60 protein-coding genes, 3 tRNA genes and 1 riboswitch (2 of these 64 cut by a window edge) are annotated in these 55150 nt (G+C 62.9%); of the genes, 45 read left to right on the top strand and 18 right to left on the bottom strand.

All coding sequences use genetic code 11. The features are described from left to right. Both ACMC5O_RS00905 and rplQ read right to left on the bottom strand, forming a co-directional pair. A protein-coding gene (locus ACMC5O_RS00905; protein WP_426693105.1) for a prolyl oligopeptidase family serine peptidase crosses the window boundary here: on the bottom strand, positions 1 to 213 show its 5' end (the start). It extends 1968 nt beyond the left edge of the window; the window shows 213 of its 2181 coding nt (coding positions 1-213); it begins with the start codon at positions 211 to 213; its stop codon lies beyond the left edge, outside the window. An 89-nt stretch (positions 214 to 302) separates the two neighbouring features. Further along, positions 303 to 722 (bottom strand): 50S ribosomal protein L17, encoded by a 420-nt coding sequence (rplQ, locus tag ACMC5O_RS00900; RefSeq protein WP_187708086.1) that lies wholly within the window; start codon positions 720 to 722, stop codon positions 303 to 305. A 143-nt stretch (positions 723 to 865) separates the two neighbouring features. Here rplQ and ACMC5O_RS00895 point away from each other — a divergent pair, with 143 nt between their 5' ends. From ACMC5O_RS00895 to ppa, 3 genes are all read left to right on the top strand, one after another. Beyond that, positions 866 to 1312: a DMT family transporter gene (locus ACMC5O_RS00895; RefSeq protein WP_187708087.1), complete on the top strand. Its 447-nt coding sequence runs from the start codon at positions 866 to 868 to the stop codon at positions 1310 to 1312. 14 nt (positions 1313 to 1326) lie between these two features. Continuing rightward, positions 1327 to 1387: riboswitch (Fluoride riboswitch) on the top strand. Positions 1388 to 1413: 26 nt separating this feature from the next. Next, positions 1414 to 1797, top strand: a complete 384-nt coding sequence (gene crcB, locus ACMC5O_RS00890; RefSeq protein ID WP_426693104.1) for a fluoride efflux transporter CrcB — start codon at positions 1414 to 1416, stop codon at positions 1795 to 1797. Further along, positions 1794 to 2336 carry an inorganic diphosphatase gene (ppa, locus tag ACMC5O_RS00885; RefSeq protein WP_187708088.1) on the top strand — a complete coding sequence of 181 codons (543 nt, stop codon included), beginning with the start codon at positions 1794 to 1796 and terminating at the stop codon, positions 2334 to 2336. The genes crcB and ppa overlap by 4 nt, the downstream gene beginning before the upstream one ends. On the opposite strand, the gene ACMC5O_RS00880 is transcribed toward ppa, so the two are convergent. Next, entirely contained in the window at positions 2302 to 3882 is a 1581-nt protein-coding gene (locus ACMC5O_RS00880; RefSeq protein WP_426693103.1) for a PAS domain S-box protein, read from the bottom strand. The genes ppa and ACMC5O_RS00880 overlap by 35 nt on opposite strands. An 80-nt stretch (positions 3883 to 3962) precedes the next feature. Then, complete coding sequence (locus tag ACMC5O_RS00875; RefSeq protein ID WP_426693102.1) at positions 3963 to 4373, bottom strand: low affinity iron permease family protein; 411 nt, start codon at positions 4371 to 4373, stop codon at positions 3963 to 3965. Between the two features lie 96 nt (positions 4374 to 4469). Here ACMC5O_RS00875 and ACMC5O_RS00870 point away from each other — a divergent pair, with 96 nt between their 5' ends. Beyond that, on the top strand, positions 4470 to 4901 hold the full coding sequence (locus ACMC5O_RS00870; protein ID WP_187708089.1) for a hypothetical protein: 432 nt from the start codon (positions 4470 to 4472) through the stop codon (positions 4899 to 4901). Positions 4902 to 4941: 40 nt separating this feature from the next. On the opposite strand, the gene ACMC5O_RS00865 is transcribed toward ACMC5O_RS00870, so the two are convergent. Beyond that, the gene (locus ACMC5O_RS00865) at positions 4942 to 5247 is read right to left on the bottom strand and encodes a hypothetical protein (protein ID WP_187708090.1); all 306 of its coding nucleotides are present in this window, start codon (positions 5245 to 5247) and stop codon (positions 4942 to 4944) included. 160 nt (positions 5248 to 5407) lie between these two features. On the opposite strand from ACMC5O_RS00865, the gene panB reads away from it, so the two are divergent. The 11 genes from panB (at position 5408) to ACMC5O_RS00810 (ending at position 12343) form a co-directional block, all read left to right on the top strand. After that, complete coding sequence (panB, locus tag ACMC5O_RS00860) at positions 5408 to 6280, top strand: 3-methyl-2-oxobutanoate hydroxymethyltransferase (protein ID WP_187708091.1); 873 nt, start codon at positions 5408 to 5410, stop codon at positions 6278 to 6280. Between the two features lie 117 nt (positions 6281 to 6397). Next, positions 6398 to 7102 carry a tetratricopeptide repeat protein gene (locus ACMC5O_RS00855; protein WP_187708092.1) on the top strand — a complete coding sequence of 235 codons (705 nt, stop codon included), beginning with the start codon at positions 6398 to 6400 and terminating at the stop codon, positions 7100 to 7102. A 5-nt stretch (positions 7103 to 7107) separates the two neighbouring features. Then, positions 7108 to 8436: a PQQ-like beta-propeller repeat protein gene (locus ACMC5O_RS00850; RefSeq protein WP_187708093.1), complete on the top strand. Its 1329-nt coding sequence runs from the start codon at positions 7108 to 7110 to the stop codon at positions 8434 to 8436. A 52-nt stretch (positions 8437 to 8488) separates the two neighbouring features. Beyond that, positions 8489 to 8562: transfer RNA gene (locus ACMC5O_RS00845), tRNA-Gly, on the top strand. A 151-nt stretch (positions 8563 to 8713) separates the two neighbouring features. Then, a tRNA-Tyr gene (locus ACMC5O_RS00840) sits at positions 8714 to 8800 on the top strand. Between the two features lie 227 nt (positions 8801 to 9027). Continuing rightward, positions 9028 to 9600, top strand: coding sequence for a response regulator transcription factor (locus ACMC5O_RS00835; RefSeq protein WP_426693101.1), 573 nt, complete (start codon positions 9028 to 9030; stop codon positions 9598 to 9600). Positions 9601 to 9671: 71 nt separating this feature from the next. Continuing rightward, on the top strand, positions 9672 to 10019 hold the full coding sequence (locus ACMC5O_RS00830) for a hypothetical protein (RefSeq protein WP_187708095.1): 348 nt from the start codon (positions 9672 to 9674) through the stop codon (positions 10017 to 10019). A 40-nt stretch (positions 10020 to 10059) separates the two neighbouring features. After that, positions 10060 to 10497 (top strand): hypothetical protein, encoded by a 438-nt coding sequence (locus ACMC5O_RS00825; RefSeq protein ID WP_222949808.1) that lies wholly within the window; start codon positions 10060 to 10062, stop codon positions 10495 to 10497. Positions 10498 to 10538: 41 nt separating this feature from the next. Continuing rightward, positions 10539 to 11282, top strand: a complete 744-nt coding sequence (gene rlmB / locus ACMC5O_RS00820; protein WP_187708097.1) for a 23S rRNA (guanosine(2251)-2'-O)-methyltransferase RlmB — start codon at positions 10539 to 10541, stop codon at positions 11280 to 11282. After that, positions 11282 to 11899 carry a DNA-3-methyladenine glycosylase family protein gene (locus ACMC5O_RS00815; protein WP_187708098.1) on the top strand — a complete coding sequence of 206 codons (618 nt, stop codon included), beginning with the start codon at positions 11282 to 11284 and terminating at the stop codon, positions 11897 to 11899. Before rlmB ends, ACMC5O_RS00815 begins: the two co-directional genes overlap by 1 nt. Positions 11900 to 11944: 45 nt before the next feature. Beyond that, positions 11945 to 12343 (top strand): DoxX family protein, encoded by a 399-nt coding sequence (locus ACMC5O_RS00810; RefSeq protein ID WP_426693100.1) that lies wholly within the window; start codon positions 11945 to 11947, stop codon positions 12341 to 12343. On the opposite strand, the gene ACMC5O_RS00805 is transcribed toward ACMC5O_RS00810, so the two are convergent. The 5 genes from ACMC5O_RS00805 to ACMC5O_RS00785 all read right to left on the bottom strand — a co-directional run bounded on the left by ACMC5O_RS00805 (position 12340) and on the right by ACMC5O_RS00785 (position 16218). After that, positions 12340 to 13590 carry a hypothetical protein gene (locus ACMC5O_RS00805; protein WP_222949809.1) on the bottom strand — a complete coding sequence of 417 codons (1251 nt, stop codon included), beginning with the start codon at positions 13588 to 13590 and terminating at the stop codon, positions 12340 to 12342. The two genes, ACMC5O_RS00810 and ACMC5O_RS00805, sit on opposite strands and share 4 nt — an antisense overlap. A gap of 138 nt (positions 13591 to 13728) precedes the next feature. Continuing rightward, a complete protein-coding gene (locus ACMC5O_RS00800; RefSeq protein WP_187708100.1) occupies positions 13729 to 14421 on the bottom strand; it encodes a pirin family protein in 693 nt (230 codons plus the stop codon). 37 nt (positions 14422 to 14458) lie between these two features. Further along, positions 14459 to 14983 carry a gamma carbonic anhydrase family protein gene (locus tag ACMC5O_RS00795; protein WP_187708101.1) on the bottom strand — a complete coding sequence of 175 codons (525 nt, stop codon included), beginning with the start codon at positions 14981 to 14983 and terminating at the stop codon, positions 14459 to 14461. Next, positions 14980 to 15279, bottom strand: a complete 300-nt coding sequence (locus ACMC5O_RS00790; RefSeq protein WP_187708102.1) for an antibiotic biosynthesis monooxygenase family protein — start codon at positions 15277 to 15279, stop codon at positions 14980 to 14982. The genes ACMC5O_RS00795 and ACMC5O_RS00790 overlap by 4 nt, the downstream gene beginning before the upstream one ends. Positions 15280 to 15288: 9 nt before the next feature. After that, positions 15289 to 16218, bottom strand: a complete 930-nt coding sequence (locus ACMC5O_RS00785; RefSeq protein ID WP_187708103.1) for a cation diffusion facilitator family transporter — start codon at positions 16216 to 16218, stop codon at positions 15289 to 15291. 86 nt (positions 16219 to 16304) lie between these two features. Between ACMC5O_RS00785 and ACMC5O_RS00780 the strand changes: the two genes are divergently transcribed. Beyond that, the gene (locus tag ACMC5O_RS00780; RefSeq protein ID WP_187708104.1) at positions 16305 to 16841 is read left to right on the top strand and encodes a CAP domain-containing protein; all 537 of its coding nucleotides are present in this window, start codon (positions 16305 to 16307) and stop codon (positions 16839 to 16841) included. On the opposite strand, the gene ACMC5O_RS00775 is transcribed toward ACMC5O_RS00780, so the two are convergent. The 5 genes from ACMC5O_RS00775 to ACMC5O_RS00755 form a co-directional block, all read right to left on the bottom strand. After that, a complete protein-coding gene (locus ACMC5O_RS00775; protein ID WP_187708105.1) occupies positions 16838 to 17941 on the bottom strand; it encodes a 6-phosphofructokinase in 1104 nt (367 codons plus the stop codon). The two genes, ACMC5O_RS00780 and ACMC5O_RS00775, sit on opposite strands and share 4 nt — an antisense overlap. Before the next feature lie 180 nt (positions 17942 to 18121). After that, the gene (locus ACMC5O_RS00770; protein WP_222949810.1) at positions 18122 to 21928 is read right to left on the bottom strand and encodes a beta strand repeat-containing protein; all 3807 of its coding nucleotides are present in this window, start codon (positions 21926 to 21928) and stop codon (positions 18122 to 18124) included. 513 nt (positions 21929 to 22441) lie between these two features. Next, positions 22442 to 22528 (bottom strand) — tRNA-Leu (locus ACMC5O_RS00765). Positions 22529 to 22586: 58 nt separating this feature from the next. Continuing rightward, positions 22587 to 22811, bottom strand: a complete 225-nt coding sequence (locus ACMC5O_RS00760) for a helix-turn-helix domain-containing protein (protein WP_187708107.1) — start codon at positions 22809 to 22811, stop codon at positions 22587 to 22589. Continuing rightward, positions 22811 to 23311 (bottom strand): DUF2975 domain-containing protein, encoded by a 501-nt coding sequence (locus ACMC5O_RS00755; protein ID WP_187708108.1) that lies wholly within the window; start codon positions 23309 to 23311, stop codon positions 22811 to 22813. Before ACMC5O_RS00755 ends, ACMC5O_RS00760 begins: the two co-directional genes overlap by 1 nt. A 71-nt stretch (positions 23312 to 23382) precedes the next feature. Here ACMC5O_RS00755 and ACMC5O_RS00750 point away from each other — a divergent pair, with 71 nt between their 5' ends. From ACMC5O_RS00750 to ACMC5O_RS00720, 7 genes are all read left to right on the top strand, one after another. Further along, entirely contained in the window at positions 23383 to 24576 is a 1194-nt protein-coding gene (locus tag ACMC5O_RS00750; protein ID WP_187708109.1) for an aspartyl protease family protein, read from the top strand. Positions 24577 to 24647: 71 nt separating this feature from the next. Beyond that, positions 24648 to 25586 carry a complex I NDUFA9 subunit family protein gene (locus tag ACMC5O_RS00745; RefSeq protein ID WP_187708110.1) on the top strand — a complete coding sequence of 313 codons (939 nt, stop codon included), beginning with the start codon at positions 24648 to 24650 and terminating at the stop codon, positions 25584 to 25586. Continuing rightward, positions 25587 to 26399 (top strand): undecaprenyl-diphosphate phosphatase, encoded by an 813-nt coding sequence (locus tag ACMC5O_RS00740; protein WP_187708111.1) that lies wholly within the window; start codon positions 25587 to 25589, stop codon positions 26397 to 26399. A gap of 78 nt (positions 26400 to 26477) precedes the next feature. Then, entirely contained in the window at positions 26478 to 26909 is a 432-nt protein-coding gene (locus ACMC5O_RS00735) for a hypothetical protein (RefSeq protein ID WP_187708112.1), read from the top strand. Positions 26910 to 26956: 47 nt separating this feature from the next. Beyond that, complete coding sequence (locus tag ACMC5O_RS00730; protein ID WP_187708113.1) at positions 26957 to 27628, top strand: glutathione S-transferase family protein; 672 nt, start codon at positions 26957 to 26959, stop codon at positions 27626 to 27628. Then, entirely contained in the window at positions 27526 to 29085 is a 1560-nt protein-coding gene (locus ACMC5O_RS00725) for a M20 family peptidase (RefSeq protein ID WP_426693099.1), read from the top strand. The genes ACMC5O_RS00730 and ACMC5O_RS00725 overlap by 103 nt, the downstream gene beginning before the upstream one ends. A 107-nt stretch (positions 29086 to 29192) precedes the next feature. Continuing rightward, positions 29193 to 29756, top strand: coding sequence for a YybH family protein (locus tag ACMC5O_RS00720; RefSeq protein ID WP_426693098.1), 564 nt, complete (start codon positions 29193 to 29195; stop codon positions 29754 to 29756). A 64-nt stretch (positions 29757 to 29820) separates the two neighbouring features. Here the strand turns inward: ACMC5O_RS00720 and ubiG are convergent, their stop codons facing one another. Next, positions 29821 to 30537 (bottom strand): bifunctional 2-polyprenyl-6-hydroxyphenol methylase/3-demethylubiquinol 3-O-methyltransferase UbiG, encoded by a 717-nt coding sequence (ubiG, locus tag ACMC5O_RS00715; RefSeq protein ID WP_187708117.1) that lies wholly within the window; start codon positions 30535 to 30537, stop codon positions 29821 to 29823. A 43-nt stretch (positions 30538 to 30580) separates the two neighbouring features. Between ubiG and ACMC5O_RS00710 the strand changes: the two genes are divergently transcribed. The 9 genes from ACMC5O_RS00710 (at position 30581) to tilS (ending at position 40328) form a co-directional block, all read left to right on the top strand. After that, entirely contained in the window at positions 30581 to 31822 is a 1242-nt protein-coding gene (locus tag ACMC5O_RS00710) for an aspartate kinase (RefSeq protein ID WP_187708118.1), read from the top strand. Next, entirely contained in the window at positions 31819 to 32877 is a 1059-nt protein-coding gene (locus ACMC5O_RS00705; protein WP_426693097.1) for an NAD(P)H-dependent flavin oxidoreductase, read from the top strand. Before ACMC5O_RS00710 ends, ACMC5O_RS00705 begins: the two co-directional genes overlap by 4 nt. Before the next feature lie 19 nt (positions 32878 to 32896). Further along, complete coding sequence (locus ACMC5O_RS00700; RefSeq protein WP_187708119.1) at positions 32897 to 34342, top strand: NAD-dependent succinate-semialdehyde dehydrogenase; 1446 nt, start codon at positions 32897 to 32899, stop codon at positions 34340 to 34342. Between the two features lie 119 nt (positions 34343 to 34461). Continuing rightward, positions 34462 to 34977, top strand: coding sequence for a hypothetical protein (locus ACMC5O_RS00695; protein ID WP_187708120.1), 516 nt, complete (start codon positions 34462 to 34464; stop codon positions 34975 to 34977). Next, the gene (locus ACMC5O_RS00690) at positions 34974 to 35237 is read left to right on the top strand and encodes a hypothetical protein (RefSeq protein ID WP_187708121.1); all 264 of its coding nucleotides are present in this window, start codon (positions 34974 to 34976) and stop codon (positions 35235 to 35237) included. The genes ACMC5O_RS00695 and ACMC5O_RS00690 overlap by 4 nt, the downstream gene beginning before the upstream one ends. Positions 35238 to 35291: 54 nt before the next feature. Further along, positions 35292 to 37559: a phosphoenolpyruvate--protein phosphotransferase gene (gene ptsP, locus ACMC5O_RS00685; protein WP_426693096.1), complete on the top strand. Its 2268-nt coding sequence runs from the start codon at positions 35292 to 35294 to the stop codon at positions 37557 to 37559. A 72-nt stretch (positions 37560 to 37631) separates the two neighbouring features. Further along, positions 37632 to 38465 (top strand): helix-turn-helix domain-containing protein, encoded by an 834-nt coding sequence (locus tag ACMC5O_RS00680; RefSeq protein ID WP_187708122.1) that lies wholly within the window; start codon positions 37632 to 37634, stop codon positions 38463 to 38465. Positions 38466 to 38543: 78 nt separating this feature from the next. Next, complete coding sequence (locus ACMC5O_RS00675; protein ID WP_187708123.1) at positions 38544 to 39341, top strand: tetratricopeptide repeat protein; 798 nt, start codon at positions 38544 to 38546, stop codon at positions 39339 to 39341. 15 nt (positions 39342 to 39356) lie between these two features. Further along, positions 39357 to 40328, top strand: coding sequence for a tRNA lysidine(34) synthetase TilS (tilS, locus tag ACMC5O_RS00670; RefSeq protein ID WP_187708124.1), 972 nt, complete (start codon positions 39357 to 39359; stop codon positions 40326 to 40328). Positions 40329 to 40336: 8 nt separating this feature from the next. Here tilS and ACMC5O_RS00665 read toward each other — a convergent pair whose 3' ends face one another. Further along, positions 40337 to 42355: a PAS domain-containing protein gene (locus ACMC5O_RS00665; RefSeq protein ID WP_187708125.1), complete on the bottom strand. Its 2019-nt coding sequence runs from the start codon at positions 42353 to 42355 to the stop codon at positions 40337 to 40339. A 634-nt stretch (positions 42356 to 42989) separates the two neighbouring features. On the opposite strand from ACMC5O_RS00665, the gene ACMC5O_RS00660 reads away from it, so the two are divergent. The 4 genes from ACMC5O_RS00660 (at position 42990) to ACMC5O_RS00645 (ending at position 47666) form a co-directional block, all read left to right on the top strand. Continuing rightward, positions 42990 to 44585, top strand: a complete 1596-nt coding sequence (locus ACMC5O_RS00660; RefSeq protein ID WP_426693095.1) for a sensor histidine kinase — start codon at positions 42990 to 42992, stop codon at positions 44583 to 44585. Beyond that, positions 44585 to 45220, top strand: coding sequence for a response regulator (locus ACMC5O_RS00655; RefSeq protein WP_426693094.1), 636 nt, complete (start codon positions 44585 to 44587; stop codon positions 45218 to 45220). The genes ACMC5O_RS00660 and ACMC5O_RS00655 overlap by 1 nt, the downstream gene beginning before the upstream one ends. 122 nt (positions 45221 to 45342) lie before the next feature. Then, positions 45343 to 47289 carry an ATP-dependent zinc metalloprotease FtsH gene (gene ftsH / locus ACMC5O_RS00650; RefSeq protein WP_187708129.1) on the top strand — a complete coding sequence of 649 codons (1947 nt, stop codon included), beginning with the start codon at positions 45343 to 45345 and terminating at the stop codon, positions 47287 to 47289. Next, the gene (locus tag ACMC5O_RS00645; RefSeq protein WP_426693093.1) at positions 47286 to 47666 is read left to right on the top strand and encodes a hypothetical protein; all 381 of its coding nucleotides are present in this window, start codon (positions 47286 to 47288) and stop codon (positions 47664 to 47666) included. The genes ftsH and ACMC5O_RS00645 overlap by 4 nt, the downstream gene beginning before the upstream one ends. On the opposite strand, the gene ACMC5O_RS00640 is transcribed toward ACMC5O_RS00645, so the two are convergent. Then, positions 47663 to 48703 carry a DUF3667 domain-containing protein gene (locus ACMC5O_RS00640; RefSeq protein WP_187708131.1) on the bottom strand — a complete coding sequence of 347 codons (1041 nt, stop codon included), beginning with the start codon at positions 48701 to 48703 and terminating at the stop codon, positions 47663 to 47665. The two genes, ACMC5O_RS00645 and ACMC5O_RS00640, sit on opposite strands and share 4 nt — an antisense overlap. Positions 48704 to 48762: 59 nt before the next feature. On the opposite strand from ACMC5O_RS00640, the gene ACMC5O_RS00635 reads away from it, so the two are divergent. The 9 genes in view from ACMC5O_RS00635 to ACMC5O_RS00595 are tightly spaced (at most 48 nt apart) and all read left to right on the top strand, a layout consistent with a single transcriptional unit that may run on beyond the window. Continuing rightward, on the top strand, positions 48763 to 49425 hold the full coding sequence (locus ACMC5O_RS00635) for a nicotinate-nucleotide adenylyltransferase (RefSeq protein ID WP_426693092.1): 663 nt from the start codon (positions 48763 to 48765) through the stop codon (positions 49423 to 49425). Beyond that, a complete protein-coding gene (rsfS, locus tag ACMC5O_RS00630) occupies positions 49406 to 49804 on the top strand; it encodes a ribosome silencing factor (protein WP_187709954.1) in 399 nt (132 codons plus the stop codon). The genes ACMC5O_RS00635 and rsfS overlap by 20 nt, the downstream gene beginning before the upstream one ends. Before the next feature lie 9 nt (positions 49805 to 49813). Then, positions 49814 to 50668, top strand: a complete 855-nt coding sequence (locus ACMC5O_RS00625; protein ID WP_187708132.1) for a serine hydrolase — start codon at positions 49814 to 49816, stop codon at positions 50666 to 50668. A 7-nt stretch (positions 50669 to 50675) separates the two neighbouring features. Beyond that, positions 50676 to 51095, top strand: a complete 420-nt coding sequence (locus ACMC5O_RS00620; RefSeq protein ID WP_187708133.1) for a 23S rRNA (pseudouridine(1915)-N(3))-methyltransferase RlmH — start codon at positions 50676 to 50678, stop codon at positions 51093 to 51095. Positions 51096 to 51098: 3 nt separating this feature from the next. Then, positions 51099 to 52283: a murein hydrolase activator EnvC family protein gene (locus ACMC5O_RS00615; protein WP_426693091.1), complete on the top strand. Its 1185-nt coding sequence runs from the start codon at positions 51099 to 51101 to the stop codon at positions 52281 to 52283. 30 nt (positions 52284 to 52313) lie between these two features. Then, positions 52314 to 53657: a S41 family peptidase gene (locus ACMC5O_RS00610; protein WP_187709955.1), complete on the top strand. Its 1344-nt coding sequence runs from the start codon at positions 52314 to 52316 to the stop codon at positions 53655 to 53657. Then, positions 53658 to 54167 carry a disulfide bond formation protein B gene (locus ACMC5O_RS00605; protein ID WP_426693090.1) on the top strand — a complete coding sequence of 170 codons (510 nt, stop codon included), beginning with the start codon at positions 53658 to 53660 and terminating at the stop codon, positions 54165 to 54167. Continuing rightward, positions 54164 to 54700: a demethoxyubiquinone hydroxylase family protein gene (locus ACMC5O_RS00600; protein ID WP_187708135.1), complete on the top strand. Its 537-nt coding sequence runs from the start codon at positions 54164 to 54166 to the stop codon at positions 54698 to 54700. Before ACMC5O_RS00605 ends, ACMC5O_RS00600 begins: the two co-directional genes overlap by 4 nt. A gap of 48 nt (positions 54701 to 54748) precedes the next feature. Beyond that, positions 54749 to 55150 carry the 5' portion of a hypothetical protein gene (locus ACMC5O_RS00595; RefSeq protein WP_187708136.1) on the top strand. The gene runs 9 nt beyond the window's last position, so 402 of the gene's 411 nt are visible here — the first part of the coding sequence; the start codon lies at positions 54749 to 54751; its stop codon lies off the right edge, out of view.

Genomic DNA, 55150 nt, shown 5'->3' with positions numbered 1-55150 from the left:
CCAGCGGTACGGATCGGCGACCTGCACGCCAAACTGAGGATCGACCTGATCGGTCCGCCGGGTTTGCGGGTAAGCAAGCGCCGGCCTTGCAGCGTTTGCCGCCTGCGTCGCCATGCTCGCCGCGTCCGCTGCTGCCGCAGCCTCGACTGCAGGGTTGGGGGTCATTGCACAGGCACCAGTGAGCAAGGCGACAACGAAAGCACTCCGACGCATGGAAAATCCCTCCCCGGCGCAAAGAAAAAGGCGCGGCCGCCTTGGGTAGCAGCCGCGCCTAGTGTTTCAAGCGGACGTTCGACGAACCGTCAGGCGGCTTCGAACTCTTCCTCGGTGACCACCGGGCCGCTGTCCTGGCCCTTGGCCGAAACGTCGCGATCGACGAACTCGATGATCGAGATCGGCGCTGCGTCGCTGGCGCGAATGCCGGCCTTGATGATGCGCGTGTAGCCGCCGTTACGGTCGGCATAGCGCTTCGCAAGGACGTCGAAGAGCTTCACAAGCTGGGCGTCGTCCATCAGGCGCGACTGGGCGAGACGGCGATTGCTGAGGCCGCCGTGCTTGGCGAGCGTGATCAGCTTCTCGACGTAGGGCCGGAGTTCCTTCGCCTTCGCGGTGGTGGTGGTGATCTGTTCGTGCTTGATCAGCGCTGCCGCCATGTTGCGGAACAATGCCGCACGGTGGCTCGAGGTACGCTGCAGCTTACGGCCGCCTACGCGGTGACGCATGGTTCTTCTCCGTTCGTTCGAAGCCCGTTCAAGGTAGCTTCGGCCAGGCGGACTTGTTTGCGGGAGCCGCCCCTTTTCCCGTTGCTTTCGCTGAGCGCCGCCCTCAAGCGGAATGCCTCGCGGAAGTCAAGAGGAGCCGCCAGATGAATGCAGCCGCCTTGCCACTGGCGCTTGCCGTAATTGCCGGGATTTTCATAGCCATACAGGCGCCGACCAACGCGATCCTCGGCAAGGCGTCCGGCTCGCCGGTCGTCGCCGCGTTCATCTCCTTCGTTGTCGGCACGCTTGCTCTCGGAACGATGGTCGCCGCGAGCTCGGGCCGGCTCTTCGCGCCTGAGTTGAAAGGCGTGCCATGGTACGCGTGGGTCGGCGGGCTTTATGGCGCCTTCTTCGTCGCCATGGCTGCCTTTGCGGCGCCGCGAATTGGCGTTGCCACCATGCTGACTGCGGCAATCGGCGGACAGATCCTTGCGGCGCTCATGCTGGACCATTTCGGGCTGCTCGGGCTGGCCCGTCAGCCGGTCAGCGTGGAGCGTATCGCAGGTGCCGTTCTGGTCCTGATCGGCGCAGTGCTTGTCCGAAGGGGCTGACCGCTGCTAGTGCCTGGACCAGAGGGAATGGGGTCTCCCTGAAAACCGCCTGTCGCTGATGACTCCTGCTTGAAGCGCATGCGTGCAGCAGGAGGAAACACATGGGGTTTGCGATCGTCTTTCTTGGTGCCGGGATCGGCGGGGCGTTGCGCCACGGCGTCAACTTGGCCGCAGTGCGTTATCTGGGCTTCGGATTCCCCTTCGGCACCTTGATCGTAAACATCCTCGGCTCGTTCCTGATGGGACTTCTTGCCGGATATTTCGCCTACCGGACCGGAATCCCGCAGCACATGCGTTTATTCCTGACGACCGGAATCCTTGGGGGCTTTACAACTTTTTCTGCGTTTAGCCTCGATGCCGCTTTGCTTATCGAGCGACATGCTTATGGGCATGCGGCAGCCTATGTCGCGGCCTCCGTCTTTTTCGGCCTGGCCGCCCTGTTCGCAGGCATCCTAGTATTTCAGCTTGAAAGTTTCGTTCCGTGAATATCGATTTGATTCCCGTCGGCGACAATCCGCCCGAAAGCCTCAACGTCATCATCGAGGTGCCGGTCGGTGGCGAGCCGGTGAAATATGAGTTCGACAAGAAGTCGGGCGCTTTGTTCGTCGACCGAATCCTGCATACGCCGATGCGCTATCCGGCGAACTACGGCTTCGTCCCGCACACCTTGTCGCCCGACGGCGACCCGCTCGACGCGCTGGTGATAGCGCGCTCGCCTTTCGTCCCCGGATGCGTCGTGCGCACCCGTCCGATCGGCGTCCTCAACCTCGAGGATGAGCATGGCGGCGACGAAAAGCTCATTTGCGTCCCCGTCGACACGACCTTCCCCTATTACTCAGACATCGGCGAGCGGCAGGACCTGCCCTCGATCGTGCTCCAGCAGATCGAGCACTTCTTCACCCACTATAAGGATCTGGAATCCGAGAAGTGGGTGCGTATCGGAAATTGGGGAAACGCCGATGACGCGCGTCGGATCGTGACCGAAGCGATCACACGCGCCCAGCAGCAGAAGGCCGCCGTCTGAATTCCCTTGCATGCTCGTCGAGCACCGCGGCCATCGCCTTGCTGAGGTCGGCCGCCCCGAATGGCTTTGACAGCACTGCGAACTCAGATCCGTTCTTCAGGACCTCGTCGCTGTAGCCGGTCGCAAGCAGGACCGGCACCTGCGGATGTTCTTCGCGGACATGTCGCGCAAACTCGACGCCACTCATTCCCGGCATTACGACGTCCGAGAGCACGAGATCGATGCCGTTGGACCCGATCCGCTCCAGGGCGTCCTCGGCGCTTTCGGAAGGAATCACCTTGCAGCCAAGGTCGATAAGCAGACCCTCCGCGAAGTCGCGCACCTGAGGATTGTCCTCGACCAGCAGGACGCACAGTCCTTTCGGCAACTCCGACATGGCCGGACCTTCCGTAAGGGCTGCCTGTTCTTTTTCGGTGCGGGGGAGGATCATCGTGATGGTCGTGCCCCGGCCCTCGTCCGACTGGATTTCGGCTCGTCCGCCAGCCTGGGCCGCGAAACCATGGATTTGCGAAAGACCGAGACCGGTCCCCTTGCCGACCGCCTTGGTCGTGAAGAAAGGCTCGAATGCGCGCGCGGCGACGTCCCTCGGCATCCCGACGCCCGTATCGCTGATTCCAAGGGCAACGAAGTCGGATCCGTTCTCGTGCAAGCTGCGCGTGGAAAGGGTCAACTTCCCGCCTTCCGGCATGGCATCGCGAGCGTTGACCGCAGCGTTTAAAATGGCGGTTTCCAGCTGGGCGGCGTCGACCTCGACGCGGCTTGCCCCGGGATCCAATTCGAGCTCGATCGCGATGCTGTCGCCCAGAGTGCGCGAAAGAACGTCTGCCACTGCATCGAGCCGGACGTTGAGGTCGAGCACTTCCGGCCTGATCGCCTGCCGGCGGCCAAATGCCAGTAGATGATTGGTCAGGGTCGTCGCGCGGTCGGCAGTTTCGGTTATGGCCTCGAGATATTGCTTTCGTTTCGCAGCGGGCAGATCCGGCTTCCTGAGCAGGAAGTCGGCGGATCCGGCAATAACGGTCATCAGATTGTTGAAATCATGGGCGATGCCGCCAGTAAGTTCACCGAGTGCCTGCAGCTTTTGCGACTGGATGAGGGCCGCCCGCGTGTTCTCAAGCTCGTCCTGGACCTTTTTCCGCTCGGTAATGTCGCGAGTGATCTTCGCATATCCTACAAGCTCGCCCTCTGTATTGACGATGGGATCCAGGACTGCATTGACCCAAAACCGCGTGCCGTCCTTCCGAACGCGCCAGCCTTCCGCTTCGAAACGACCCTCCGCCGCAGCGATCCGCAAGGCCCTTCCAGGAAGCTCCGCAGCACGATCCTCAGGGGTGAAAAAGATCGAATAATTCTGCCCGATGATCTCGTCGGCCGTGTAACCCTTGAATCGTTCCGCGCCCGGGTTCCACGTGGTGACGTGGCCGTTCGGATCCAGCATGTAGATCGCGTAATCGGTGATGGAGTTGACGAGCAGCTGAAAACGCTGCTGCTCGGAGATACTGTCGAGGCTGGACAAGACGGTGCTGTTCCTAACGCGTTGGCGCAATGCGCCCGTACTCTTCCACCCCGCGGAAGAGCAATATTGCGAATGGCTTAGCGTTCAAGCGGTTTTTGTCCCTCCCAGTGTCAGAACCGGTCAAGCAGCCGGTCGACGGTCCCTTTCGTAGTGCTGCCCTTTTTGGTGGGATCTTTCACCTCACGCTCGAGAGCGCGGCGGATCATCTCAATCTCGCGTTCGGTGAGGTGCTCCACGCCGATGAATTGGTCGCGGGCCTTGGTTACCGCGCGAAGCAACTCATCCAGCTTTGCCTGCATCGCCGCGGCATCGCGATTCTGGGCATTCTGGATAAGGAACACCATCAGGAATGTGATGATGGTCGTGCCGGTGTTCACCACCAGCTGCCACGTATCGGAGAAATGAAATACCGGCCCGGTCACCCCCCAGACGACGATAATCAAGACCGCCAGTACGAACGCCAGGGGCTGGCCTGCCGCGCTCGAGATTGACGTGGCTACACGGGTGAAGAAACGCTCCATAACGCCCGAAACGCTTACGAAACGAGATGGTGCCAGCCCGCTTGCCTAACTTCGACGGTCAGCGCAGTCTCGCGTCGCGCTTGTGGGGAGGGAAAGATGGACGATCACTATTCGCCGCGGCCGGTGGCCGGCTGGTTCAAGTTTGCAGCGATCGCGTCAGTGCTGTTCATGGCGATCGGATGCGCTGGCTATCTCGCCAGCGTCCTGACCGATCCGAGCAGCCTCCCCGCGGACCAACGTAATCTGATGGCCGCGCGGCCGATATGGATGATTGCCGCTTATGCGATCGCGGTCTGGATCGGATTGCTGGGGTCAGTTCTGCTTTTGATGCGCAGGAAAGCGGCGGAGCCCCTGCTGCTCGTCTCGCTGATCGCAGCCATCTTCACTTTCATCCCCTATGCAGTTGTTCCGGCGGTCAGCGATCTCGTCACCACGAACGATATTGCCGTGGCAGTGGTCGTATTGGCGATTACATGGACGATCTTCTGGTTCGCGCGCCATTCACGCCAAAGGGGTTGGCTGCGCTAGCGAATATGGGCGCGCCCGAAGGCGCGCCCGCTCTTGAAGCCTACTGAGGCTTCGATTTCTTCTTCGACTTCTTCGTGGTCGTGTCGGTTGTCGTGGTCGGCGCCAGCGGATCGTCGGTTGTCGCCTGGGCGGCCGGCTCCGCCGGAGTTGCCGGGGTTGCAGCCGTTGCCGGAGTGGCCGGCGTGGCGGGGATCGCCGCCGTGCCCGTTGACGGATCGGCCGGCGTCGCGGGAGTAGCGGGCGTTGCGCCGGACGATGGCGTCGCTGGCGTTGCTGGAGTGGCCTGGGCCGTCGCGACGCTCGCACCGAAAGCCAGCGGCAAAGCGCCGACAATAAGCCTGGTCATCTTCATCGGAATTCCTTTCGTTGTGGATGACTGGGAATGCGCATCGAGGTGCGCGAGGCGGCCGACTAGTGGGACGCGCGGTTGGTTTCGCCCCATTGTCGGTGAGCTGTGGTTGAGCCGGGATGGCTGACAGCCGTGCGAGCGGCTAAAAGCCCTGCCCATGTCCACCTTCACCATTGATACGGCGACCAGCCGAGCGACCCCCACTCCGGTGCCCGGCAAGAGGATGACTGCCCCTGCGCTGCGCGCGCGCAAGGTCGACGGGACGACTGAGCAGCCGATCGTAGCGCTAACCGCTTACACGATGCGCATGGCGCAATTGCTGGACGAGCAATGCGATCTGCTGCTGGTCGGCGACAGTCTTGGACAGGTGATCTACGGGCTTCCATCGACGATCCCCGTCACGCTCGACATGATGATCGCGCACGGCGCGGCGGTCGTCCGTGGAAGCTGGCATGCGCTAGTCGCGGTCGACATGCCTTTCGGTTCCTACGAGGGCTCTCCCGAAGAGGCCTTCGCGAACTGCTCGCGGGTGATGAAAGAGACGGGCTGCGCGGCGATCAAGCTGGAGGGCGGCGATGCCATGGCGCCGACCGTCCGCTTCCTCAGCGAGCGCGGAATCCCAGTCATCGGCCATGTCGGCCTGACCCCGCAGGCGGTGAATTCGCTCGGAGGCTATGGAGCGCGTGGACGCGGCGATGCGGAAGCCAAGAAGATCCTGTCCGACGCGCGGGCGATAGCGGACGCAGGCTCCTTCGCCATTGTCGTCGAAGGCGTGATGGAAGAGCTGGCGACGCGGATTGCCCGTGAAATCCCGGTGCCGATCATCGGGATCGGAGCCTCCGCGGACTGCGACGGCCAGATCCTCGTAACCGACGACATGCTCGGGCTGTTCGAACGGACGCCGCGCTTCGTAAAGCGCTACGACAATCTCGCCGAGCAGATCGGCAAGGCCGCGGAAACCTACGCTTCGGAGGTCCGCTCGCGTACCTTCCCGTCGGCGAACCAGACCTATCGACCGAAGGGATCGTAGGACCCTTTGCCTTTGCCGACTTAGCCGCTAGACGGTTCGCCGCCAGCTTCCATTCATCCGGGGTGAGGAAGGAAGCGCCGGCATTTCAATTTCCGGTCACTTCGTTTTGAGGCAGTCTTGGCGATCCCAACGGACAGCAACGACACATTCCTGAGAGAAGTCGACGAGAACCTTCGTCGCGACCAGCTTCAGGACTTCTTCAAGAAGAATGGCACGTGGATCGCCGTCGCGGTCGTGGTCTTCCTGGGCGCAGTGGGCGGCTGGATCTACTGGCAGGAGTACCAGAAGAAGCAGTCGGCCGAGCAGTCCGAGAAGCTTCACGCCATCTTGACCGACATTTCCTCCAACCGTCGGCAGACCGTGCCGCAGCGCCTTGCGGATCTCGAAAAATCCCACAGCGACGTGGTCCGGGCTTCGGCCGCGCTGACCGATGCAGCGCTCGCGCTCGAGCAGAACAACCGCTCGGCAGCGATCGCAAAGTATCGGGAGCTGGCGAACGACAGGGGACTGGCGCAGGTCTATCGCGACGTCGCCACCATTCGCGGCACAACGCTGGAATTCGACACGCTCAAGGCGGAAGAGGTCGTCTCGCGCCTCGAGCCACTCGCGAAAGCCGGAAATCCCTGGTTCGGAAGCGCCGGCGAACTGACCGCGCTCGCTTATCTCAAGCAGGGCAAGAAGGCCGAAGCCGGCAAGCTCTTTGCCGCGATCGCCGCCGATCAACAGGTACCAAACTCCATTCGGGCCCGCGCCGTCCAGATCGCGGGCACGCTCGGCGTTGACGCAAGCGCATCGATGCCCGGGCTCCCACAACAGGATTGAAATCGATGAAGGCAGTTCGAACGAGGTTCCTGGTCCTGACGCTCGCCGCGCTCGCTGCGAGCGGATGCGGAATCTTCAAAAAGGGATCGCCCAAAACTCCCGTTCTTGGCGAACGCGTCGCCGTTCTCGCCACGGAGCAGGATGTCGCCGTCGATCCGGCTACGGCCGCACTGCCCTTCTCGTTGCCGGAAGCGACCGCGAACTCGGAATGGGCGCAGTCGGGCGGAAACGCATCAAAGTCGATGGGTCATCTCGCTCTCGGTCAGTCGCTTGGACAGGCCTGGGCGGTTTCGATCGGCGAAGGTGGAAGCCTCCGCGCGCGGCTCGCCGCGGCACCGGTCGTCGGGGATGGCAAGGTCTACACCATCGACACGCAAGCGACGGTGCGCGCGTTCGATGCCCAGTCCGGCGCCACGGTCTGGTCGACGCAGTTCGGGACGGAAAAAAGCAATAAGTCATCGCTGTTCGGCGGAGGCGTCGCGTTCGACAACGGCCGAATCTATGCGACGAACGGTCTCGGCTATGTCGCCGCGCTCGACGCCCGTAACGGCGGGATCATCTGGCAGGTCCATCCGGCCGGACCGCTCCGTGGCTCGCCGACGGTCGTCGGTGACACGGTCTACGCGATCACCCAGGACAACCAGATTTATTCCCTCAAGACCTCCGACGGCTCGACCAACTGGTCGCAGGCCGCAGCGCTCGAGATCGCCGGCTTTTTCGGAACCGCCTCGCCCGCGGTCGGGCAGGGAACGGTCGTCGCTGGCTTCTCGTCCGGCGAGCTCAACGCCTATCGCTACGAGAACGGACGTTTGGTCTGGCAGGACCAGCTCGCTCGCACCAGCATTCGCACCAGCGTCGCGTCGATCTCGGACGTCGATGCCGATCCGGTTATCGATAACGGCCAGGTTCTCGCCGTCGGCCAAGGCGGACGCATGGTCTCAATCGAGCTTCTTTCCGGCCAGCGCCAGTGGGAGCTGAACATCGCGGGCATCTCGACCCCGTGGGTCATCGGCGACTGGGCTTATGTCGTCACCGACGATGGCAAGCTGCTCTGCGTCGCCAGGGCGAACGGAAAGATTCGCTGGATCGCTCAGCTTCCCGCCTTCCGCCACGAGAAGAAGAAGGCTGGACCGATCAGCTATTCGGGGCCGGTGCTCGCAGGGAATCGCCTGATCGTCGTCAACTCGGAGGGCGCATTGATCAACGTCGATCCGGCGACTGGGGCGGTACAGAGCCAGACGAGCATAAAAGCGCCGATCAGCCTGTCGCCGGTCGTCGCAAACCAGACCCTGTACATTCTCGACGACGACGGGCGCCTTCACGCCTTTCGGTAGTAGCGGTTGACGCAAGTCCTGCGGGGGTGGCATTGGGCGCCTCCGCTCGGGCGCGGGTGTAGCTCAATGGTAGAGCAGAAGCCTTCCAAGCTTACGACGAGGGTTCGATTCCCTTCACCCGCTCCAACCGATTAGCAACATGCCGGAGGCGTGTTGAGGCCGGAGCGCCTGAAACGAAGCGAAGGGGCGACAAAACCCCAAATCTTCCGCGAATCCGCTCGCCGACGGCGTTGACACATCCCGTGTCCACCGCCACATGGCGCGCCTGCCTGCACCTGGAGAGGTGGCCGAGTGGTTAAAGGCAGCAGACTGTAAATCTGCCCGGGTTTCCCGTACGCTGGTTCGAATCCAGCCCTCTCCACCAGCGCTGCGCACGGCCGGTCCCCAAGGACCGGCGAACAGGACAAGTCAGCTCTCTGCAGCTCGAACGTGGCCTAAATGCCCACGTTCGCTTGGAAAAGTTCGAAGGAAACGTAAGTTAGCGACAAACTTACGCTACGGAATTGTCCAAATTGGCCAAATCGACATAAGTTGGAGCAGACTCGGATGTTCCCTGGGCGTATGGGGGCAGTCAGCTCGGAAGGAATGCCATTGAAAGCGGCGGCGGCGGGGTCGCAGGATCCCGACGACAGGACGGGGGCAGTGACGGCTCGGGTAGCAAAGCTCACCCGCGGTCAGCTGGATTGTCTCTTGCTCGTCGACCAGCACCTCTCATCGAAAGAAATCGCGGCTGAGCTCAACATCTCGCCGCACACGGTCGACCAACGCATTCGCATAGCGCTTCAAACGCTGGGCGTGGAGCGGCGTGCTCAGGCCGCCCGCATCGTGGCCCGGCATCATGAGCCATATCAGCGATTGATACATCAATCGCCGTACATTGAGGGTCCCCTCCCCGCCGAGCATTCAGACGGGGCGGTCAGTCATCAGATTCGGCACGCTGATCGCGCAGGGGAGGCCGGGGGACCGGACCTCAATACCGAGCAGAGATCCGAGCCATTCCGGTCTCCCTTGCCTTTGCCGTTCGCAACGAGGAGCCACCCCCGGAATGAGATGAGCGTCGGCCTCCGGCTGCTCTGGATCTTCCTGATCGCGACTGGCGCAGCGTTTTCGGCGGGCATGTATCTCGCCGGTCTCGAAAGTCTCGCCAGGCTGCTCAAGAGCTAGCGGAAACCACTTCTCTTCTTCTTTCGGCAACTATCCCCGCGCGATTCTCCTTCGCGCGGAAAGGAGCAGTCATGCGTAAGCATCAGATTGAAAACGCCGCCTATGAAGTCGCAACCCAGGTACGTGCCGTCGAGGACAGCATCGATGCCGCGCTCGCCGAGATCGCCGAGCTGCACGCAAGGATCATGCGCGTAAACTCCGTCGCACGCGCCGGCTTCGGAACCGTTCACCCGGTGCTTGAAGAGCTGGCAGCAGCCGTGACCGGCCTGGTCGGGGCCCGCGGCTCCGTCGTCGGCTGCCATACGGCACTGGCCGAGGCGAAGGGCAAGGTCCCTGGCCTTCGCACCGTTTCCTTCGGCGAGGGCAATGACTGCCCGGACCAGAAGACCGGTTTCACCGATCTGCGTATCGTCGCTTGACAGTGTTGGGTGGTGTCGCTGCAGCGGGCCGAGGTGAATCATGCTTAGTCCGCAAGCGTATTTCGTAGTTCTGTTCGTGGTGTGCGCCTACGCATTCGTGCGTGGGCGCACCGACGAGCGCGCCGTGGCGTCAACATGCGTCGCCGCTTCGATAGCGTCCGTGCTGGTCGCCACTCAGAAGGCGAGCGCCTATTCCCACCTCGAGGCTGGCATCTTGCTGGTCGATATCGGCGCCTTCGTGGCCTTCACCCTTGTCGCACTGAAGTCGGAGCGGTTCTGGCCGCTGTGGGTCGCCGGACTGCAGCTGACGACCCTGATGTCGCACGCGTTCAAGGTCGGCCGCCTCGACCTCATGCCGCAGGCCTATGCCGCGGCAGCCCGTTTCTGGGTCTATCCAATCTTCCTGATCATCGTGATCGGAACCTGGCGGAGCCACCGCCGCCGCATGGAAGAACGTCGCCAGCCGGCCTCAGCCTAGAAGGCTTGCGCGCGAGGCCCCTCTCCCGCATTGCCGCCGAAATGTCCCGGCGGAAGAAATCTCACCAAAGCCACGGCACAGCGAACCGGCCGCGATTCTGGGGCAAGCATGCAGTCGCGGCAGCGCTCGATAATCCGGACCGCAAGGTCCTGCGCGCCTGGGCAACCCGCGAGGCGTCCGGCTTCATGCAATTCCCGAAGGATGTCGCGGTCACCCTTGCGGAAGCGCCCGACCTCGGCCGCCTCGTGCCGCACGATGCTCCTCACCAGGGCATCGTGATCGAGGTCGAGCCGCTCGATGAAGCGTGGCTCGACGACATTCTGGCGGATGCGCCGGATCGGGCCGTCCTGCTTGTCCTCGACCAAGTGACGGATCCGCATAACGTTGGTGCAATCCTGCGATCGGCTGCTGCCTTCGGAGCTATCGGAATCGTCACCCAGGATCGTCATTCGCCACCGGAAAGCGGTGCACTCGCCAAGGCCGCGTCTGGAGCGCTGGAGCGCGTGCCGTGGGTTCGAGTCGTCAATCTTGCACGAGCGCTCGAGCAGATCGGCGAGGCAGGCTTCTGGCGCATCGGCCTTGCCGGCGAGGCGGACGCGGATCTCAAGGACGCGCTGGGTCCGCCGCGCGTTGCCCTGGTGCTTGGCGCCGAAGGGCCCGGAATGCGCCAGAACACGCGCGAGCATTGCGATGCCGTGGCACGCCTGCCCATTTCGGACTCGATCGAGAGCCTCAATGTCTCCAATGCGGCGGCAGTGGCCCTCTATGCAGCGAGTGTTGCCTGATGGTTCGAACTGCCGACACGCTTCACGAAAGCCTCGATGAGCTTGCGAGGCTCGAACCAGCCTTCGCAGCGGTTCTTGAGAAGCATGGGCGCCCTGAGCCGCGCATCAGCCCACCCGGCACTATCACCTTGCTTCGCACGATCGTCGGCCAGCAGGTCAGCGTCGCGGCAGCACGGTCGATGTGGGCCAAGCTTGAAGCAGCTTTCGGTTCACCGCCGGACCTTTCGAAGCTCCTTGCCGCAACCGACGAGGAGATGCGAGCGGCGGGCATGTCTCGCCAGAAAGCGGGCTACATTCGTAGCCTTGCGGACCTCGTGCTTTCCGAAGAGCTGAACCTCGACGCTCTGCCGGAAGAGAATGAGGAAGCAATCGCGCTTCTGACCAAGATCAAGGGCATCGGGCGCTGGTCGGCCGAGATCTACCTGCTGTTTGCCGAAGGCCGACGCGATGTCTTCCCGGCGGGCGATCTGGCGGTGCAGATCGAACTCGGACGACTGATGGGCTTCGAGGAGAAGCCGACCGAGAAGCAATTGCGTGAGATCGGCGAGCGCTGGAAGCCGCATCGCGGCGCCGCGGCGGTACTCGCGTGGCACAGTTACAATTCAGCGGTATTGTAATCTCGAAACCAGCTCGCAGAGGACCCGATGAACGCACGAAAGCTGATGCAATACGAACCAATCGTCCTTGGCATTGTGCGGATCATGACGGGACTTCTATTCCTGGAGCACGGTGCCCAGAAATTCCTGTCCTTCCCGCCGGGAGATTATGCCGGTAGCGGATGGGCCTTCTCGCAGCTCGGGGCATATGCCGGGCCAATCGAGCTGATTTGCGGATTCCTTGTGGCGATCGGGTGGTTCACCCGTCCGGCGGCGTTTTTGGCGTCCGGGACAATGGCTGTCGGATATTTCTACCAGCACATGCCCAAGGACTTCTGGCCCGTGAACAACATGGGCGATGCAGCAATCCTCTATTGCTTCATCTTCCTCTATTTCGTGTTCAGGGGGCCGGGAGCGCTCAGCATCGACGGCGACACCCGCGCCATTGTGGCCAGTTCCGACTAGTTTCTAACCCGGAGGTTGTGCTCGCGGGTCGCAAGACCGCGATAGGTCTTGGATCCCTTCTCGACCCGGAAAGGAGCCATCTTCTCGCCGGCACTGTTGCGGCCAACGATATAGCTCGTCGACGACTGGCCCGCCCCGTTGCTGAAGCGGTAATGGACGTTGAAGCCGACCACCGGCACGAAGAGGGTCCGGCCTTCGACCTCGAACAGACGTAACTGGTCGCGCGGAAGCGTGACGATGCTTCTAAAGCTCATGCGCTGAAGCGGCGGAATGGTGGTCCCGTCCGATTGGCCCGGCTGGCGACCGAAGAAGGCGCTTAGTAGCTGGTCCTGGTCCGTACCCGCGTTGAACAGGGCCGCCTCGACCAGCACGTCGCGGGCTGGTGCGCTTCCCGAATTGAAGATGACGACTTCGAACTGGATCGAGGCCTTTTCGGCGTCGACGATTGCGGCCTGCGGGTCGAACTCGATCTCGAGCCACGGACGTAGACGGGTCGAGACGATCCCCTGCGCTGGAGCGAGCTTGGTCGTGACGCTGCCGGAAACCGGTTCCCGAAGCTCAGGCTGAGGCGCCGGAGCGGGGCGCGGCAGGGCCGGCCTCGGCGTCTCGGGCCTGGGCGTCGGAGGACTGAAGTTGAATGCAGATGCGTCACCGCTGGCACCGGCAAAAGAATAGTCGGGCCGTTGACGACGGAAGTACCAGAGAGCCGCGCCCACAACTGCAAGCAGCGCCAGAAGCCATGGCCAGTGTGAAAAGAGGTTCCCTTCCGCCGATGTCGTGTCGACGATTGGGGTTGCCGCAGGAGCAAGCGCGCCTCCGAACGACGTGGTCTGGCTTTCCGTCGGCGCCGAAGGCGTGAACCCGAATGAGCTACCGGCAGTCGAAGTCGGGGTTGGCGATGGCACCGCAGTTCGCGAAGTCTGGGTCGGGGTACGCTCCGATTGAGCGGCGACGGTACGCGTGTTCGCTGCCGGCTGCGCGTTCGTCGGGGCCGCAACGACCGTCGTTGGTCTGGCCGCGGGTTGCGACGCGGCAGGTTCGGCAGTGTCGGCACGCCTCGTCACCGTGCCGTTAATAGAGAAATCCTTGAGTTGCGCGGGACCGACAGCGTCCTCGCTCGAAGGCGCAGGCAAAGCGATGGTGGGCGGCGCCGGGCTGTTGTTCGCCTGATCCTGCGCAATCGCAGGCGCAGCGAGGCCCAACGCCAGCGCTACCGCCGTCGAACTCATGCGCAATGCTTGCTTCATCTCACCCTTTGATCTGGCTGGGGTCGCTTAGCTCCAAGCAGCGACTCCGGCGCTTTGCCGTCCAATCGCCTGCCTTTCAAGCACAGTATGGATGAACGACAGGCGACCAGCGGCAAAAAACGCCGAAATGAGCGGGATTTAGCGCGCGTCGACCAGGACGAGCTCGGCGTCTTCCTCGGCCTTGACCGTCACGACCGACTCGCCGGTAATGGCGACGCCGTCGCGTGTCTCGGCCTGCGTGCCATTCACGTCGACCTTGGCGCTCGGCACCAGGTAGAGGTGCCGCGACGGGTCCGCCTTGTATTCCAGCGTCTCGCCAGCCTTGAGCGTCGCGCCGAGGATCCGCGCATCGGAATTGATGTGCAGCACGCCGTCGTCGCCGTTGCCGCTGGCGAGCAGCTGGAATTGCCCCTCGCGGCTCTCCTTCGGGAAGGGCCTAGCGCCCCAACTTGGCGGGGCATTCGGCTTGTCCGTTTCGATCCAGATCTGGAAGAGCGTCGTGTCCTCGTCCTCCAAATTATACTCGGCATGGGTCACGCCCGTGCCGGCGCTCATCACCTGCACGTCGCCGGCCGCGGTGCGGCCCTTGTTGCCCATCGAGTCCTGGTGTGTGATCGCGCCCGTGCGGACATAGGTGATGATTTCCATGTCGCGATGCGGGTGCGGCGGGAAGCCCGACTTGGCGGCGATCTTGTCGTCGTTCCAGACGCGGATCCGGCCCCAGCCCATACGGTTGGGGTCGTAGTAATTCGCGAACGAGAAATGGTGACGGGCATTGAGCCATCCGTGGTCGGCATGGCCCAGCGAATCAAATTTGCGGATGTCGATCATGAGATGAAAGTGGCTCTGCAGCAGAACCCTTCAAGTGTCAGCCGTGTAACCTAAGACCGGAAGCGTAACGAGCCGCCTTGTCCGCATAATGCGCGGCGGAGAAGCGAAGCGCCGCCTTCTCTGCATCGGTCAGCGGACGAATCAGGCGGGCCGGCGCACCGACGATCAGCCCGCCTTCCTCGAATCTCTTGCCCTCGGTGACCAGCGCGTTTGCGCCGATCAGGCACTCGGAGCCAAGGAATGCGCCGTTCAATATTCGCGCTCCCATGCCGATCAGGCAGTCGCGGGAAATGGTACAGCCATGGAGGATCGCCTGGTGGCCGACCGTCACGCGCGCGCCGATGGTCAGAGGCGCTCCGGGATCGGAGTGGCCGATCGCGCCGTCCTGGAAGTTCGTTTCCTCACCGAGGATGATCGGTGTGTTATCGGCGCGGATGACCGCTCCGAACCAGACACTGGCCCTTGCCGCTAGCCTGACGTCGCCGATCAGGTCAGCCGACGGGGCAGCCCAGGCTCCTTCCGCCAACTGTGGGAATACGCCATCGATATCGTAGAGGCTCATTCCTCGAAAGCCCCAACGAACACCTCTTCGCCGGCCACCCCTTCCAGCTCTTCGTCGAGCCCGCGATACTCTATGCCAAAGTCCCTTTGGAAACCCTCGAAATCCGCCTCCGTCTCCCAGCGGTCGATGGTCAGCCACCAGTCGCCCGGCTCGCAGGGCCGCAGCAACGTGGTGCCGCGATATCCCTGAGCCTGCTCGAACAGCCTCGCCCAATTGCCGGTGCCCGAGTAAGCCCGCTGAAACTCGTCCTCGCGGCCAGCAGGTGGCCTGAATTTCCAGACGCGCGCATGTGTCATGAACCGCGTTTACACGCGGTCGATACCGCTAGTCACGCGCGGCTCTGGCCGAATGAACACCCGCGAAAGCTCGGGGTGGCGGTCCCGCAGTCCGCGCTCGATGCGGCCGATCAGCTTCTCGACATCCGGGATCGTCAGTCTGTCGTCGAACTCGACGTCCATTGTCGCGATCACCTGGTCCGGCGCCATGTGCGTGGTCAGCACCCTGCGGACGCTCCTCACGCATGCCTCACGATCGGCCGCCTCGCGAATGGCTTCCTGAAGAATGGGATCGGCGCGCTCTCCGATCAGCAGGTTCTTGCTCTCTCGGGCGAGCACGCCGGCAACTGCTGCCAGGACCAGGCCGATCAGGATGGACGCGCTGCCGTCGATCCACGGAGCATCATATGCAACCGCAAGCCCCGTTCCGACCGCCGCGATGACGATTCCGATCAGTGCAGCGGTATCCTCGAACAGGACCATGAACATCGTTGGGTCCTTGCTCGCCCTGACAACATGCCAGATCGACCCGTCTCCCCGCACTCGCTGGAACCCGCGCCACGCCACGAACCAGGACACGCTCTCGAAGACGAACGCCAGGCCGAGCACGATGAAATTGATGTACGGCTTGGTGATGGCCTCCGGATGCCGAATGTGGATCACACCCTCGTAGATCGAAATGCCCGCGCCGAGTGCAAAGATCATGAGCGCGACCACAAAGCACCAGAAGTAGAGCTCGCGGCCGTAACCGAACGGATGGACCTCGTCCGCCGGCCGGGATGACCGGTGCTGTCCGTAGAGTAGAAGGACCTCATTCCCGCAATCGACTAGCGAGTGGACTGCTTCGCTGAGCATTGCCGAGCTTCCGGTAATCGCGGCCGCAATGCCCTTTGTCACCGCGATGAGCCCATTCCCGATCAGGGCAGCGATGATCGCAGGGCGGGATTCAGGAACAGCCACTGCCCGACAACCGCTCCATCCGGAGAAGTTTCCGCACTCGTATCGATTTAGAAACGATTAGGGATTGCGGCGCAGACTTGGCGGCAATGAAGACCAGCCCCATCATTGCGTTGATCGCAGCAGCCATCGCGCTCGTGCCGAGCGATGCCGACGCGGCCGCCTATGTCGCGACGTCGCCGGGGCTCGACAACGTCAATGCGCGCATCCTGATGGCCCACAATGCGGCGCGGGCCGAGGTCGGAGCTCCGCCTCTGCAGTGGGATCCGAGCCTCGCAGTAGCGGCGGCTTCCTATGGCCCTGCGCTGTCGCGGATCGGGCACCTCGTGCATTCGCCCCGTGCCGGGCGCGAGAACCAGCGCGAGAACCTCTGGATGGGACAGGAGGGGCGCTTCCGCCCGGAAGAGATGGTCACTGTCTGGACCGACGAGAAAAGACTGTTCAACGCCGGCATGTTTCCGAACGTTAGCCGTTCCGGGAACTGGTCGGACGTCGCCCACTATACGCAGATGATCTGGAAGACGACGACCCACGTCGGCTGCGCCATCTATCGCGACGGCACCTGGGATTATCTGATCTGCCGCTATTCGCCGCCCGGCAATCGCGACGGGAACACCGTTCCCTAGTAGAGGAACATCGGCATTCCCTCCACGCGCATCAGCTTCGCGCGGTAAGTGGAGGGATCGTAGAGGCCGGAAACGTCGACCAGCTTCGCACTCTCTTCGAGCGTGCCAATCGGAACATGGCAATAATTGCCGTCCTTGAGCGCTACCATTCGCGCATGCTCGTTACGGGCCAATAGCTGCACCGCGAGCGCTCCGAAAGCGAGGCCGACCATCCGGTCCATCGCGTCGGGCTCACCGGCGCGCATCAGATAGGCGAGTTCCTGGATGACGGTGCCAAACCCGAGGCGCTGCTTGATCGCCCGTCCCAGCCGTCGGCTGACGCTGATGTCCTCTCGCTCGCTACCCGGAAGCGAGCGCATCGTATCGTCGCCATTACCTTCGCCGCGGATCGTCGCGCCTTCGGAGATGACGCACATCGCATAGTTCGATCCGCTCTCTTCCTTGTCTCGCGCAAGCAGCGGAAGGAGCACGTCGAGGTCAGCGGGAACTTCGGCGATGACGGTGCGGTCGACCTGCGCGAGGAACCCGGCGAGCAATGCCGTTTCGCCGCTCCGCCGACCGAACAGCTCGATGATGCCGATCCGCTCGTGGCTTCCGACAGTGGTGCGAAGCGCATTGATCGCCTCAACCGAGCGGCTGACCGCGGTCGAGAAGCCGATGCAGTAATCCGTGCCGAAGACGTCATTATCCATCGTCTTGGGAATGGAGATGACCGGAAAGCCCTGACGCGACAGATGCGCGGAGAAACGCAGGGTGCCGTCGCCCCCGAGGGTTACCATTGCGTCGACGCCGACCCGCTGCAGCGTGTGGAGGACCTGGGTCGTCTTGTCCCCGTCAGCGATCGTGCGCGGATCGAGCCGAGACGTGTGGAGGATCGTACCACCCATCCGGTCGATTCCACGGACCCCGTCGCGGGTCAGCGAGACGCTGTTGGCGGCGATCGAAGCGGGATCGTCGGGATCGATTTCGAGCACGCCCTGCCAGCCACGCTTGAAGCCGACCACTTCCCAGCCGTTGTCGTCGGCGTTGAGCGTGATCGAACGAATGCAGGGGTTGAGCCCGGGAACATCGCCGCCGCCGGTCAGAATTCCGATCTTCACGTCACCCCCGCTAACGATGATGTGCAGGACTGGCTAGCGGCGGATCGCGATGCTCGCCAGTCCCCTCGCGCTTCAGGGTCGTGAGTCTGGGTTTCCGGATATAGAGAAGGCCGCGGATCGCTCCGCGGCCCTTCTCCTTTGCGAATTCGGGAGGCGTGATCTCCCTAACGCGCTCCCCAATCAGACCATGTACCAGTCCGCTGTGTGGAGGTGGCTCAGCGCTTCGATCTTCAACGTCGAGTACACGTCGCTGGTACCCATGAGGCTAATGGAATGGCTTGAGGGCGCCATGCCGCTATCCGCTGTGTAACCAGCATTCTTGAGAGACAGACTGCTCAACTGCGCCGCGAACGAACTCGAGTTGATGGAGGACGTATCGCCAACATCCACTAGGATGTGCTGAGTGGCGGTCTGATCGTTATCGCCGTCGACGATGTTGAACCCGAAGTCCAGGCTGGCGCCGATCGTCCCACTGTTCTGCTGCACAAACCCGATGTCCACGATCTTCAGGACGTCGTTGTCCATCGGATCCCAAGCCGTCAGGCTGGTCGTGGCGCTGCTGCCGCCATTGACCCCGACGGCGCCGTTCAGGTTGATGGCATCACCCGTCAACCCGTTGGAGCTCTGCATGATCTGTATGCCCTGAATCAGGTAGGTCTCGCCAGCGATCGTGTAGTCGTTCTGCTCAATGATCAGCAGGGCATCGTTGTTATCGAGCGTGAACTCGGTGTTGTACGGGGCGGGAATATTTGCGTTGCCCCTGATCAGGTCCGAATTCTCGACGTTGACGGCTCTGGTTATTTCATTGCCGTTCGCATCCTTCAGGTCGAGTATCAGGACGAGGTCTTCGGAGTTGCCGATGCCGTCGAACTTGACGACGACGCCACTGGCCGATGTTGTCGGGTCGAGCCGCTCAGTGCCACCGCCGGCAGCTTTCGGGTTGACATCGCTGAGGATGTTTTCCTCGAAGAACCGCAGCGTAAGCAGTTCACCTTTCTGGATCGTATCGCCAGCAACGCCATTGGTGGCCTGAGTTGCACTGACCCAGTCCTCGTTGACGTTGGTGACCATATCATGGGTGGCCCCGCCGTTGTTAAACGTGGTGTCACCGACGGTCGCTCCGTCGCCGGTCGAGTTGAACCCGAAGCCGATCTGCTGGGTGACCGAGTTCCCGGTGAACTGAACGAAGAACGGATCCGGATCGCCATTCGGCGTCAGCTGCTCGGCGACGATCAGAGGATGCCCAGTGTTCCCCGTGGGCGCCTTGGCGACCAGCTCGGCCGTGTGCAGCACGTCGAAGCTGAATCCGTCGACCACGTCAGTCAGGGTGAATGTGTAGGTATCGGCAGCCTTGTCGAAATAGAGCGTGCCGCCCGCCGTAGCACTCTGCACGCCAGCCGTGATCGGGTCATAGTCGTAGCTGAACGAGAAGCTGAAGGTGGCGGAGCTGGCGTCCTCGGCCGTGAGGGTCGCGACCGCGTCAGTGATGCCTGGGTTCTGTGAGTTGGAGACCGCGCCTGTCAGGCTGATCTGCACCCCTGCAGTGTTGGCGTCGGCATCGACGAAGTCGCTAACCGTCGTCAAATTGTAGGCCGCGCCGGCGATCTGGTCCGTCATGGCATAGCCGAAGTTTCCGCTGGCCGTCGCGTTCAGCGTGTTCGCCAGCGTCTCGGGCGATTGATTCCCCGCAGTACCAGGATCGGCGTCGAACGCCTTCGTGATGACCGGATCGGTGTCGTTGAAGGTCAGTGATAGTGCCGACGAGGTCGTGCTCTGCTGGGAGACGGAGTCATTGTCGCCGTCGGTTACAGTCACCGTCGCCACGACATTAATCAGGCCGCTGAGATCGAGCGTATTGTCCTCGCTCCCGCCCTGGGTGTTGTCGTGCTCGAGCGCAACGACCGACGTCAGCGTCACGTTCGTGCCAGAGAGCACCACCGTGAACGCCGTTGCGTCGAGCGTGGTGTCGCCGTCACTGTCGTACTTGCCCGAAATCTGGGTGGCCGAGTCGGCTACCAGCGTGATCGGATGGTTGCCCGCAGTCGTCACCAGCCCGGTCGCGGTCCCGGCCAAGCTCAGCGCGTAGGTCACATCCGTCGTGCTGCCGTCGACCGCGCCCGCCGTTACACCGGGCGGCGTGATCGTTGCCGTACTCTTGCCGCCGTTGCCGCTTGCCTCGTCTACTGCGGCGGAACCAACCGCCACGGCTGATGTGATCGAGAGCGTCGGGTCGGTGTCGTCAAACGTGATTGACAGTGCCGAGCTCGAACTTTGCTGCGACGCAGGATCATTGTCGCCGTCCAAGACCGAAACGGTCGCCACGACCTTGATGAGGCCGTTGAGATCGAGCGTATTGTCCTCCCCCGCGCCTTGCGGCGAATTCGAGTGCTCGAGCGCAACCATCGACCTCAGCGTGACCGTCGTCCCGGAAAGCGTCACGGTGAACGCCGTCGCATCAAGCGAGCCATTGTTGTCGCTGTCGTACTTGCCCGAGATCTGGCTCGCCGAATCTGCGACAAGCGTGATCGCTTTGTTGCCTACGGTCGTCTGCAGCCCTGTCGCCGACGAGCCTATCAACGCCAGCGCGTAGGCCACGCTCGGCGTGACGCCGTCGACCGCACTCGCGTTGTAGGTCGGCGGCGTGATCGTCGCCTGGCTCTGTCCAGCAACGTTGCTCGCCTCCACTACCTCGAGGGCGCCAACCACCGGCGCGGCCGTGATCGAGAGATCCGGCCCGGAGTCGTCGAAGTTGATGAAGGAGCCGACTTCTTCGGTGCGGCCGTTGGGGGTGGTCGTCTGGAAATGGAACTCGGTGATGTCACAGCCTTCGTTGGCGTCGACACCCGTCACCTGCAGCCGGTCCATTGAGGTCGCGGTCGTGAAATCGACCGTGGTGACGTTATCGAGCCCTGTGATGGTAACCGCATTCCCGGTCCCGCTAAGCCCCGTGATGGTGACGTTGCCGCTCGAGGTAGCATAGGTGCCATCCGCAGTGATCGTGGACGCAAATCCCGATGCGCCCGTTAGTATGACGCTGGTGATGTCTACGGGGTTGGTCGCGGTTCCGTCGTAGAAGTCCGAACCTTGCTCGTTACCGGTATTGTTGAAGGCCCTGATGGTGATGTCGACCCTCTTATCCGGGTTGGAAGGCGTGATCTGGTTGATCGTGAACCCAGCCCGCGTGACATCCTCGAGATGACTGCCGTACTGGATCTGCGAAGCGCTGCCTGAAGCCAGGGTGCCGCCGGTCACGAAATCGACCTGGAGCGTCTCGTTCGGATTTATGCTCTGGTTGGCGACGCCGAAGCCCTGTGTGCTCACATTGGCTGTGCCACCGATACCTATGACCAGTACTTGCTTGGAAGCATCGGTGGGCGAATTGATGATGTAGAAGTCAGGATTACCGGACGCGGCGTTCGCGCCCGAGAAGCCGACCGTGGTGGTAGCAGAGAGCGTTGCGAACACCTTGTTGGTGAGATCGATGCGCTCGTCGGTGGAATTCGTATCCGGATGGGACAACGCCACATACTGGACCAGATACAGGTCCGGGGTGGTGGTGCTGGTGTTGATCAGCGCGAACGAAAAAGCGAGCGCTCCGCCTGCTGCCGGCGCAGTTGCCGGGTTCGACGTACCAATCACGCCCCGCACGACATTGGAATTGCTGGGGTCGAGGAACAGCCAGACATAATTGCCATCGACCGTTTGGATGCCGCTGTTCACGCCCACGGTGGTGGAAAACGGAGTTCCACTGAGACTCTGCGTGAGAGACACTGAGGAGAACGAGTCCCCTCCGGTCGCCGTCGCCGTGATAAAGTCGGCCATGTAGGCGACTTCCGGTGAGCTCAATCCGCCCGACGTATCGAGCGACAGGAGATATTGGACCGTGGGATCGGTGCTGTACGGAGCAACGGTCTTGTCGACGTCGTTATCCGTAAGACCAGTTGATTCGTCGACCGTGATGTCGAGAGCAGTGATATCGAGCGCCATGACGAGTTCCCCCTGGTGGAACGACGGCCCCCTCCATGGTCGCCATTGATGCAAAGACCTTCTGTCGCCGCGGCGCATGGTGCGCTGCGTCGAGGAATCAGCTGATTATGAAACCCGTTTCCGGGAGCCTCTCAGATCAAGGATCGTGTGCCATGTCGCGAAATCCCCTGGTACGAGCGACAGTTTTTCCGCTCGTCCGGGGCTGGTCGTCGGAGGCAGTGTGCCGGCGGCGGTCAGGTCCGAAACGGCGGCCTGCTCACGCAACAACCCGACACCATCAGGGCCGGCATGTAGCCGGGACTCCCGAGCAAGATGCGATAATGCCTTAAAAAAGCGTGTTTTTCAAGCATTAACACTAATCTAGATAAGAAATAATAAACGAGCGGGATAGTGCTTCGACGTTCGGAAGCGCCTGCATTGCCGGCAACGACGTCAATGCCAATCCTTCTACCCAAATCAGATTCGCGCGCCCGGCAGCTCTGGAATGCGCTTAGTTCAGCGCCGATTTGCCTATGGTGCCCAGGAGAGGACTCGAACCTCCACGCCCTTGCGAGCGCCAGCACCTGAAGCTGGTGCGTCTACCAATTCCGCCACCTGGGCACGGAGAGCTCGTTTTCAGCTGGTAGGCGGCGCCATTTGGAGGCGGGCCAGAGGCTTGTCAATTCCCGTTCGCCGCAGCCTCCGGCTCATAATCGAGAATGTCGCCCGGCTTGCAGTCCAGCGCCTCGCAGATCGCCTCCAGCGTCGAAAAGCGGATGCCCTTGACCTTGCCGGACTTGAGCAACGACAGGTTGGCCTCGGTGATGTCGATCTTCGCCGCGAGGTCCTTCGACCGCATCTTTCGAAGTGCGAGCATCACGTCGAGCCGGACGACGATGCTCATCAGACGATCTCCCGCATTTCCTCGTCGATCGTGCGAGCACGCTCGAGAAGGCGGGCGACGAGGAACAGGATGAGCGCAATTCCGATCGTCAGGACGTCGCGCAGCTGTAACCTGAATTCGAGGCGGTGCGTCTCGCCCGGTCCGGTCAGGAACACGGCGACGATCGGCGCGACGATCCACACGACCGCAACAACGAGAAGCCAGAAGGCGAACGAGCGGAATGCACCGACGACGCGGGCCGAGAACAGATCGCCCTCGCCGATCGCTCCCAGCATCCTGCTCAGCTGGTAGAGCGCGACGCTCAGGAGGAGGATCGTGACGTCGGCCACGATCATCGGCGTTCCGGATTCGGCCGCGGACGAATGCGCCTGGACCTCGACGGCTCCACGAAGGCTGAGCCCCAGTCGCCCGGCAATATAGGCAAGGATGATGCAGCCCCAGAAGATCCAGACCGCCCACCGAAGCCGCTTCGCGGTCCTGCCAATGTTCGATCCATTCATCTCGCTTGACCTTATTATCGTTTTGCGATAATTCGTTGATGCATTGCAATACGGACATAAAGGGAAACAGAATGAAACGCCAGATCAAAGTCGCGCTCGCGCTGGTAAGCCTCGGGGCCGCAACGGCGCTTTATCCGTGCATTGCCGCGGCGCAAATCGCGAAGCCGGTCGTGACGGCGATCCCGGACGCGCGGGCCGCCGTTCCGTTCGAGCTGTTTCGCGAGAACCGGATCATCCTCAGCGGCCGCGTCAACGGTAATGATACGCCAATGATCCTCGACAGCGGCGCCGGCGTCACGACAATCGACCGCGACTTCGCGCGCAAGATCGGCCTTAAGCCAGGCATGAAGATCACGGCGCAGGGAACGGGCGGAAGGCAGGACGCCGAACTTGTCCAGGATGTCACCGTCGAAGTCGGCAATCTCAAGCTTAGCGGAGTGACGGTCGCGGTGATCGATCTCGATGCGATCGAGAAGGCAATCGGCCGGCCGATCCCTGTCATCATGGGCCGCGAGCTATTCACGAACAGCGTCGTCGATCTGGATTTCGACAAGCAGATCCTGTCCCTGTCGCCGGCATCAAATTTCGTCTCGCCAGCGGGTGCCACGGAAGTGAAGCTAAAGCGCGACGGGACGCTTCACTACTTGCCCATTTCCATCGACGGCCAGGCCCCGGTGGATGCGGCGCTCGACCTCGGCAACGGCGGAGCGCTCAGCCTGTCCAAGGAATATCACGAGTCGGTTCCGGCACTCGCGAAGCTCCCTTACGCCATCGGGCTGAGCGGCGGAGTGGGCGGCCTGCACGAGACGAAAAGGGTCACGATGCCGACGGTCGAAGTCGGCGGCTTCACCTTCCATGATGTGCCGACGGACTTCGGCTCGGTCGCGGACGGCCCTTACGAGAAGCGTGCCAACGCAGGCATCCAGCTGTTCAAGCAGTTCCATCTAACGCTCGACCTCAGCCACGACCGGCTATGGTTGAAACCCGCCGGGCACCCGCCGCTGTTCACCAAGGACCGGGCGGGCATGTTCGTCTTGCTGGAGGACGACCATTTCAACGTCCTCCACGTGACGCCGGGCGGACCCGCGGAACGGGCCGGCCTCAAGAAGGGCGACAAGCTGGTTGCGATCGGTGGCAAGAAGGTCGGACCCAGCTTCTATTCGTCGAAGCAGGCTGGCTGGACCCGTGAAGACGTGGGAACCAAGATCTCCCTCACCAAGTCCGACGGACAGACCGTCATCTTGACCCTGGCCGACTATTATTGACGCGAAAAGGTGGCCGCCGGATGCGGCGGCCGCCTTGTCAATGCGCCGCACCACCGGCTAGTGGCGATGCGATGCTCAATCCCCAGCTCGTGACGGTTTTCGGCGGCGGCGGCTTCATCGGCCGCTACGTTTGCGAACAATTGTTCGAAGCAGGCGCGCGCGTCCGGGTCGTGACCCGCGAACCGCGCCACGCCAACTTCATCCAACCGCTCAGCCAGGTTGGCCAGTTCGGGTTCGTCCGCGCCGACGTGACCAATCGCGACTCCGTCCGGCATGCGATCGAAGGCGCTTCCGCGGTCATCAACCTGACCGGTGCCTTTTCGAAGATGGATGCCGTCCACGTTGCCGGGGCACGGAACATCGCCGAGGCCGCGAAGAAGGCAGGAGCGCAATCGCTCGTCCACGTTTCCGCCATTGGCGCCGACGCCGATAGCGAGGCCGTCTACGCCCGAACCAAGGGCGAGGGCGAAAAGGCCGTCCGGAAGGCTTTCCCGGCGGCAACGATCGTCCGGCCTTCGATCGTCTTCGGCGCCGAGGACAAGCTGACCAACCGCCTCGCCGGTATGTCGAGGCTTCCGGCGCTACCGGTGATCGCGCCTAACTGCCGCTTCCAGCCGATCTTCGTCGAGGACCTCGCGAAGGCGATCGCCCTCGCCGCGCTCGATCCGAAAGCCCATGGCGCCAAGACCTACGAGCTGGGCGGCGCTCAGGTCCTGACGATGCGCGAACTGACGGTCGAGATCCTCAAGGCCGCAGGCCGCGACACCGAGCTGGTCAACGTGCCGGGCCCGATCGCGTCAGCTATCTCCTGGCTCGGCTTCCTCCCGGGCGCACCCCTCACCCGCGACCAATGGCTGATGCTTCAGCACGACAATGTCGCCGAGGGTCCCGGGCTCGACGCCTTCGGAGTTCGTCCTACCCCGTTCGCCGCGGTCGCGCCGGGTTGGCTCGGAATGTACGGCGGCAACCGCTTCGCCCGCCGCCGCGTGAACCTGACCGCGACCTTCTAAGTGCCCGTCCTCCTGATCGCGATCATCCTCGGCATCGTCGAGGGAGTGACGGAATTCCTTCCGGTCTCCTCGACTGGCCATCTGATCCTCGCCACGGAGCTCATGGGCTTCGACGCCGATCGCTGGGCCGCGTTCAACGTCATCATCCAGCTCGGCGCCATCCTGGCGATCGTCGTCCTCTATTGGCGGACGTTCTGGGCAGTGCTGGAAGGCCTGCTGCGAAACAATCCGATGTCGTGGCGCTTCGTCCGAAATGTGCTGATCGGATTCCTGCCATCGGCGATCATCGGGGTGATCCTGATCAGCAAGATTGAGCTGTTGCTGGGAAATGCTGAGGTCGTCGCCTGGGCGCTGGTCGCGGGCGGCATTGCGATCCTGATCATCGAGAAGTTCGTGAAGCCTGGCCAGATCATCGGCGTCGCCGAAATGCCGTTGAAGACAGTCCTCGGCATTGGCTTTATCCAGTGCTTATCGATGATCCCGGGCGTCAGCCGCTCCGGAGCGACCATCCTGGGGGGACTTTCGCTAGGTGTAGAACGGCGGACTGCGGCTGAGTTCAGCTTCTTCCTCGCCATTCCGACCATGGTCGGAGCCACGACGCTGGAACTCATCAAGCATCACGACACTCTGCTCGCTGGTGCAAGCGGCGTCGGCTTCGGCGCGGTCGCGGTGGGCTTCCTTGTCAGCTTCATCGTCGCGATCGTCGTCGTGAAGGCCTTCGTCCACTACATCTCGCGGCACGGCTTCTGGCCGTTCGCCTGGTACCGGATTATCGCCGGGACGGCTGCCCTTATCTGGCTCGCGGCACGGTAGATTTAATCTGCCGTTCATCGACTGCTAAGGTCGCAAGCCCATAGAAAGTCACTGTTTCTGGCCCTCGGGACTCGTACCATGCGCGCCATTTTTCTCACGCTTCCGCTTGCAGCTTTGGCCTCGCCGGCATTCGCGCAGGCAGCGCCGCCTCCGCCTCAGGCGTACCAGCTTCCGCCCGAGGTGACTGACATGCGCTGGGCCGACCGGTTGACCGACACCATGGTCGCCATGTCGAAGGCGTTCCTGAACCTGCCCGTTGGCGAGGTGGAAGCAGCCGTCGAAGGCCGTCAGCCGACAGCCGCCGACCGGCGCCGGACTCTCCGGAATGAGACGGGAATGAACGAGCGCGACGTCCGTCAGCAGATCGAAGCGACCCGGCCGGCGATGCAGGCCGGAATGCGGGCCGTTCAGGCGGCGCTTCCGTCGATCATGAAAAGCCTCGAGGACGCGAAGCAGGAGCTTGATCGGGCCTCGGCGAACGTCCCCCGTCCCGATTATCCGCGGCGGTGACGCAGACGCCTAGACGCGGGCGCTGCCCTCGCTAAAGCTGCCCTCAAATGTGGCAGCTCTTCCAATTCCCGCTCTGTCCCTTTTCCCGCAAGGTCAGGCTCGTCCTCGCAGAAAAGGGCATTGCGGCTGAGCTCGTCCGCGAGAACCCGTGGGAGCGCCGCGACGAGTTCGTCGATCTCAATCCCGCCGGCGAAACGCCCGTCATGGTCGAGGCGGACCAGGGTATCACCCTGATCGGCTCGCAGCCGATCGTTGAGTATTTCGACGAGACGGTCGACCGGATGCCGATGATCCACGGCAACGCCGCGCTCCGTGCGGAGATCCGACGCCTCACCGAATGGTTCGACGAGAAGCTGTATCGCGAGGTCGTCGAGCCGCTGATGAACGAGCGCATGCGCAAGCGCCTCGTCAGCAAGGAAAGCCCCGATACGCGTATCCTCCGCGAGGCGATGCGGGTCGCCAACAATCACCTCGATTACGTCGACTATCTGCTCGACCACCGGCGCTGGCTTGCCGGACCGGGCCTGAGCCTCGCTGATTTCGCCGCCGCCGCACATCTCAGCGTCATAGACTATCTCGGTGCGCTCGACTGGCGCGGGCACAAGCAGACCAAGGATTGGTACGCCGTCATGAAGTCGAGGCCGAGCTTCCGGCCGCTGCTCGGCGAGCGAATGGAGGTGATCGTGCCGCCCGCCCATTACGACAAGGTCGACTTCTGAGGACGGTCCGAAAGATCGGGCTGGCCGCAGCGATCCTGCTGCTGGCGCTCGTCGCCGTCGTTCTGTTCAACACCTTAAGGTTGAAGGCCGAGCCGCTCGGCAAAGTCCCGCCGCCTCTGCCGACTGATACTGCGGCGGTCCAGCGTCTCTCAAAGGCCCTGCAGGCACAGACAATTTCGACCGAGACCGGACCAGCGTCGCCCGAGGTGTTCGCTGCCTTCCACACCTTCCTCGAGCAGAGTTTTCCCCGCGTCCACGCGCAGCTGAAGCGCGAGGAATTGCCCGGAGGGAGCCTGCTCTTCACCTGGCCGGGCACGGATCCGTCCGCCCCCGCCCTGCTACTGATGGCCCATCAGGACGTCGTCCCGGTCGAGGCCGGAAGCGAAGGCAAGTGGAGCGCTCCGCCGTTCAGCGGCACGATCGCCTACGGCTTCGTGCTCGGGCGCGGAGCGATCGACGACAAGGGTTCGCTGATGGCCATCCTTGAGGCGACCGAGCGACTTCTGGCCCGCGGTTATCGGCCGAAGCAGACCATTTACCTCGCCTTCGGCCATGACGAGGAGCGCGGCGGAGAAGGCGCGAAGGCCATGGCAGCCCTACTCAAGCAGCGGGGCGCGAACATCGGGCTCGGTCTCGACGAGGGCTATGCCGTTCTCGACGGAGTGATTGGTGGCGTGAACGCGCCGATCGCTATGATCGGCATCGGCGAGAAGGGCTATGTCTCGTTCGAGCTAACAGCCACCGGCGCCGGCGGGCACAGTTCCATGCCCGCCAACGACAATTCCGCGGTCCGGATCGCCCGCGCGGTCGAGCGTCTGGCCGAGCACCAGATGCCGGCGAGGATCAACGGCGCGTCCGGAGCAATGCTGGACGGCATCGCTCCTTACGGGGGCTTTGCGATGCGGGCGGCGCTCGCCAATCGCTGGCTCACGGGCCCTCTGCTCGAGCGGCAGCTCCTTGCCGTGCCGAGCACCGCCGCCGCCATTCGCACCACGACCGCGCCGACGATCCTCAACGCCGGGACCAAGGACAATGTGATCCCACAGGTCGCTCACGCAGTCGTCAATCACCGCATCCTACCGGGAGACACGGTCGAAAGCGTGCTCCAGCATGACCGCCGCGTCATCGACGATCCGCAGGTTCAGGTTCGCCCGGCCTCATTCCAGCAAGATCCGGGAACGCCCGTTTCGCCGAAAAGCGCGGAGTACCGGCAGTTCAGTGCGCTTGTTCGTTCCAGCTTTCCGGAGGCTGGAATTTCACCGGGGCTGGTCGTCGGCGCGACTGATGGCCGCCATTATCAGGGCGTCGCGAAGGCCGTCCTCCGCTTCGTGCCAATCACAATGCGCAAGGGCGACCTCACCCGCTTTCACGGCAACGACGAGCGGATCGCCATCGCCGATTACATGAGGGCGATTGCCTTTTACGAAAGGCTAATGAGTTCGGCTGAACGCCGCTGAATTCTCGTGCGATCGAGGATTGTTTGATGGCTGCAATGGGTGGAGCTGCGACAACGCTGGGCGATCAGCTAAGCGACCACAATCCATGACGAGCCTCGCCGTCTGCCGTGACTGAGGAAACCATGCTATTTAAGGTCATCATGCACTCTGGGAGGGATGCCATGACAATCCGCCTAATGCTGCTTACTGCGACAGCGTTGCTGATCTCATCATGTGACACCGGAAAAGAGAATGCGAACGGCAACTCGTCCGAGGCCGCTGTGAGCGTTAGCAGCACTGCTGACGAGGAAGCTATTCGCGGCCAGGTCGCTCGATGGCTCGAGCTCGTTAAAGCGAAAGACGCGGCCGCTATTGCCCAGTTGTATACCGAAGACGGCGCCGTGATGCCGCCAAATACGGCCATCGGCAAAGGACGGGTAGCGATTCAGCAGACTTGGGCTTCGATGATGAACACGCCCGGCTTCGAACTCACGTTCGCTCCGGAGCAAATTGTCGTGTCTAATTCCGGGGACATGGCGCTGGATCGTGGAACCTACCGGCTGGCGGTTGCGCCATCGGGTAAGGCTCAGAGCGACACAGGGAAATATGTTGTGGTCTGGCGCAAGGTCGGCGGCGAATGGAAAGCAGCTGCCGATATCTTCAACAGTGACCTGCCGGCGGGGGGAGGCTGACCGACGTAACGCTCACTGGCCGCTAATGGCAGGAATGGGTCGAAAGCAGACATAGGCAATAAGCCTATTTCGTCGCAGCCAGCAAATAATTGAGCCGCAAATCCTCACTCAAGTGGAGCCCGCGCGTCGGGCTGAAGGCGAGGCCTTCGACGTCGAGGCATTTGAGGCCGGCCTTGGCCAGCAACTGCTTCATCCGCTCCGGCGCGATGAACTTGTCGAAGTCATGCGTGCCCTTCGGAATCGCTCCGAACCTTTCGGCGAGGGTGATGGTGATCAGCTTCGACCAGGCCGTCGCGTTCGGGGTCGACATGATCAGCAGGCCGTCCGGTGCGAGCCGCTCCGCCAGGTCGTTGAGGAATTGCTGTGGGTCGGCAGTATGCTCGATCACTTCCATCGACGTGATCAGGTCGAACGTACCGTCAAGGCCTTCAACCGCCGACACGCGATAGTCGATGTCGAGGCCCTGACCTGCCGCATGGTCGCGGGCGACGCTGATCAGCTCTGGCGTCGGGTCGATTGCCGTGACCTTCGCCCCTAGCCTCGCCAATGGCTCCGCCAGCAAACCGGCACCACAGCCCACGTCCAGTGCAGTCTTTCCTGCCAGCGGACGGCGGCTGTGCTCGTCGAGCGCCCAGTGCTGGTCGATCCAGTCGCGGATGTAGCCCAGCCGCACCGGGTTGAGCTTGTGCAGCATCGCCGACGCGCCCTTCGGGTCCCACCAGTCCCCGGCGAGCTTTCCGAACTGCTCAATCTCTTCTCGGACGATGCTTGTTTCCGCCATAGTCGCCTCCTAACAGGGCGCGCCCGATCACCCAAGGAGCCCAATGCCTCGCATCGTCATGAAATTCGGCGGCACGTCGATGGCGGGCATCGAGCGCATCCGCAACGTGGCGAGTCGCGTGCGACGCGAGGCCGAGGCCGAGGCGGGCAATGAGGTGCTGGTCGTGGTTTCGGCCATGGCGGGTGAGACGGATCGGCTCGTGCAGCTGTGCCGCGAGGCTGCGGCGCTTAGCGATCCCAAGGAATATGACGTGGTCGTCGCGTCGGGCGAGCAGGTCACGTCCGGCCTGCTGGCGATGACCCTTCAAAACATGGGCGTGAAGGCCCGCAGCTTCATGGGCTGGCAGCTGGTCCGGGCGTCCGGCGTCCACGGCAATGCCCGCGTCGAAGCGATCGAATCCGCAACCCTCGACGAAGCACTCAAGGGCGGCACCGTTGCCGTCATACCAGGCTTCCAGGGTGTTAGTGAGGACGGCCGTGTCGCCACCCTCGGCCGCGGAGGATCGGACACCTCGGCCGTCGCCATCGCTGCCGGCGTGAAGGCCGACCGCTGCGACATCTACACCGACGTCGACGGCGTCTACACGACCGACCCACGCATCGTGCCCAACGCGCGCAAGCTCAACCAAGTGACGTTCGACGAAATGCTCGAACTAGCCGGCGTCGGAGCCAAGGTACTGCAGGTCCGCTCGGTCGGTCTCGCAATGCGCGAAAACATGCCCTTGCGCGTTCTGTCAGCGTTCGAGGACAAGCCCGGCACGGATATTGTTGCCGAACTTTCAGGAGCGGAGATGGAAAGAAACCTCATCGCGGGCATCGCCGCCGACCGGAACGAGGCACGGATCACGCTGACCGGCATCGCCGATACGCCGGGCACGGTCGCCGCCACGATCAGTCCGATCGCGGAGGCCGGAATCCAGGTCGACATGATCGTCCATGCGGCGACGCCGAACACGGGCTCGTCCGACCTAACCTTTACAGTTCCGCGCGCTAGCCTCGCCCAGGCGATCTCGGTGATCGAACAGCGCAAGGACGCGATCGGCTATTCCGACCTCGTGCAGGACCCATCGGTCGCGAAGGTCAGCATTGTCGGCGTCGGCATCCGGTCAAACCCGGCGCTGGCGGCGAAAATGTTCGAAACCCTCGCCGAGCGGCGGATCAACCTGCTCGCCGTGTCCACGTCCGAAATCAAGGTGAGTGCTTTGATTGCAGAAGACGAACTGGAACTGGCCGTCCGCGTGCTTCACACGGCCTTCGGCCTCGACGACCAGAGTGCTGCGGCATGAGCGGGGAAGGCCTGATCGCCGAACCCCGCGCCGTCCACCAGTCGGTCGGCCATGCGCGACTAAAGGAATTGATGCATCGCGGGACGGAGTTCCTGGGCTGCGACTTTGCGATCATGGGCGGCGCGATGAGCTGGGTCAGCGAGCGCAACCTCGTCTCCGCGATCTCTAATGCCGGCGGCTTCGGCGTGATTGCCTGCGGCGCAATGACGCCTGAGTTGCTCGACACCGAGATCGCCGAGACCAAGGCGCGCACCAAGCGACCGTTCGGCGTCAACCTGATCACCATGCACCCGCAGTTGTTCGAGCTTATCGACACCTGCGTGAAGCACGATGTCGGCCACATCGTGCTCGCAGGCGGCCTTCCGCCGGGCAAGGCGATCGAGAAGATCAAATCGCATGGCGCCAAGCTGATGGCCTTCGCCCCCGCGCTTAGCCTTGCCAAGAAGCTGATGCGCTCGAACGTCGATGCCATCGTGATCGAGGGCATGGAGGCCGGCGGTCACATCGGACCCGTCTCCACGACCGTGCTTGCGCAGGAAATCCTGCCGCACGTCAGTCACGACATTCCCGTCTTCATCGCTGGAGGCATCGCACGCGGCGAGGCGGTCGCCGCTTATCTCGAGATGGGCGCGGTCGGCGTCCAGCTCGGCACCCGTTTCGTCTGCGCGAACGAGAGCATCGCTCACGCCAACTTCAAGAAGGCCTTCATCCGTGCCTCCGCACGCGATGCGATCCCGTCCGTCCAGATCGACCCTCGGCTGCCCGTCATCCCCGTCCGCGCGCTCAAAAACCGCGAGATGGAGAACTTTGCCGCCAAGCAGCGTGAGGTCGCGCAAAAACTCGACGAAGGCGCGATCGAGATGGCCGAGGCCCAGCTCCAGATCGAGCATTATTGGGCCGGCGCACTTCGCCGCGCGGTGATCGATGGCGACGTCGAGACGGGCTCGGTCATGGCCGGCCAGTCTGTCGGCATGGTCACCCGCGAGGAACCGGTTGCGGAGATCATCCGCGAATTGATCGACGAAGCTGCCGCAGCATTGGAAAGCCGGGGATAGCGCGAACGAGGAAGCGCACATGACGGACCAGGTCACTACCGAACGCGAAACCGACGCGAAGACTCGGACGATTCAGACGGTGAATCCCGCTACCGGCCAACCCGGACGCACTTACGAAGAGGTTAGCACCGGCGACGCCAAGGCCGCCGCGGCGGCTGCGCGAAAGGCGTTCGAATCCTGGCGCCGAACCTCCTTCGCCGAACGCTCGGCCGTCATCCGTAAGGCGGCGGAGGTTCTCCGGCGTCGCAAGGACGAATTCGCGGCGCTGATGACGGAGGAAATGGGCAAGACGCTCACCGACGGCCGCGCCGAGGTCGAGAAATGCGCCTTTCACTGCGACTGGTTTGCTGAACACGCGGAGGGCTATCTCGCGAACGAACAGGTGGACGTCGGTGGCGGCGAGGCGTTCGTTACATTCAATCCGCTCGGCGTCGTGCTGGCGGTCATGCCGTGGAATTTCCCGTTCTGGCAGGTCTTCCGCTTCGCTGCGCCCGCACTGATGGCCGGCAACGGCGCACTGCTGAAGCATGCGAGCAATGTTCCCGGTTGCGCGCTGGCGATCGAGGAAGTGCTCCACGAGGCAGGCGTGCCTCGCGATCTTTTCCGTACCCTCCTCCTCCCGAGCAGCGAAGTGAAGGCCTTGATCGAGGACGACAATATCGTCGCAGTCACGTTAACCGGAAGCATCGCTGCAGGACGGAGCGTCGCGACCGCGGCGGGCGGGGTCCTCAAGAAGTGTGTGCTAGAGCTTGGCGGGTCGGACGCTTACGTCGTCCTCGAAGACGCCGACATCGGAGCGGCAGCGAAGATCTGCGCGACCGCCCGAATGGTGAACGGCGGCCAGAGCTGCATTGCCGGCAAGCGCTTCATCGTCGTCCGCCCGATCCTCGAAAAGTTCGAGACCGCCATCGTCGAGGCCATGCGCGCCTTTGAGATGGGCGATCCGCGCAAAGAAGGCACGAAGCTTGGGCCACTGGTCAGCGAGAAAGCTCGCGACGATATCCATGAGCAGGTCGAGAAGAGCGTAGCCAATGGCGCTCGGCTCCTGCTCGGGGGCGCAGTGCCCGATCGTCCGGGGGCCTGGTATCCGGCGACCGTTCTCGCCGACGTCCGGGAGGGCCAACCGGCGCATGACGCGGAAATCTTCGGCCCGGTCGCCGCGATCATTGCTGCAGACGATGAAGCCGACGCCATCCGCATCGCCAACAACAGCGAGTTCGGCCTGGGCTCCGGAGTCCTGACCGGCGATCTCGAGCGCGGCCGCCGCATCGCGGCACAAGAACTTGAAGCAGGCATGAGCTTCGTCAACGACAACGTCCGCTCCGATCCGCGCATGCCGTTCGGCGGCGTCAAGCATTCCGGCTTCGGCCGAGAATGCTCATCCTTCGGCATCCGCGAATTCACCAACATCAAGAGCGTGCAGGTCGCAGCCGACAAGACCGAGGACGTCAAATCGGTCCAATAGACGGGTTAAGAAGTCAAAATATCGCGCAACTCCAACAGTCAGGCGTTAATTCCTCGGACCGAAGCGCACGGATAGCCCCTTCAGGCGTACCCTCGCTGATACGACTCAGGGGGTGGACCATGCAGCCGGCAAACGCGACGCGTGAACGGACGATTCCTTCGATCGGGAGCGAGGACCTGGCCGAGGGTCTGATGCTGATCCGCGCCAGCACGCTAAAGGTCATTCGGCTGCAGTTGGCCATGGAACGACGCGACCGGCGCGTCGCCTTGGAGGCCGTTGACGATCTCGTCGCACTGGACCGAAGCCTCGAGGACTATCTGGCGAAGGTTCCGACCGCCCACGACGATGGAGTGTTCGGCAATGTGCTGGAGTTGGAGCGTGCTGCTCTGAACGTCGAGAAGCACACGCTTGTCGCCGGGATCAGCCAGCGCGACTGGCAAATCGAGACGCCGCAGCCGGCAGAAGCCGCCGATCCAACGGCGGAAGAGTGGACCGTCTGCGACGACGAAGAGACCGAGGGACCGAACTGGTGGCGGCGGGTCGCGATCTTCGTCCTGGTCGTCGCCGTGGCTTGCGGGGCCTATTTGCTGGGCGCCTCCGGAATGAAGCCGGATCTGATTGCGAGGCTCCTGTGATCGCCTCCGACAGCATTCTCCGCGCAAAGGAGCTCGACGCCTACGAGGCGATCCCCTCGCTCGACCGGCACGGAGAAACGGTGAGGCTGATCCTCGCCGAGGTTTCGATGCTTTCGGAAAAGTATCGCTACGTGCAGAGGCATGATGTCCCGCACGTACGTGAACTCGCGAAGATGATCGACCTACTCTGGCAGGAAATCGAGATGGAGTCGTACGAAGAAATACAAGTCGATCCGCTCGAACAGCTGGGTACATACTAGCTTTCGACTAGCAACCGCGTGACATTGGCGCAGCGCATCTGTTAGCGCTCGACCATGCCGCTGAGCGCTGCCGCCTCCGCCCGGGAAATCCTTACGGGCCTGCATGAAGTCATGGCCGGCCGCGGCAGCGCGCAGGCTAAGCTCGACAAGGTCGTCGACCTGATCGCCGAGGCGATGCAGAGCGAAGTTTGCTCGATCTATCTTCTTCGCGACAACAAGCTCGAATTCTTTGCGACCCATGGCCTTCGCAAGGAAGCCGTGCACGTTACGAGGCTTGGAATGGGCGAAGGCCTCGTCGGCACGATTGCCGCTGAAGGCCGGATCCTGAACCTTGCCGAAGCGGCAGACCATCCTGCCTTCGCCTACCGTCCGGAAACGGGCGAGGAGAGCTTCCACAGTTTCGCCGGGGTTCCGATCGTCCGGCTCGAAAGCCCGATCGGCGTGCTTGCCGTCCAGCATGCCGAACCGCGTCGCTACGAGGACGTCGAGATCGAGGCGCTGCAGACGGTCGCGATGGTCCTGTCCGAGATGATCGCGGCCGCGCGGCTGGTCGATGGGGCAAGGCGAAGCCGCCTCCGCAGCGCTGGGCCGCTGCGCCTCGCCGGACTCAAGCTTGTCGCCGGAATGGCGAAGGGCGAAGCGGTCTTCCACCAGCCTCGCATCGTCGTCGAGCACACAGTCGCAGAGGACATCGAGGCCGAGCGTGACCGCGTCTACTCGGCCTTCCGCAAGATGCGCGAGCAGATCGATGCGATGACCAAGGAGGCCGAGTTCGGCACCGCGGGTGAGCATCAGGAGATCCTCGAGACCTACAAGATGTTCGCCTACGACGAGGGTTGGTCGCGGCGGATCAACGAGGCGATCGACAGCGGCCTGACGGCCGAGGCGGCCATCGAGCGAGTCCAGCAGCGCACTCGCGCCCGCATGCAGGATATCGACGATCCGATCCTGAAGGAGCGGATGCACGACCTTGAGGACCTGTCGAACCGGCTGCTTCGGATCGTGTCCGGGCGCTTCGGAACGGCGGCCCAGACCGGCCTTGCGCGCGATACGGTTCTGATTGCCCGCAACCTCGGCCCGGCCGAGCTGTTGGAATACGACCGCCGCCGGCTGAAGGCTGTACTGCTCGAGGAAGGGTCGCTAACCGCGCACATGACCATCGTCGCTCGGGCGATGGGAGTGCCGGTCGTCGGACGACTGACCGACATCCGCCACAGCGTCGAGGAAGGCGAGCAGATCCTCGTCGACGGCGACAACGGCAGCGTAATCGTCCGGCCGGGCAAGGTCCTCCTGTCCGGTTTCGAACATCGGCTCGCGACGCGGCAGAAGCGGCGTGCCGAATATGAAGCGGTCCGAAATCTTCCCGCGGTCACGCTAGACGATCTACCGATAAGCGTGATGGTCAATGCGGGCCTCGCCGAGGACGCCGTCAATCTCGACGCGTCGGGCGCCGACGGCATCGGGCTGTTCCGAACCGAGTTCCAATTCCTCGTTTCGGCGACCCTTCCCGGCCGGGATCGCCAGCAAAGGCTCTACTCGAAAGTTCTCGCCGCGGCGGGCAGCAAGCCGGTCGTCTTCCGAACGGTCGATATTGGCGGCGACAAGGCTCTCCCCTACCTGACCGACATTCGCGACGAGGCCGAGAACCCGGCCATGGGATGGCGGGCGATCCGTCTCTCGCTCGACCGCTCGACCCTTATGAAAGCGCAGGCCCGCGCGCTAATCGAGGCATCGGGCGGCAAGGTTCTGCGCGTCATGTTCCCGATGATCTCGGAACCCTGGGAATATGACGAAGCCCGCAAGCTGTTCGAGGAACAACTCGCATGGGCACGCAAGTCGAAGCGACCACTCCCCAAAAAGGTCGAGTTCGGAGCAATGCTTGAAGTGCCGTCGCTGGCCGAAATGCTCGACCTGCTGCTTCCGAATGTCGACTTCCTTTCCATCGGCACAAATGACCTCACGCAATTTCTGTTCGCTGCGGACCGGGCGGATCCCCGGCTCGCCGAGCGCTACGACTGGCTGAGCCCGGCGATCCTCCGCTTCCTGAGGCGAGTGAACAAGCAGGCGCGCGAGGCCGGCGTTCCGGTGCGCGTGTGCGGCGAAATGGGCGGCCGCCCCCTTGAGGCGATGGCCCTGATCGGAATCGGGATCGAGCAGCTTTCGATCACTCCGGCAGCCGTCGGACCGATCAAGGCGATGATCCGTTCGCTCGACGCCGCTCGCATCCGGACCAGGATGGAGCAACTGCTGGATCTCCCGCCCGCGAACATGCGGAAGGCGCTTTCGGACTGGGCCCGGCGGCATAAGGTATCGATTGGCTGAGGCGGTCCGAAACGGCGGTTGACAGCTAGGGCCCCGACTTCGACAAGCGGGTGGAATTTCGGGTTGGAGCGGATGACGGAACAGAGCGACGACATCATCCAGACGACGGCGGTTGGAGAGCGGCTTCGCGCGGCTCGTGAGAAGCAGAAACTGTCCCTCGAGGACATCGCTACACAGACGCGTATCCCGCTGCGGCACCTCGAAAATCTGGAGGCCGGCGACTGGTCCAAGCTCCCGGCGCCAACTTACACAATCGGATTTGCGAAGAGTTACGCGAGCGCCATCGGCCTCGACCGGACCGAGATCGGCGACGACCTCCGGGCAGAGATGGGCGGGCAGAGATTCGACGCTGGCAGCCCCGAAGTCTTTGAACCCGCCGACCCGGCGCGGACGATGCCGCGCTGGCTCGTTCTTTCGGCAATCGGCGCAATCGTGCTGCTCGTTGTCGTAATGACTTGGCTGAACAACCGGTCACTCGAGCCCGAAGCGGCTGCCCCCGCGCCCGAAGCAGCCGCAACTGCGCCGACGCAGCAGGCCGGTCCGGTTCAGACACAGCCGGCTCAACCGCAACCGCAGCCGGCCCAGGCCGCGAGCGGCGCAGTGGTTCTCACGGCGACGGATGCCGCGTGGATCCAGATCACCGACGGCGGCAAGACGCTGTTCTCGGGCGAGCTTGCAGCAGGCCAGAGCTACACCGTTCCGCAAACGGCGACCGCGCCTCTGCTTAAGGCCGGGAAGCCCGAAGCCCTGCGGGTCACGGTTGGCTCGGCCGTAGCGCCGCCCGTCGGTACGCCCGGCAAGGTGGCTTCTAACGTGAGCCTTGCCCCGGCCGACCTCATGCGTGGCGGCGCTGGCACGACACCATCGGCACCTGCGACGCCGCCCGTGCAGAACAGCGCGGGTTAGCTTTTCGCGCCTGATCCACTGCACTCCGCGCTTGGCTTAGGCGACTGTTCCGAATAGATTTTCCCGCGGGGAGGGAACATGAGAACCGTACTTTTCAGCACCGTAGCCGCAACGCTTCTGGTCACCGCGCCCGCGGCGGCGCAGGTCCAGCCGCAATATTCGGCCGCGCAGCCGCAGCCTGCCGCAACCCAGGCGTCGGTCATCAATCTCGACAACCGCATCGTCGCGCTGGAGCGCCAGATCGCGGACCTGCTGCGCGCCGAGGAAGAAAACGGCCGACGCATCAGCCAGCTTGAGTCGACCCTGCAGCAGGAGCGCGAGGCGAGCGCACAACGGATTTCAACACTGGAAAGCCGCCTTGCCGCCGGGACACCAGCGCCAACTGTGACCGCATCCGAACCAGCGTCCGAGAAGCCGAAACCAGCCGTTGCCGGCAAATCATCCACGCCGAAGCCAGTTGCAGCCGTCGCATCGACGGACACCGACCCGGCCGAGGAAGCCTATGATGCCGGCTACCAGCTCTGGAAGGCCGGGAAGTACGACGAGGCGATCGGCGCCCTGCGCGCCTTCAGTTCTGCCTATCCGAATCATCGCCGGACGAGCTGGGCGAACAATCTCGCCGGCCGGGCAATGCTAGATAAGGGCGAGGCGCGTGCAGCCGCGGAAGTCCTGCTCGCCAACTATCGCGGAAACCCGAAGGGTGAGCGCGCAGCGGACAGCCTCTTCTACCTCGGCCAATCGCTGATGAAGCTCGACCAGCCAAGCCAGGCCTGCAAGGCCTACGGAGAATTGGAAGCAGTGTACGGCTCGAACATGCGGGCTGACCTGCAGAAGATGCTCCCCACCGCGAAAACGCAGGCAAAGTGCAAGTCATGACGTAAGGGGCCATATATGGTCCCCAATGTCGCGCTCGTTGATCGATTCCGCGCCGATCTCGACACGCTGATCGAGCCAGGTACGCGGTTCGGGGTCGCCGTCTCCGGTGGACCGGACAGCCTGGCGCTCCTGCTGCTTGCTGCATCGGCACGGCCGAGTGAATTTGAGGCCGCCACTGTCGATCATGGTTTGAGACCCGAAAGCGCCGCGGAAACCGAAATGGTCGCGAACCTGTGCGAGGCGATGGACGTCCAGCACGCCATCCTCACAATCGAATGGGACTTGCCGCCTGCGTCCGCAATTCAGGAGCAGGCACGTGCGGTTCGGTACGGCGCGCTCGCAGGATGGATGCACGAACGCGGCCTCGGCGCACTCCTGACCGCACACCATCTCGACGATCAGGCGGAGACCCTGGTGATGCGGCTGAACCGGGGGTCGGGCGTCCGCGGCCTGGCGGGGATGCGCCGCAAGTCGAAGGTGCCGGGCTATCCCGACTTTGCGCTGCTACGGCCGCTGCTGAGTTGGCGGCGGGCCGAACTCGAGCGCGTCTGCAGCGAAGCAGGCGTCGAACCGGTCGCCGATCCCAGCAATCTGGATGAGCGCTTCGAGCGAATTCGAATCCGGCAGGCGCTGGCTGCGGCCGACTGGCTGGACCCCGAAGCGCTCGCCCGCAGCGCCGAAAATCTAGCGTGGAGTGATGAAGCGCTCGAGTGGGCCTCCGTCCAGGTTTGGGCCGGGTTCGTCGAAGAGAACGACAATGAAATCGTCTATCGCGACCCGGGCGCACCCAGGGGCATCCTCCGACGCATCGTTGCCATGGCAATCGCCCGGCTCGGGAATGAAGGCGAGCCTGACGACCTCCGTGGACGGGAGATCGACCGCCTTCTCAGCGATTTGGAGGCCGCAAAAACGACAACGTTACGGGGAGTCCGCTGTAGCGGCGGTCCGCGGTGGACCTTCTCGCGAGCAGCACCGCGCTCGCGCTGACGTGAACGTCAGCTCATTACCAAGGTAACGCTCGCGGCAAGATCGGAATGGCGAAACGGCTTCACGAGGCGGGGAACGTCCGAAGCAATTCCGGTCTCGTCGGCATATCCGGAAACGATGAGGACCCGCATTTCCGGCCAAATCTCCTGCGCCTCTCTGACCAAGTCCGTGCCGCTCTTTCCGGGCATGAGGTGGTCGGTGACTAGAAGGTCCGGACGGAAGCCGCCCGTCAGGATCCGAACAGCCTCCTCCGCCGATCCCGCTTCCGTCACGGTGAAGCCGAGCTCGGAAAGCATGTGGGCTGTACTGGCGCGAACAAGGGTCTCGTCATCGACCAGGAGAACTTCTCCGGCTCCAGCGGAAGCCTCCGGCTCCCTGCTCTCCTCGGACAACGCGGCCTCTTCACCCGCGACCGGAAGCCATAGTTCTACGCAAGTCCCGACGCCGGGTCGGCTTGAAATGGTGAGCGCCCCGCCAAGCTGGGAAGCCAGTCCGTGCACCATGGAGAGGCCTAGCCCCGTTCCCTGGCCGATGCCCTTCGTGCTGAAGAACGGCTCGATTGCGCGGTCCAGTGTCGGCCGGTCCATACCAACACCAGTGTCAGAAACAGCCAGGCGAATATATTGGCCGGGTGGAAGCTTTGACTTGTGCCCGCGCTCGATCAGCTGGCTTGAGGCAACAATGGATAGCTTCCCGCCGTCCGGCATCGCATCGCGCGCGTTCACCGCGAGATTCAGAATCGCCATCTCCACCTGATTGGCGTCCGCTCGAGCAGCGGGAAGATCGGACCCAACGACGACCTCGACCTTCACGCGCGGTCCGGAAGTGCTTTCAACCAGTTCTGCCATTCCCGCAACGAGCCCGGCAACGTCGACGGCCACAGGCTGGAGGGGCTGCCTTCGCGCGAAGGCCAGGAGACGCTGAACAAGTGTCTTGGCGCGGTCGGCCGACTGCAGCGCACCTTCGATCAGGCGCTGGGTCCGCTCGTTCCCGACTTTTTGCCTCTGGAGCATGTCGAGGCTGCCGATAATGGGGGTCAGCAAGTTATTGAAATCGTGCGCGACGCCGCCGGTCAGTTGCCCCATGGCCTCCAGCTTCTGGCTCTGGCGCAGAGCCTCCTGCGCCTGTTCGAGCTCCGCTGTCCGCTCGACAACCCGGCGTTCCAGGCTGTCGTTAAGCTCGCGCAGATCCTCTTGTGCGCGGTGAATTTCGGTGACGTCGTGGCCCTCGCAGAAGATGCCCGTGACGCAACCGTCTTCATCAGTGACCGGCGCATAGATGAAATCGAGGTAACGCTCGTTCCCGGCTGCTCCGTCCTGGACGTTTAGCCTGACCGGAAGGGCCTCCGCGATGTACCGTTCCCCTGTCTGGTAAACCCGGTTCAGCAGCTCGAAAATTCCCTGCCCTTCGAGTTCCGGAAACAATTCGCCGACCGATTTGCCGAGGTAATCGCGCTCGCCGAACAGGCGTGTGTAAGTCGAATTGACAAATTCGTAGCGATGTTCGGGTCCATTGAGGACCGCAATGAAACCCGGAGCCTGTTGAAACTGTCTGCGTTGCCGCTCGATCTCCGCCGCGCGCCTCCTGTCCGCAAGCACGCGATCGGTCGTTTCGTTTCCTTGGTTGAGGATGCCAACGACGGTTCCTTCGTCGTCGAGCAGAGGCGTAATACTGTAATTCCAGTAGGTCTCCTGCGGAACGCCGTCGCGCTCCATCCACAACAGCTGGTCATAGGTGGAGAAGCCTTTGCCCGTAGCAATCACCTGCTCGAACTGAGGACCGACAACGTCCCAGATGTCGGCCCAGACCTCGGCACCGGACCGACCGAGCGCCCACGGATGACGTTCTGCAGGGATCGGCGCCCAGGCATCATTGTAAAGAAGCCGAAGCTCCGAGCCCCAATAGATCGCCGTAGGAAAGCTTGAATGCAGGCAGACGGACAGTGCGGAACGCAGCGAATGCGGCCACGAACGCGGATGTTCGAACGGCGTGCTCGCCCAGTCATGGGCGCGGATCCGCTCGCCCATCTCACCGCCGCCCCGAAGAAACGGAAGGGACGAAAGTTCAGGCTCGGACAGCGGACGGCACTTTGTTCATGACGCTCCTGTAACGCGCTGGAGACTAAACACAATTGCGTGTCGGCCGATGGCAGTTACAGAAGAAATGGGGGCGCAAAGAGCGACGCCTGAAATACCGCGATTTTAATCGCTGGGTTACATTATCTGGGTTAGGTGCGGCGTGGGGCCTGTCGGCCGCTTGAATCGTCTAGCAACGACAGCGTCGGCAGGTCCCACCCGCTCGCCGCTACCCCCCCGAGGCAAACGGCTGTATAGAGTCGCTTGAGGCTGTTGCTCGAACGCCTGTCGCAGCGCCCGGGCGACGACCTCGCGGGGGCGGTCCGATCCCCAAGCGAAATCCCCGGGGTCGGGCCGCTTCTCCTTCTTTTCTGGAGGAGCGCGAACAAAGCCGCGCTCCTCGCTCGAAGGAAGGGTTTTCACCCAACTCACAAGTAGCGCACAAGCAGGCTCATCCTAGCTATCCAAAGTTAGGAGACGCCTATTTGTCCCGTTTTGGACGCTAAAGTTTCCGCCCCTGTGCGAGGGGTGCTCGGTGCGGTATCAAATGCATGTGAAACGGGGGCTTAGACTACCTTCCGGGCGCGTGATCGCGATCGGACGCTACATGCTGGCGTCCCTGCTGCTGTTCGCATTGTGGTTCGACGCTAGCCCCGCATTCACCCCGCTGGGTGGCCCATTCGCAGTCAACAGCTCCTACGTGATCTTTGCGCTGATCATTCTGGTCATCACCTGGAACAATTGGTGGCTCGATGCGAGGCTGGCCGGACCGACTCACGCGGTTGACATCCTCGTCTTCACGACACTGGTGTTCTCTACTCAGGGGTTCGACAGCCCGTATTTCACCTTCTTCATGTTCGTATTGCTCTCGGCCGCGATCCGTTGGGGCTGGCGGGCGACGGCGCTCACGGCCGTCCTGCTCGTCACGCTTTACCTGTTGGCCGGCATGGTCGTTTCGGAACAATCTACACAAGGCGTTCTGCACGACTTCGTCGACCGGACCGGTCACCTCGTCATCCTTTCGCTGATCCTGATCTGGTTCGGCGTGAACCAGTGGCGCGCAGGCATCTACTCTCGCGAGACCAGTTCTTTCACCGACCCCTCGCTGGACGAGTCGCCAATTGAAACGAGCCTTCGGGCAGCGATGGAACGGCTACAAGCCGGGGTCGGCATATTGGTTTGGCGCGACCAGGGCCGGGCCGACGCGGAGGCCTTTGTCGCGCGTAACGGCACATTGTCGATCATCCGGCTTGCAGGGCGAACGCTGCAGAACGCTGGCGCCACTCCGTTTCTCTACGACCTTGTGAAAGACCGGACGCTTGCGCGCGATGAACAGCGCAACCTGTGCCCTGCTCCGGCGAGCAAGCTCCTTCAGCAAAAGTCGGCAGCGGCACTGAAGCTATCAGAGGGAATTGCGATCCCGATCCGAACGGGTGCACGCGGGGGCGAACTGTTTCTCGAATCGATTCCGAACCTTTCGACGGACCACATCGATCTGGCCAGTGAGGTCGCCGCCGACGTCTCTGGTCACGTCGAACGCCACGCCTACTTCCGAGCGGTCGAGGAAAGCGCCGAAGCGCGGTCGCGACTGGCACTTGCGCGCGACTTGCACGACAGCGTCGTGCAGTTCCTCGCCGGAGCTGCGTTTCGTCTGGAAGCACTCAGACGCGACCTGGTTTCGGGCCGCGACCTCGAACCGGAGCTCAATCATCTCAAACAATTGATGCTTCAGGAGCAGGGTGAGCTGCGGTCCTTCATCGCGGCCTTGCGCAGCGCCCCGCAGATCGGCCTGGACGAGCTCGCCAAGGATTTGCGGTCGCTTGCGGAAAGGCTGGCGACGCAATGGGATGTGCTCTGCGAGTTTACATCCCAGACATCCGACATGATGGTGCCCAGCCGCCTTCATCTCGATGCCCAGCACCTCGTTCGGGAGGCCGTTGCCAATGCGGTCCGGCATGCCGGCGCGAAGAGCGTGACCATCCGCCTTCGCTCCGACCCGGAGCGGCTCCGGCTAGACTTCATCAATGACGGGACACGCTATCCCAAATCGCCGTTGACCGGCGAAATGCCCCGCTCGCTAAGTGAGCGCGTAAAGCTTGCCGGAGGCGCGCTAGAGCTGTCGCGCGGCATGGGCGTGACCAAGATCTCGGTATCCCTCCCAATCGGCGGAAGGCTCCAGTGATGCGTATCTTGCTTGCCGACGACCATCCAATGATCAGCACGGCGATCGAAGCCCTGCTGCGCGGAACGGAGTTCGAAATTGCCGGCATGGCTTCCACCGGGGAGCAGGCGATTCAGAAAGTCGAAGAGCTAAAGCCGGATATCCTTCTCCTCGACCTCCAGATGCCCGGCGGTACCGGCATGGACGTTCTGCGCCGAGTCCGATCCAACGGCAGCCGGCTTAAGATCGTCCTGCTGACCGCGGCGATCGACGATGCATCCCTGCTCGAAGCGAAGTCGCTTCGAGTGCAGGGAATGGTCCTGAAGAATTCGGACCCGGCCTATCTCCTCGAATGCCTGGAAAAGGTGAGCGTCGGCGCCCGATGGATCGATCCCGAACTCGGCGTCCGCGCGAAGGAACTAGCCGAAACGCTCGGCGATCGCGAGGCGCACGCACTTTCTCCGCGCGAGCGCCAGTTGATCAGCCTTGTTCGTAAGGGACTTCGCAACCGCGACGTTGCCGAGCAGCTTGGAGTGACCGAGGGGACGATCAAGGTCTACCTCCACGCTTTGTTCGAAAAGCTCGGAGTCAGCAGCCGGACCGAGCTCGCGATCCGCGCGGACGAGTTCCTCACGGGAAGCTTCCTAAAGAGCTGAATCCAGAATCTCGAGTTGGCCCCGTTCAGGACACCGCGAAACGCCTGTGGTATCATTGTTATTAAGGTGCGAACGCCTATCTTCCGATTCTGACTGGCCTTTGCGCCGCCGAGAGAGACGCGATGAACGAGAAAAAGCCAACGAATCCCTGGGCTAAGAGCCTGCTCATCTGGGTGGGCATCCTCTTCGGGCTCGTGGTCTTCGTGCAGATGATCGGCGGAGGCTCCAAGGCCGCGACCGGCGAGACCATCGCTTATTCCGAGTTCGTCCGGCAGGTCGATGAGCGAAACGTCCAGTCGGTTACGACGTCGTCGACCGCCAGCGGCAACCAGGTCATCACCGGCAAGCTGGAAGGTGGTCAGACGTTTCGCACAACCGCTCCGGCCGACGCCCAAGTTACCGATCGCCTCATCAAGGCTGGCGTCAATGTCCAGGCCAAGGAAGCCGAGCAGTCGAGCGTCTGGTACTACCTGCTGATCCAGTCCCTGCCGTTCATACTCATGATCGGGGTCGCCTTCTTCGTGATGCGCCAAATGCAGAAGAACGCGGGTTCCGGCGCGATGGGCTTTGGCAAGAGCCGCGCTCGCATGCTGACGGAAAAGCAGGGCCGAGTGACTTTCGCCGACGTCGCTGGCATCGACGAGGCCCGCGAAGAGCTTCAGGAGATCGTAGAGTTTCTCAAGGATCCGGGCCGCTTCGCTCGCCTCGGCGGCAAGATCCCGAAGGGCGCGCTGCTGGTCGGCTCGCCGGGTACTGGCAAGACGCTTCTTGCTCGCGCCATCGCGGGTGAAGCCGGCGTACCCTTCTTCACCATTTCCGGTTCGGACTTCGTCGAGATGTTCGTCGGCGTCGGCGCTAGCCGCGTCCGAGACATGTTCGACCAGGCCAAGAAGTCGGCCCCGTGCATCGTCTTCATCGACGAGATCGACGCGGTCGGCCGCCATCGCGGCGCCGGCCTCGGCAACGGCAACGACGAGCGCGAGCAGACGCTCAACCAGCTGCTGGTCGAGATGGACGGCTTCGAAGCAAACGAAGGCATCATCATCATCGCCGCGACCAACCGTCCGGACGTGCTCGACCCGGCGCTTCTGCGCCCGGGCCGTTTCGACCGGCAGGTCGTCGTTCCGCGCCCCGACATCGACGGCCGCGAGCAGATCCTGCACGTCCACATGAAGAAGGTACCGCTGGCTCCGGACGTCGACGCTCGCGTCATTGCGCGCGGCACGCCGGGCTTCTCCGGTGCGGACCTCGCGAACCTCGTCAACGAGGCAGCCCTGCTAGCCGCCCGCAAGGGCAAGCGCCTGGTTGCAGCCCAGGAGTTCGAGGAAGCCAAGGACAAGGTGCTTATGGGCACCGAGCGCAAGTCCATGGTCATGACCGAGGATGAGAAGCGCATGACCGCCTATCACGAGGCCGGCCACGCAATCGTCGCTCTGCATGAGCCCGCTTCGGACCCGATCCACAAGGCAACGATCATTCCGCGCGGCCGTGCGCTGGGCATGGTCATGCGCCTGCCGGAGCGCGACAATTACAGCTACCACCGCGACAAGATGTACGCGAACCTCGCGGTATCCATGGGCGGCCGCGTCGCCGAAGAACTCATCTTCGGCTACGACAAGGTCAGTTCGGGCGCGTCGTCGGACATCAGCTACGCGACCGGCCTCGCCCGCGACATGGTCACCCGCTGGGGCATGTCGGATGCGCTCGGTCCGCTTCAGTATGCGGAAGCCGACGAAGAGGTGTTCCTCGGCTATTCAGTCAATCGCCAGAAGAACATGTCGAACGAGACTGCGCAGGCGATCGACAAGGAAATCCGTCGCATCGTCGAGCAGGGTTATGATCGCGCCAAGGGCCTGCTCGAGGAGCATCGCGAGCAGCTCGAGACGCTCGCCAAGGCCCTTCTGGAGTATGAGACGCTGAGCGGCGACGAGATCAAGACGCTGATAGCGGGCGGAGCGATCGACCGCGGCGGACAAAAGGGTCCGACGATCCCGGCGGCCGGCTCTTCGATTCCGAAGGCGAAGCGTCCGAAGTCCGGCATCGGCGGTCCGGCGACCGCCGGCGCTTGACGCCAGCCCGCTTCGCAATCGCTGCGATTGTCCTCGCCAGCGCTGCATCGGCGCTGGCCGCACCTCCAGGCTCCGCTCAGAACTTCCTGGACCGTGCGAACCGTCTGAAAGCGAAGGGGCCGTTGGCATTCTTCGACGCCGACTACCGTCGGCTCAAGTCGGAAGCCTATGCGGCGGGCAATTCGCTTCGCGATGATCGTCTCGCTGCCCAGAAGACGGGCAAGCCGATCCTCTATTGCTCGCCCAAGGCGCGCGCGCAGCTCGGCTCGATGGAGTTCATCGACGGGCTCGAAGCAATTCCTTCAACCGAGCGGCCGAAATTGAACCTGAAACAGGCAATGCTGCGAGTGCTTCAGAAGAAGTATCCCTGCCGCTAGTCGAACAGCCCAAGCCCGAATAGCATCAGCAGGAACAGGCCGAGCGCCAACGTCGCGAACGCGATCAGCAGAAATGTCCGGAGAAGCGCACCGCCGGGCGAAAGCCCATAAGTGCCCTTAAGCTGGCGATAGATGTGAAATGGCGGGATCAACATCGCGAAGCCCGCAACCGCGGGCAGCCCGGCCAATCCAATCAAAACCGCCGCCACGACCAGCAGGGTCATGAAGCTCAGCGAATAGGTGACGAACACCGTGTGATCGTAGAGCCTGAACCGGCGGCTGAATGGGAACATCAGCCACAGGAACGGGACCGACAGCGGAATCAGCATCCAGCTGAATTTGTAGGCATTGGTCTTGAGTTTGTAGAACAGCAGGTCCGGATTTTTGACGGCCTTTTCCAGTGGCTTGCTCAACCAATCCGGCGCGTCGATCTGGGTCTTCGCGACCCTCCCTATCTCGCCAGACTGGACGCCGCGCATAATGGCCAGGTCTTTCTGAAGCTCGGCAATTTTCGGATCGAAGGATGCCGTGGAGCGGCCGTCCCGAACTGCGGCATCGCGCTCTCGCTGCAAAGCCGCGATCTGACGTTCGTTGGACGTAATGCTCTTCTGCAGCTCCGCAGGAGCGTTAGGGCTGATCCTGGGCGACAGGCCGCCGCTGAAGCTCGCAACGCCGAACATCAGGAAGACGGAGAAGAGAAACAGGGCCATCGGGGAGACGAATTTGGCCCGCTCGCCGTCGATGTAGCGCCGGGTGAGCTCGCCCGGCCGCCACGCGAGCAGCGGTAAAGTGTGCCAGATCTTCCCCTCGAAATGGAGCACGCCATGAAGCAGGTCGTGCCAGAAGGCATGAAGTGTCCTGTGAACGCGCGCCCTTTGCCCGCATGCGTGGCAATAGTCACCGGCCAGCTCCGCGCCGCAATTCAGGCAGTTCTTTTCATGCGTATGGCCGTCTTCGCCGGAGCCGGTTCGCGGCTCGACGGTCCGCGCCAGGACCGCACCGCTCGCTGCGTCACCGATCGCTTCGAGATCCGGCATGACCAATCCCCCTTCCCCGACATTATGCGCGGTCCGGCGCTCATGCTAGCTCCACGATCATGAGACGGATTGGCCTCCTCGGCGGCTCGTTCAACCCGGCGCATATCGGTCACAGGCGGATCAGCCTGGCGGCAATGGAGGCGCTCGGGCTCGACGGAGTGTGGTGGCTGGTTTCGCCCGGAAACCCGCTGAAGGCCGGTCGAAAGGACATGGCGTCCTACGAAGACCGTCTCGCCTCGGCCAAGGCAATGGCGCGACGGGCCCGCATTCGAGTCAGTGATTTCGAACGGCGGGCCGGCACCCGCTACACCGTGGATACGGTGCGAAAGCTCGAGACCCTCTACCCGAACGACCGCTTCATCTGGCTGATGGGAGGCGACACTGTTGCCGAATTTCATCAGTGGAAGGCTTGGCGCAAGCTCGCGGAATCGCTTCCGATTGCGGTGATTTACCGGCCCGGTTATGATCGCCAAGCCCACGCGGCGCGCGCGATGGGCTGGCTTCGAAGGTTCGTCCGACTTTCCAGCCAGGCAAGGAATTGGACGGATTGGAGTGCACCGGCGATCACTTTTCTTCGCCTGCCGCCCGACCGAACCTCCGCTACCGGCTTACGCGCGCACGATCCCAACTGGCATGAACGTTATCCGGACCCCGCAGGGGGTTCCAAACGTTTCGCATTGCCAACTTCTGTCAGGAGAGCACTTGCCCGACCGTTCCGCTGAGACCGCCACTGGCCGTCCTGAGATCGACGTCGAAGACCTCCACGCCCTCGTCCTCAAATCGCTGGATGACGATCAGGCCGTTGAGGTCGTCTCTATCCCGCTCGCAGGAAAATCCAGCATCGCCGACCACATGGTCATCGCTTCAGGCCGCTCAACGCGGCAGGTGGCGTCCATGGCGACGAAGCTCGCGGACCGGATCAAGGAGAAATTCGGCAGGATCGCTCGGATTGAGGGATTACCCGCCGCGGACTGGGTCTTGATCGATGCCGATGACGTCATCGTGCATTTATTTCGTCCCGAAGTGAGAAGTTTTTACAATTTGGAACGTATGTGGGCTTTCGGCGATGATGCCGATAGAAGTACAGTCGCTAGCGGGTAGAGGGACCCCATGCGTTTCATTACTGTCTTTCTCGGGCTGCTGGCCTTAGCCCTGCAGCCTGTACATGCGGCGTCTTCGCCGGCCCTTGTCAGTCTCGAGCAGCAGCTCCGAGCTGTGGTTGGCTCTGCGTCCAGCGACGTCGGCGTTGCGGCGCTCGACCTTACGACGGGCGAAAGCGTCAGCATCAACGGAAATACGGCCTTTCCAATGGCCAGCACGGTCAAGGTCGCGGTCGCCGCTGCCTATCTGAGCCAGGTCGACCATGGCCGCCGCTCCCTGAATGACAAGATTTCGGGTCAATCCGCCGCCAGCCTGATGGAGCGGATGATGATCCACAGCGACAATCACGCGACGGACCTGCTCCTTCGCGATCTTGGCGGTCCGAGCGGGCTGCAGGACTGGATCGCATTCAACGGCCTCTACAATCTGCGCGTCGACCGGACGATCGCGCGCCTGCTCGCCGACAAGCGTGACCTATGGGACGTTCGCGATTCCAGCACACCGCTGGCGATGGTCGATCTCCTCCGTCGTCTCGACAAGGGCAACGTGCTGAAGCCGCAGAGCCGATCCTACCTCATGGACCTGATGGGCCGCTGCGCGACGGGCAAGAACCGCATCCGCGGGCTTCTGCCGTGGGGAACCAGGGTCGAGCACAAGACGGGCACGCTGAACAATTATGCGAGCGACGTCGGCTATATCACCATGCCGAACGGCCGCCGCGTCGCAGTCGCCATGTTTGCTCGCGGCGGCACCGACCGCCCGCGCACGATCGCACAGGCCGCACGCGCCATCTACGATGGCTTCACCAGCCTCTTCACCTGGCCGAGCTTCGGCGGAACGAGCCCCGTCGCCGGCCGTAACTGAGGGCTGGTTGCAACTCCACATCATCGCGCGTGGGAAAATCGGGCGATCGCCGGAAGCCGAGCTGGTCGAGCGCTACCTGAAGCGCATCACCTGGCCGACCAAGCTCACTGAACTCAGCGAACGCGCTCCAATGCCTGCCGCAGCTTCCGGTTCGGTCACGGTGCTCCTGGACGAAAAGGGCAATGCTCTCTCCTCGATGGAGCTTGCCAGGAAGCTTGAGCAATGGCGCGATCGGGGCATGCGGGAAGCTCGCTTCTTGATCGGCGCTGCTGATGGCCACTCTCCCGAAGAGCGGGCGAACGCGGACCTGCTGCTATCGTTCGGCCCGGCGACCTGGCCACACCTCCTCGTGCGCTCCATGCTGGCGGAGCAACTGTTCCGGGCAACATCTATCCTTGCGAACCACCCTTATCATCGCGAAGGTTGAGGCATGCGCCTCCTAGGCCCTTTTGGTGCGGCCCTTTCCGCTTCTCTGCTGATCGGTGCGAGCGGACCGGTCCTGCCGACGTCCGAGCCGCTGGAATTGAGCGCGAAGCGCGCCGTCGCCGAAGCGCGCGTTGCGGATGCTCAGGTCGCGAAGCTCCAGAAGGCCGCTGATCAGGCTCGGACCGAAGCGGAGCGCATCGGCGCCCGGAGGGCAGCGGCAGCTCAGGCGATATCGGCCGCGGAAGCGCGGATCAGCGCCGCCGACGCAAACGCACGCGTAATTGCGGCCCAGATCGAGCTAAGGCGCGAGCGGCTGCGGCGGGAAGCGGCCCCAGCCACGGCCTTGCTTGGCGGCCTCGCGGTCATGGCCGAGCGCCCGCCCCTGCTCGCGATCCTCGATCAGGGCTCGACGGAAGAATTCATCCGCGTTCGCCTGCTGCTCGATTCGACCCTGCCGGTCATTCGAGCGCGGACGGCCACCCTTCGTGCTGAACTCGAACGCGGACGTCAGTTGCAGCAGCGCGCGGAGCTGGCTCGAGCCGACCTCGTGCGCAGCCGCAACACGCTCTCCATCCGAAAGCGCGAATTCGCCGAACTTGAAGCAGAAGCGGTCAAGATCGCCAATGAGCGCGGCGGAGAAGCGCTTGGAGCGGGCGACATCGCCCTTGCCCGCGGAGAGGAAGCCGAACAGCTGGTTGGAGAGGTCCAGCGCGGCAACCAGGCGCGCGCGATCGCTTCCCAGCTTGCCAGACTACCGGCACCGCCAGCTCGCCCCGGCTCAAATGGCGCGGTCGCCGGAGCACCGTTCCCCTATGTCCTTCCGTCCGATGCTGCCGTCACGGAAGGCCTCGGCGCGGTCGCGACCAACGGCATCCGTTCGCGCGGCTTGACGCTTGCAACAGGCCGTGGCTCGACGGTCACGGTACCGGCGTCCGGCACGGTCCGCTTCTCCGGCCCATTCCGCAGCTACGACGCCGTCGTCATCATCGACCATGGAAACGGCTGGATGAGCCTGCTCCTGAACGTCGCATCGCCGCTCAAACCAGGCGAGAAAGTCGAGATCGGTCAGTCGCTTGGACGTGCACTTGGTCGAATAGGAGTGGAACTGTCCCGAAATGGGCAGCATGTGTCACCTGCTCTCATCGCAGGTTCATCTCAGAGCCTGTCAAAGGGCCCCAAAGCGGGTTAGGAAGGTCCGAAAACTCGGGACATGAAAGCCATGAAGCTCACGAGCAAACTGCTTCCGCCTCTAGCGCTCGTCGGAGCGCTTGCACTGGTGCCGGTCACGACCAGCGCGCTGGCAGCTGCGGACACCACCAATTACCAAGAGCTCGAGACGTTCATGAGCGTCTATGAGCGGGTGAAGGCCCAATATGTCGACAAGGTCGACGACCATACGCTGATCAAGGGCGCGATCGACGGGATGCTGGCCGCGCTCGACCCGCATTCCAGCTATGTCGAAGCGACCGATTTCGATGTCCTGAAGGCCACGACGGACGGCAATTACGGCGGTCTCGGGATCACCGTCTCGGTTGAGGACGGCGCGGTGAAGGTCGTTTCGCCGATGGAGGACACGCCAGCATGGCGCGCTGGCCTCAAGTCCGGCGACTACATCACTCACATCAATGGCGAGCTTCTCTACGGCCTTTCGCTCGACGAAGCGGTCGAGAAGATGAAGGGCCAGCCCGGCTCGTCGGTGAAGCTGACCATCGTCCGCCCCGGCCGTGACAAGCCTTTCGACGTTGGCCTCGTCCGCGAGCGCATCGAGCTCCGTCCCGTGAAGTGGGAAATCAAGGACGGCATTGGTTACATTAACATCAACTCGTTCGCCGGAAACACAGGCGACGCCACCAAGGCGGCGCTTCTGGCGATCGACAAGGCAACCGGCGGAAAGCCGCTCGGCTATGTCGTCGACCTTCGCTCGAATCCGGGCGGACTGCTCGACCAGGCGATCGACGTCAGCGACGCCTTCCTCGAGCGCGGCGAGATCGTCTCTCAACGCGGACGCGAGCGGGACGATATCGAGCGCTACTATGCGACGCCGGGCGACATGGCTCACGGCCTTCCGGTCGTGGTGCTGATCGACGCTGGCAGCGCATCGGCTGCGGAAATCGTCGCAGGCGCACTGCAGGATCACCACCGCGCACTGCTTCTCGGCGAGCGGAGCTTCGGAAAGGGCAGCGTCCAGACGGTCCAGATCATGGGCCCGAAGGCGGCGCTCAGGCTGACCACGGCGCGTTACTACACGCCGTCGGGCCGATCGGTTCAGGCGGGCGGAATCGATCCGGACATCACCGTGCCGCAGCTGACCGACCCGGACTACAAGGACCGCAAAGTCGTACGTGAGGTCGATCTCCGTCGCCACCTGCTCGGACAGGCGAACGTGGACGACAAGCTCCTCGAGGAAGATGATTTCTCGAAGGATCCGCGCTTCAACTTCACCCAGGCAGAGCTCGAGAAGAAGGGGGTCAAGGACTTCCAGCTCGACTATGCGCTGCGGACGCTGAAGCGGCTGCGCGGTCCGACCAACGTCGCCTCAGCGGATTCGCCAAAGCGTTCGTAGATGAACGAAGCGGCGCTTGCCCAGAGGGGCGGAATGCTGGGAATCGATAACGCCCGTGCGGCGCGGCTGATCGCGCTGCTCCTCCCGCTGGGCTTGCTCGGCGGAGCATTGGGCTCGCAGTACATCGGCGGGCTCTACCCTTGCGAGATGTGCTACTGGCAGCGTTGGCCTCACGGCGCGGCGATCGTACTTGCGTTGCTCGCCTTCACCAGCACGGCAACCTCGAAGCGATCGATTGGACTGACCCTGCTTGCGGCCTTCGCAATCGCGATCTCCGGCGCCATCGGCGTCTATCATGCGGGTGTCGAAGCCAGGATCTTCGAAGGCTTCACGACCTGCACCGCGACCGGCGGATTGAGCCTGGAAGACCTGATGAAGGTCCCGCTCATCCGATGCGATCAGGTGCAGTGGTCGCTGTTCGGAATCTCCATGGCCGGCTGGAACGCGATCCTGTCGCTTTCCGGAGCCGTCTTGATCGTCTTCCTCATCCTCAAGAGCCGCCGCGCATGAGCGCCTGGCGCCCCGGCCAACGACGTCCGGATTCGGCGTCGATGCTGCGCGTCGACCAGGCCGGCGAATTCGGCGCGACCCGGATCTATGCCGGACAGCTTGCGGTCCTTCCGCGCAATTCGGCCGCCGCCAAGCTTGTTTCACGCATGGCGGACCAGGAAAGGCGCCACCTCGAACGCTTCGATGCTCTGATGAGCGAGCGACGCGTCCGGCCAACGGTATTGCAGCCCGTGTGGAACGTCGCGGGCTTCGCACTAGGCGCTGCAACTGCACTCTTGTCCGACAAGGCGGCAATGGCCTGTACCGAGGCCGTCGAGACCGAAATTGACCTTCATTACAGCAAGCAGCTCGAAGATCTGGGCAACGATGATCCCGAGCTTGCCGCCGATATAGAGAAGTTTCGGGCAGATGAACTCGAGCATCGCGACACCGCTCGCGAAGCCGGCGCGGCGCAGGCCCCGGGCTATCCCTTATTGACCTTCGGGATACGTGCGGCATGCCGTGTCGCAATCGGGTTGTCGAAACGCATTTGAGGAACCAGCAGCGGTTGTCAGCCGCTTTTACGCTTGGAAGGACCAGTTATGACGAAGCACGCAGCACATCTTGCAGTCGCTGCCCTGATGACGGGCTTCGCCGCCATTCAGCCTGTCTCTGCTCAGACCACGCCAAATTCCGACCGGGTCAATGAGATCATCGTTTTCGGCACCGACCCGTGTCCGCGCGCGACCGACGACCAGGTGGTCGTCTGCAAGCGCGTGGGTGAAGAGGAGCGTTTCCGGATTCCTGAGCGTCTCCGCGAAGGTGGCTCGCTGCAGCAGCGCCAGGCCTGGGCCAACAAGGTACGCAGCATCGAACGCGTCGGCCGCACCGGCATCCAGAGCTGCTCGCCCGTCGGCCCGGCCGGCTACACTGGCTGCATGGAGCAGATGATCAAGCAGGCTAGGGAAGAGAGCAAGGAAACGATCGAGCAATCGACCGCTCCT

Origin of the sequence: Sphingomonas sediminicola (assembly GCF_049991885.1) — a bacterium.
GTDB lineage: Bacteria > Pseudomonadota > Alphaproteobacteria > Sphingomonadales > Sphingomonadaceae > Sphingomicrobium > Sphingomicrobium sediminicola.
The sequence above is the reverse complement of the archived record's forward strand: the minus strand, read 5'-3'. Positions and strand labels throughout refer to the sequence as shown.

Coding starts and splice junctions, on each gene's coding strand:
- ACMC5O_RS00635 (WP_426693092.1), top strand. CDS start 48,763: ATGAGACGGATTGGCCTCCTCGGCGGCTCGTTCAACCCGGCGCATATC.
- ACMC5O_RS00730 (WP_187708113.1), top strand. CDS start 26,957: ATGTGGCAGCTCTTCCAATTCCCGCTCTGTCCCTTTTCCCGCAAGGTC.
- ACMC5O_RS00805 (WP_222949809.1), bottom strand. CDS start 13,590: ATGAAGCAAGCATTGCGCATGAGTTCGACGGCGGTAGCGCTGGCGTTG.
- ACMC5O_RS00615 (WP_426693091.1), top strand. CDS start 51,099: ATGCGCCTCCTAGGCCCTTTTGGTGCGGCCCTTTCCGCTTCTCTGCTG.
- ACMC5O_RS00875 (WP_426693102.1), bottom strand. CDS start 4,373: ATGGAGCGTTTCTTCACCCGTGTAGCCACGTCAATCTCGAGCGCGGCA.
- ACMC5O_RS00825 (WP_222949808.1), top strand. CDS start 10,060: ATGCTTAGTCCGCAAGCGTATTTCGTAGTTCTGTTCGTGGTGTGCGCC.
- ACMC5O_RS00655 (WP_426693094.1), top strand. CDS start 44,585: ATGCGTATCTTGCTTGCCGACGACCATCCAATGATCAGCACGGCGATC.
- panB (WP_187708091.1), top strand. CDS start 5,408: ATGTCCACCTTCACCATTGATACGGCGACCAGCCGAGCGACCCCCACT.
- tilS (WP_187708124.1), top strand. CDS start 39,357: ATGGTCCCCAATGTCGCGCTCGTTGATCGATTCCGCGCCGATCTCGAC.
- ACMC5O_RS00610 (WP_187709955.1), top strand. CDS start 52,314: ATGAAGCTCACGAGCAAACTGCTTCCGCCTCTAGCGCTCGTCGGAGCG.
- crcB (WP_426693104.1), top strand. CDS start 1,414: ATGGGGTTTGCGATCGTCTTTCTTGGTGCCGGGATCGGCGGGGCGTTG.
- ACMC5O_RS00695 (WP_187708120.1), top strand. CDS start 34,462: ATGCAGCCGGCAAACGCGACGCGTGAACGGACGATTCCTTCGATCGGG.
- ACMC5O_RS00705 (WP_426693097.1), top strand. CDS start 31,819: ATGAGCGGGGAAGGCCTGATCGCCGAACCCCGCGCCGTCCACCAGTCG.
- ACMC5O_RS00640 (WP_187708131.1), bottom strand. CDS start 48,703: ATGCCGGATCTCGAAGCGATCGGTGACGCAGCGAGCGGTGCGGTCCTG.
- ACMC5O_RS00810 (WP_426693100.1), top strand. CDS start 11,945: ATGCAATACGAACCAATCGTCCTTGGCATTGTGCGGATCATGACGGGA.
- ACMC5O_RS00745 (WP_187708110.1), top strand. CDS start 24,648: ATGCTCAATCCCCAGCTCGTGACGGTTTTCGGCGGCGGCGGCTTCATC.
- ACMC5O_RS00865 (WP_187708090.1), bottom strand. CDS start 5,247: ATGACCAGGCTTATTGTCGGCGCTTTGCCGCTGGCTTTCGGTGCGAGC.
- ACMC5O_RS00895 (WP_187708087.1), top strand. CDS start 866: ATGAATGCAGCCGCCTTGCCACTGGCGCTTGCCGTAATTGCCGGGATT.
- ACMC5O_RS00790 (WP_187708102.1), bottom strand. CDS start 15,279: ATGACACATGCGCGCGTCTGGAAATTCAGGCCACCTGCTGGCCGCGAG.
- ACMC5O_RS00710 (WP_187708118.1), top strand. CDS start 30,581: ATGCCTCGCATCGTCATGAAATTCGGCGGCACGTCGATGGCGGGCATC.
- ACMC5O_RS00675 (WP_187708123.1), top strand. CDS start 38,544: ATGAGAACCGTACTTTTCAGCACCGTAGCCGCAACGCTTCTGGTCACC.
- ACMC5O_RS00800 (WP_187708100.1), bottom strand. CDS start 14,421: ATGATCGACATCCGCAAATTTGATTCGCTGGGCCATGCCGACCACGGA.
- ACMC5O_RS00605 (WP_426693090.1), top strand. CDS start 53,658: ATGAACGAAGCGGCGCTTGCCCAGAGGGGCGGAATGCTGGGAATCGAT.
- ACMC5O_RS00850 (WP_187708093.1), top strand. CDS start 7,108: ATGAAGGCAGTTCGAACGAGGTTCCTGGTCCTGACGCTCGCCGCGCTC.
- ACMC5O_RS00815 (WP_187708098.1), top strand. CDS start 11,282: ATGGTTCGAACTGCCGACACGCTTCACGAAAGCCTCGATGAGCTTGCG.
- ACMC5O_RS00795 (WP_187708101.1), bottom strand. CDS start 14,983: ATGAGCCTCTACGATATCGATGGCGTATTCCCACAGTTGGCGGAAGGA.
- ACMC5O_RS00770 (WP_222949810.1), bottom strand. CDS start 21,928: ATGGCGCTCGATATCACTGCTCTCGACATCACGGTCGACGAATCAACT.
- ACMC5O_RS00680 (WP_187708122.1), top strand. CDS start 37,632: ATGACGGAACAGAGCGACGACATCATCCAGACGACGGCGGTTGGAGAG.
- ubiG (WP_187708117.1), bottom strand. CDS start 30,537: ATGGCGGAAACAAGCATCGTCCGAGAAGAGATTGAGCAGTTCGGAAAG.
- ACMC5O_RS00600 (WP_187708135.1), top strand. CDS start 54,164: ATGAGCGCCTGGCGCCCCGGCCAACGACGTCCGGATTCGGCGTCGATG.
- ACMC5O_RS00700 (WP_187708119.1), top strand. CDS start 32,897: ATGACGGACCAGGTCACTACCGAACGCGAAACCGACGCGAAGACTCGG.
- ACMC5O_RS00625 (WP_187708132.1), top strand. CDS start 49,814: ATGCGTTTCATTACTGTCTTTCTCGGGCTGCTGGCCTTAGCCCTGCAG.
- ACMC5O_RS00870 (WP_187708089.1), top strand. CDS start 4,470: ATGGACGATCACTATTCGCCGCGGCCGGTGGCCGGCTGGTTCAAGTTT.
- rlmB (WP_187708097.1), top strand. CDS start 10,539: ATGTCCCGGCGGAAGAAATCTCACCAAAGCCACGGCACAGCGAACCGG.
- ptsP (WP_426693096.1), top strand. CDS start 35,292: ATGCCGCTGAGCGCTGCCGCCTCCGCCCGGGAAATCCTTACGGGCCTG.
- ACMC5O_RS00750 (WP_187708109.1), top strand. CDS start 23,383: ATGAAACGCCAGATCAAAGTCGCGCTCGCGCTGGTAAGCCTCGGGGCC.
- ACMC5O_RS00755 (WP_187708108.1), bottom strand. CDS start 23,311: ATGAATGGATCGAACATTGGCAGGACCGCGAAGCGGCTTCGGTGGGCG.
- ACMC5O_RS00735 (WP_187708112.1), top strand. CDS start 26,478: ATGCGCGCCATTTTTCTCACGCTTCCGCTTGCAGCTTTGGCCTCGCCG.
- ACMC5O_RS00665 (WP_187708125.1), bottom strand. CDS start 42,355: ATGGGCGAGCGGATCCGCGCCCATGACTGGGCGAGCACGCCGTTCGAA.
- ACMC5O_RS00830 (WP_187708095.1), top strand. CDS start 9,672: ATGCGTAAGCATCAGATTGAAAACGCCGCCTATGAAGTCGCAACCCAG.
- ACMC5O_RS00760 (WP_187708107.1), bottom strand. CDS start 22,811: ATGAGCATCGTCGTCCGGCTCGACGTGATGCTCGCACTTCGAAAGATG.
- rplQ (WP_187708086.1), bottom strand. CDS start 722: ATGCGTCACCGCGTAGGCGGCCGTAAGCTGCAGCGTACCTCGAGCCAC.
- ACMC5O_RS00780 (WP_187708104.1), top strand. CDS start 16,305: ATGAAGACCAGCCCCATCATTGCGTTGATCGCAGCAGCCATCGCGCTC.
- ftsH (WP_187708129.1), top strand. CDS start 45,343: ATGAACGAGAAAAAGCCAACGAATCCCTGGGCTAAGAGCCTGCTCATC.